The sequence below is a fragment of the Microcoleus sp. B5-D4 genome, assembly GCF_036705145.1.
Lineage (GTDB): Bacteria > Cyanobacteriota > Cyanobacteriia > Cyanobacteriales > Microcoleaceae > Microcoleus.
Genome location: NZ_JAUBTV010000002.1, coordinates 1 through 57,671 on the forward strand (window position 1 = coordinate 1; position 57,671 = coordinate 57,671).

Consider the following 57,671-nt stretch of genomic DNA (forward strand, 5'->3'; position numbering starts at 1 on the left):
CTTAACCCTAAGCGTGGCTAAGTTAGGCCTGTTTACATATTGTTACATAGCTCGGTTTAATCCCGCTTACCTACTTATAATTTCAATTAACATCAAGCCCCGCCCCTAAAAAACTATGCTTTACCCACAATCCCAGAGATCCCCCTAGCCTCTTGTTCAGGAGGATGCCAGGGGGAGCGAAAGGCTCTGACGTTAGTTTTTCAAGTTGTGTATACAGCGTAGCCCTTAAGAAAGGCGTGCCGGGGCCCAGAAGTAAGCTGCCCTAATCGTCAAACAGTAGACTGGTACTACATAAGACGTTAAGTTGACACGATCGCTACTCGGCGACTTCAGCTTCCGCTTCCGCTTCAGGTGCATCTGGCACATCTTGCTTGATAGTCAAATAGCGAATCACTTCTTCGCTCAGACGCATCGCGCGCTCCAGGGTAAAAATTGCAGCGCCCGGAGCTGTATAGTTCATTTGAACGTATACTCCGTCCCGGTGCTTGCCGATTTCGTAAGCCAAACGGCGCTTGCCGCGGTGCTGAGTTTCGATGTTTTCAGCACCTTGATCGCGCAAAATAGTTTGATATTTAGCGATCGCCTGGTCTGTCATTTCTTCACCCAAATCAGGGCGCAGAATGTACATAGTTTCGTAAATAAACGGTTTCATGGCAATAATCCCCTTATGGACAACAAGGCTTCTCACGAAGCAAGGACTTATCATCATATCCCAACAATGAACAATCTCAAAACTAAAAAATCAAATTCCCCAAACCACACTCCATCGCCGTGGAGCACCCTGTGGACGTACAGCCTCATGAGCGCGATCGCACTTTTAATGCTGTTTCCCTTGCTGTGGCTGCTCAGTACCTCCCTCAAATCCCCCAACGAAAACATCTTTCAATTTCCCCCGCAACTGTGGCCACAACAGCCAACCCTCGAAAACTTCATCAAAGTTTGGCAAACCAACCCCTTCGGCCGCTACCTGTTCAACAGCACCCTAATTGCTGGCCTCACAGTTAGCATCAACGTCCTCTTTTGCGCCCTCGCCGCTTACCCCTTAGCCCGACTAAAATTTCGCGGCCGCGAAGCCATCTTAATCACAATCATTTCCACAATCATGATTCCCTTCCAAATAGTCATGATTCCCCTATACATATTGACAGTACAACTCGGACTAAAAAATAGTTATTTAGGCGTAATCTTTCCCGGACTAGCCTCAGCCTTCGGCATATTTTTATTACGACAAGCATTCCTAGCAGTTCCCAAAGAACTAGAAGAAGCCGCCCGCATTGACGGCTGCAGCGAATTAGGCATTTGGTGGCACGTCATGATTCCGGCAATTAAGCCAGCTTTAGTCACTTTAGGAATTTTCGTATTTATCGGTTCTTGGAGCGACTTTCTGTGGCCACTGCTAGTTTTAGACAGGCCGGAATATTACACTTTACCTTTAGGGGTAGCCAATTTAGCCGGGACATTTTCTTTGGATTGGCGTTTGGTGGCGGCGGGTTCTATTATTTCTATTGTTCCAGTTTTGGGACTATTTTTGGTCTTGCAAAAATACATTGTGCCAACAGAAACTGCTGCGGGAGTCAAAGGATAGAATCAATATAAAAAATCTGCGTTTATCCGCGTTCATCTGCGGTGAAAAATTAAAATCTTTTGAACTCACAAGTCACAAAATTTATTTGTGATGTAGGAACGGCCAGAAATCCGCTGGATTGTTGACCGCGCTGGGGTTGTAGATACTATCATCGCTTTTGCAAATGCGATCGATGCCCCAGACTGGCAAAAATTGCGATCGCACCTAGCCGGCGAAAGAGATATCGACTCTTCGGAATTTTGAGGAATCAAACAAACTGTGGTAATTGTCAGCGACAATCCTGAAGTGGGGAGCATCTCATATTTGTAAAAACACTTCTTCTGGCTCCTTCCTTCTTCCTCTTTCCTCCTGCCTCCTGCCTCCTGCCTCAAAACTCCTATTTCTAGCTTAGCTGCTTTCATTGAGATGCTCCCCTGAAGTGCATGGCGCTTTGCGGGACAAATCGCCATGAAATCTCATTCACAACTGAAATGCCAACTAATTTTTCATAACTAAAAAAATTCGCCTACCTGGGAGTGAAAACTGCACTAGGGTAAGCAATCCGCTTGTGATTGAACTGTTCCCAAACCCGCACAAAAATCTCCGCAATTAGAGACATATCCTCCCGCGTTAAATCCGAATCAATCAACTGATTATCCTGCCAGCGAGCCCTCAAAATCTTATTAACCATATTCAAAGCCTCTTCATGAGTAGCATCCTTGAGCGATCGCAAAGCAGCCTCGCAAGAATCCGCCAGCATCAAAATCCCGGTTTCCCGCGACTGCGGAATCGGCCCGTCATAGCGAAAATCTTCCTCCCTCACTTGGCGACTTGCGATTGTTAACTTTGAATTATCCGCATCTGGCAAAACCATCTTTAAATCTTCTATTTCTTTTGCAGCAATTTGCTGCGCTTGGTGGTAGAAATAAGCAATTAACATTGTACCTTGGTGTTCTGGAATAAACGCCTGAATTGCTTTCGGCAATCGATGCTTCCGCGCCATTACCAAACCCTCGGTAACGTGCTTTTTAATAATCTCCGCGCTCGCCCAAGGGTCATTAATTTCATCATGTTTGTTGGCCCCGCCCATTTGATTTTCACAAAATCCGAGCGGGTCGTGCATTTTTCCAATATCGTGGTATAATGTGCCAGTCCTGACCAGCTCAACATTGCAGCCGAGTTCCCGGGCCGCAGCCTCCGCCAAACTCGCCACAAACAGCGTGTGCTGAAAAGTCCCCGGAGCCTCGGCAGCCAATTTCTTCAACAGCGGGCGGTTGGGATTGGCAAGTTCCGCCAGCCGGATCGGGGTAATCAAGTCAAAAACGTGTTCCAAATAAGGGCTGATGCCGATCGCCACAACGCTCCAAGCCAAACCGGCCAAACTTTGCGCGCCCACAGTACCGAGCACGACGTACCAAATCGCACCAGCAGCCGCGCTGGCAATCAAAGTCCCCACCAGATAAACCGTGCCCTGAGCCAAGCCGACAGCCACGCCCAAAAGAGCTAATTCCTCGCGCGATCGCAGCCGCCCGGCCATAAAAGCGCCCAACAATCCCCCCGCCCCGCTAGCCACCAAATGAATCAAGTCCACATTTAAGCCAACGGGCAGCAGCGCCGACAGCAGCCCCACCACAGTCACTCCCACTGCCGAACCGTAGAAGCCGCCCGCTAAAATCCCGATCGCGGGCAAACTCGTCCAAGGCAGCCCCAAACTCACCAGCACCGGCGCGCTCAAAGTCAGCAGCAGCAATAGCAAATGATCTCTGCGGCGCAAGCGGTAGTGCCTTTCCACCAGCAGTACGATCGCAATTGCCCCCGCCACTAAACAAACAAAACCCGTCAGCCCCAGCCAATTCACCCCCCGCCGGCTTAAACCAAAATAGTCCAGCAACACGAAATCTTGCTGCGAGATCTCTTGTCCTTGGGCAACAATTATCTCGCCCTGATCTACTGCGATCATCACCGGTTTCACCTTTTGCGCCGCTAATTCAGCTAGCTGTTTGGTTTCCTCGCGATCTCTCACCAGATTTGGCTGCAAAATCGCTGTTAAACCCTCCACCGCCAAAGCTTGGGACTCTAACGGCACTTCATCTGCCACTTGCAGCTTCACGGCTTCTTTCAAAATTTCTTTTGGCAACCCCTGCGGGATACCTTGAGCCACCATCCTTTTTGCCGCCCGACTCATACCGGTTTGGGTTTTCTGCCAAGCTGCCTCCGACAAATCAAACAGCGAAGTATCGTATATCTGGGGGAGCCCGGAAACCGACGGTTTTTCCAGCGCCTCCACAGCATTGAGATACCGCTGGCGAGCAGAGGAAATACTGTCTGTCAGGCTTTGAAAGTCGGCTGCCCGGATCGATCGGCTGTAAGCTTGCAGTTGAGCGATAGCATCTTGCTGAGACTTGTTATCTGTTGCCGCAGCAATTGCCGGGGAATCCAAACTCAATCGCTCGGAAGTTGCACTTTTGTCACCTGCTTGCGCCACAATAGATCGCCACTCCCACTCAGGACAGCCCCGCAAGTAAACCTGAGCGGCATTTGAGATCACCGAGGGACTCGCAAACGGAAACGGGCCTACCGCCTCCCGTAGCTCGCTTCCCTGCTGCAAAAATTGTTGCAATTCTTGATAAATTTGTCGATCGACCGCCGAATCCAGCATTAATATCGCTACAGCCCCTATCCGCGCTGCTTTCCGCTGTTCTTCAGTAGTTTTGTAATCGGGGATGCTAGCAGTAGCAGGAGCCTTAATCGTCTGAGGAGCTTTCGTCCCCACATCCAGTTTCGGCTGGTTGTAGAAGCGGTGGCCCAGAGTGCTGCTTAGGGAAACTACCGCTACCAGCGCCAACATAGGGGAACGAGCTTGATTTTTGAGGCTTGATTTGGAGGTTTTACTTGTAAATTTAGTAGTAAAAGTCTCGGGAAGAAGCCATTTCTGGCGCGACAAACGGCTCAGGAGAGGCCCGCTAGTGCGCTCGGTATCTGCTTTGCTGTCGCCATTTTGCACTTTAGCAATGTGTTGGCGCAGTGAGCGCGCAGCCCCTAGCTGCTCAATCTGCCGCATCAATGAGGAGAGCGTATTCATTTGTGTCGAAGATATATCACTGTTATCCAGCAGCTTTGTCAGAATTTCTGACTGTGCATCTTGATTGAGTTTATCCGAACTAGCGTGGCTCTATATTCAACGCCCCAGGCTACTTTGCCTAACTATCGCCAGCAGTTGGGTTTCTTGACTGTGGCCCACAACGCAAGAAGCTTATTTCCTTCCCTTGTCCATCTTGAACAGAACTCGCGCGCGAGGGCTAAAAACCCGGTTTATCGGTAGATTCTTCGTTGGCTAACCCCATATTCTCGTAAAAACCTGCTTTTTTGGGGCAAGCACGTCCGTCCTATTTAATTTTTTACTTTTTAATCTTTAATTGTCGCTCTCCTTCGGCTTTCGTTTTTGACTTGTTAATTGCTAATTTCTCATTGCTAATTTATCCTTTCCCCTCCCTGTTAAAAGCTCCAAACTTTATATTTTACGAGGTCTAATGACATAAGGTGCCGCCACCGATCGGGCTAGGGCTGCGGAATCCAGTCCGGCATCTGGGCTGTAAACTCCTGCCCAAACAGCAAACAGGTTATTTGCTAACTCTACAATTTTTACATCGCTGCCAGTTCCCCAGAGCGAGGGTTCTCGGCCCTCAGCTAGCTGCAGCGAATTAACCTCAGCCGAAGATACCTGTCGCCATTCTACAGGAATCCCAGCAACGCCGTTATAGGCTCCAGACAAAGCTCCTGTCAAAGCGCAGGTTATTTGTCCGGCTATACCACAGCGGGCAGCACGCACCACTGACAAGCGCAAGTCTTCTGGGGTGTTCAAAAAGCAGTAGAAAGCTAAGGCAATGGGAATGAAATTTCCAGGGTTGACAATTAACTCGGTGTGTAATTTTTTTTCACCTTCGCCCTGTCTTTCTCGAAAAGCTGTGGCGCTTTTGCACAGATGAGTGGCGGCTGTTTCTAAATCGGCTCCCTTTTCTAGTAGTATTTGCACTTGCAGCAGCAGCTCTGTTAAGGCATTATCTGTTTTCAGGTAGGCAAGTGTTTGCTCGATCGCTGTCGCGGGATCAAGTCTTTCTTTGAGAGATCGGGCGATCGTAAATGCTACTGCTAAAATTGCTGTTTCCCATTCTGGCTGGTTTTCGTTGTGCCAAACCTCTATCGCCAGCATGATTTTTTCTCGCAGCTTGGCTTTATTTTCGTGAAAAAACATCGCCGATGGCAGCGCAGCAAGGGCAGCTTCACCAGGGTTAAGTAAGGTTGGAAACTCACTGTTGCGGGGATGGTAGATTTCCGACTTGGCAAATGCTTCCCAAGTATCGCGCCAATCTTTTAAATCTAAACCCCTACACCGAATTAAACTTTGAGCACACGCTACCGCAAGTCTCCCGGATGCGGATGAGTCTTTGCCACTTGGGATTTTACTGTTGACAGAATTCAACGCCAATGTTGCCCCTCTTAGGGTCAATTGTTGGTGTTTCGTCAGTTGTAAAATCGGCTGCAAGTCTTCTGTTTGGGGGGAAATACCCACGAGTTGCCTCTGGTATTGCAGGCCTATAGAGTCTCCTAAAACTGCCCCCAGGATGGTTCCTTGAAACTTGCTCAACAGGGAATGCCGCATTTGAATTTAACTCTAGTTGTTAGTAATTGGTAATTTATAATTTATAATTTTTTCTGGTATCCTTTTTTGCCAAAGTCGGGAGCATCTCATATTTGTAAAAACACTTATTATGGCTCCTTCCTTCTTCTTCCTTCTTCTTCTTTCCTCCTGACTCCTGACTCCTGGCTCCAATTTCTAGCGGAGGGCTGCATAAGTGAGATGCTCCCCCAAAGTCTTGTGATTAATTTGAATTCAACCCAAACATATAAGGGCTGGTTTTCCATCTAAAACCTGCCCTCATCCGATCGCTACCATCGGTAAATTTCTAATTTTTAATCAGGTAACTAACTAGAGCTTGCAGCCCCAGCCGATAACTTTCTGAGCCAAAACCGCTGATTTGCCCGATCGCCACCGCTGCGATAAACGAGTGATGCCGAAAAGCTTCCCGCCGGTAAATATTGCTCAGATGAACTTCTACCGCAGGGATATTCACCGCGGCGATCGCGTCTCTAATTGCCACACTCGTATGAGTATAAGCTCCAGCATTAATCAATAAGCCTTGGTGCTGCCCTAACATCGAGTGAATTGCATCCACCAACACCCCTTCATGATTCGACTGCTGAATTGAGACTTGCACCTGGAGGGCTTGCGCTTCTCGTTCTAGCAACTTGTTGATATCATTTAAAGTCGCAGAACCATAAACTCCAGGTTCTCGCTGACCCAATAGATTCAGATTAGGGCCGTGAAGTACCAGGATATTTAACAATTTTAAAATTTCCAGCGCAACTAAAATTATGAGAGTTTTGACATGGGATTTACAACCAGTCTGCCACCTCAAACGTCAAACCTTAAACCTCAAACTTCTAATTCAGTCCCGACTACCTGCGATTCCTGGGTTGGTTGACAGGAATACGAATCGGTTCGAGTTCCGGTTCAGGATCGGGACTCAGCAGTCCTTCTATCAGCTTGCGAACCCATTCTTTAATTTGTTCCAGCACCTTTTCAATGTCTTCCATTGAACGGATAGCTCCTTTTTTTATAGTCTAGATTGCTAAACCGACGGCTAAATATCTGAAAATAAGCAAGCACGACTTTGAAACCAAAGGTCAAACTTGCTTTCTCGCTTGCTGGATATTTTGAGCAATGGAGAGAGTCAGTATATTGGCCAATCAGTCCTATCTTATTATCATAACGAATCTTTACAGATAATCAAGAGGCAAAAGGAAAATTGCCGAATTATATCGGAGTAGAGAGTGTTAAATAAAACTTAAGCTTACGGTTTACTGTTGACAATTGACCAATCGTAGGATTTTTTCTACGCTTTTGCCAACAATAATTTACGCCGGAGGCGATCGAGCGCCGTACAGCTACTCAGATTCCGAATCCAATCGCGGCCTCTGGCATCGCCAAAACGGTATTCAAAACTTTCTGCGGATCCGTGGGGGCCCGCTAAACCAACATAAACCAGTCCGACAGGTTTAGCGTCTGTGCCGCCTCCGGGCCCGGCAATGCCTGTAATGCTCAATCCCCAATTTGTCTTGAGGCTGGCGCGAACTCCCGCAGCCATTTGTTTTGCCACTTGGTGGCTGACTGCCCCAAACTCGGCTAAATCTTGCGGATTAACACCTAATAATCCTTCCTTAACCCGATTGTCGTAAGAAATAATCCCGCCTAAAAAGTAGCTCGAACTGCCGGGAACACCAGTCAGCATCGCCCCCAATCCACCTCCCGTGCAGGATTCAGCCACGCTAAGAGTTTGCCCCGCATCAAGCAACAATTGGCCGACAGTGGAAGCGAGGCTATCGCTATCAGCACCGTAACAGTCCGAGCCGGCAATTTGCCGCAACTGTTGTTCGATCGGTTCAATCAAATTTTTCGCCGCCACGGAGGACTCCGCGCGGGCCGAAATCCGCAGTTTGACTTCGCCGTGATTGGCGTAGGGAGCCACAGTAGGATTAGTTAAATTCAGAAAACTATCTACTTTTTCCGCCAATGCCGACTCAGCAATGCCCCAAAATTTCAATGTGCGGCTGTAAATAGTTTCGCTGCACCAGCCACCATTTTTCAGGTAAGGAACGGCCGTTTCTTGCCACATTAAGTGCATTTCCGCCGGTACGCCGGGAAATGTCATTACTGTCACGTTAGAAACCGGCTGCCAAATAATGCCCGGTGCAGAACCGCTGCGGTTCGGCAGAATGTCCGCAGTTTCTGGAATTAAAGCTTGTTTGCGATTGCTGGGACTCATGGTGCGTCCCCGCTGGGCATATTTGTATTCGATATCTGCGATAATTTCCGGCTTTTCGATGAGAGGAACCCCAAAAAAATCGGCGATTGTTTCGACTGTGAGGTCGTCTGGTGTGGGGCCCAGGCCTCCGGTAAAGAGCAAAAGCTGCGATCGACTGACGGCGATTTCTAACACTTGTTTGATACGTTCTGGATTGTCCCCCACCACTGTTTGATAGTAGTGAGGGATTCCCAGACTCGCTAATTCTTTGGCTAAAAACTGGGCATTGCTATTAAGAATATCGCCTAACAGCAATTCAGTGCCAACACAAATAATTTCAGCAACCATTCAATTTTAGATTTTAGATTTTGGATTTGCGATTGGGGAATTAATTGGGGAATGACACCAATCAACAGTCAACAGTCAACAGTCAACAGTCAACTAACTATCGAGCGTGTCTCCAAACTTTCCAGCTAGCATATCCCAGCAAACTGGTTGCACCCATAGCGTAAATTACGCCGCTGGGAAGCGAAAAAGCTAGGGCTAAACTTCCCACCCACAGTGTCAGTGAGTAAATAAATAAAACCGCAAATCGATGGGATAGTCCGGCTTCTAGAAGTCGGTGGTGGAGATGGCGCTTGTCAGCAATAAACGGTGACTTGCCGTTGCGAAGTCGATCGAGAATCACCGCCGACATATCTAAAATCGGTACAGCTAAAATTAAATATGGCAGCAACACAGAAGTAACAGCCGTAGTTTTAACTAACCCAATTACTCCCACTCCAGCGAGAGTAAACCCGATAAAATAAGCCCCGCCATCTCCCATAAAGATTTGAGCCGGATTGAAGTTGTAGCGCAGAAATCCCAAGGCCCCGCCAGCTAAAGCCGCTGCAATCAGGGCCGCCGCCGGTTGGTGCATCGCCAGACTGACAATCAGCATCACAACTGCTGCAATCCCTGAAACTCCGGCCGCTAAACCGTCTAAACCATCAATCCAGTTGATGGCGTTGGCCATGCCGACGAGCCAAATTACGGTAATTGGCAAGCTCAGCCAGCCAATATCAGTCAGTCCCAAGGAGGGAACTGTGAGAAACTCAATTTGTACGCCTGCCATCCAAACGATGCTGGATACGCCAATTTGCATGAGCAAGCGTTTTAAGGCCGAGAGCGAAAATAGGTCGTCTGCTAAACCGATGAGGAAGAATCCGATGCCGCCGAGGGTGACTCCCCAAATTTCGTATTCGTCTTTGGGATTGAGAACTTGTCCGTTAGCATCAATGAAGCCTCCTGAGAGCCAGACAAATAAGAGGGCAGTGATAGTGCCGAGAAAGATGGAGACTCCTCCCAAGCGCACCATCGGGCGCTTGTGGACTTTTCGCTCGCCTGGCCGATCGACTCGCCCGCTTTTGAGACCAATTTTTTTGACTATTGGCGTACTCCAGAGGACGACGATCGCAGAAACCAGGAAAGCGAGTATGTGGTACAGATACTGGTACGGCATCTGAAATCAATTTTAAATAGTGCGGGGCAATTAGGCTGTCAGGCAGAGTCTACTACATTTCAGATGGCTTATAACAAGGAAACATCTTGAAGAGTGACTGGGGGTTTGGGAGTCGGAGATTTGCCGCAATGGCAGTTGCCCTGGGGCGAATTGTCAGGTTGTTCATTCATAACTCTCGAATTAACGATTTGAAATATCGACTTTTTCGCGAGCAAAAAAGTCGATATTTGGCGAGCGGGCCCAGCCCTAGCGGTATCTTTCGCAACCGACAAATACCGTTAGTCAAACCAGCCCCGCCCGACAAATATCTTTACTAAAAACCGTATTGGCGATCGATATTTTTGGTGAAAACAGCTTGTCAATATCGCTACCGGCAACTCTCAATCTTTTCCTGCTCTTTATACCCTTTTACCCGTACACTTCCAACTACCAATTCCCCATTGCCGATCAGGAAAATTAAGCTAATGCCGGCACTTTCAAGTACAAGTGGGGATATAAGGGGAAGCGATCGCACAGTGCTGCTACTCGACGCAGGCAGTCGGCTGCGACGCTTTCATCATCTGGATTTAGCAGGCGATCGGCGATAATATTGCCAATCTCGGTAAATTCTGCTGTTCCCATTCCCCTGGTGGTCATCGCCGGCGAACCGAGTCTCAAACCGCTGGTGACAAAGGGCGATGCCGGATCGAAAGGCACGGTATTTTTATTAGCAGTAATATTCACACCGCTGACTAATTGGTCGGCTCGCTTGCCTGTCATGTTTGCCGATCGCAAATCAACTAGCATTAAGTGATTGTCCGTGCCACCGGAAACGAGTTTTAAACCCCGCTGCTGCAACTGTGCAGCTAAAGCGCGCGCATTTTCAATTACTTGACCGGAATAAGTTTTAAATTCAGGCTTTAATGCTTCGCCGAAAGCTACTGCTTTGCCCGCAATGACGTGTTCTAAGGGCCCACCTTGGGTGCCGGGGAACACTGCTTTGTCAAATTTTTTACCTAATTCCGGGTCATTAGTCATAATCAAGCCGCCACGGGGGCCCCGCAGGGTTTTGTGAGTGGTGGTGGTGACTGCGTGACAGTGGGGGAGGGGGTTGGGGTGATGCCCTGTGGCGACTAACCCGGCGATGTGGGCGATGTCGGCGAGCAGGTAGGCTCCGATTTCGTCGGCGATCGCTCTAAACTTCTCAAAGTCGATAATTCGCGAATATGCTGAATAGCCACAAATTAGCAATTTCGGTCGGTTTTCTTTGGCGAGTGCCAAAATTTCGTCATAGTCAAGCTGTTCTGTTTCTTGGCTGACGCCGTAGTGAAAAGCTTTGAACCATTTGCCGGATACGTTGACCGGCGAACCGTGGGTCAAGTGTCCGCCGTGGGACAAATCCATGCCCATAATTCCGTCTCCGGGTTCCAGCAAGCTCAAAAATACTGCAAAGTTGGCTTGAGCGCCGGAGTGGGGCTGGACGTTGGCGTGAGCGGCTCCAAATAGCTGTTTGGCACGATCGATCGCAATTTGCTCGATGCCGTCAATAAATTCGCAGCCGCCGTAGTAGCGTTTCGCTGGCAGTCCTTCGGCGTATTTATTGGTCAGCACTGAGCCTTGAGCTGCCATTACCGCTGCCGAGGTAAAGTTTTCGCTGGCGATGAGTTCTAGGTGGTCTCGCTGCCGCTGGAGCTCTTGCCCGATTAAATCGGCAATGAGCGGATCGGTTTTGGAAAGGAATTCTAAGTTAGAGTCCGTCACAATAATCAACCTCTTGAGAGTTTTGGGATTGGGAATTGGGGATCTTATACCGTACTACGGATTTCGCACCATTGACATAAATATTACGTTGTGTTCAGGTTAAGCGGTTTGTCCCCAACTCCTGACATACAATGAAATTACTGGTGTGAAACCTGCCGGAGGTATCAAATGTTAGTCATTTTAATGGAAAATCAGATGCTTGCCCCTCAGTGTGTTTGCCAAAGTTGTTTGCTGGCCGATCGCACTGGACAACCGCGCTGGAGCGGTGGAGAGCTTCGCTGTGGACATCCAGTTGCTAAACCTACGGAAAATTTGCCCGATCGGTACGAGTGTCAAATGGGCTTCGTCATTGCCAATATTAAATAATCATCGGCCAAATAGGGCATGGGGCATGGGGCATGGGGCAAATAGGGCATGGGGCATGGGGCATGGTGACTATTAACCCGATTCGATCTAAGTTCCCCTGCATCTGGTACTTGAGGCTGCTATCGGCCCACAAATGAGCAAATTCCGGGCGAGTCGGAACTGAGCCTGCTGCGTTATGCTGATTTTAATAGGAATTAATAGTTCACCGATCGACTCAGGAGAGTTCATTATGACTTGGCGCGGGTCTACAACTGTTCCAGACCGGATTTTTGCTTCTTTGCCTTATTTGCTCCCGTTGGTTGACGGGCTTGCCTTTGGCAGGTATCTGTTTGCACAGTTTCCTGTCTTGCAACTGTTTTTTGTCCCGCTCGCTCCTTTGCTACAGATTTATAGTTTGCCCTTCGCTAGCTTGATTATTTTCTTTGCCCTGTATTTAGGAGTAGTTAGAAACGAAAACATCAGTCACTTCATTCGTTTTAATGCGATGCAGGCGATTCTTTTAGACATTGTTTTGATGCTCTGCGGTCTGGTTTTGCCGATTTTTTCTAACGGCTTACAAGTCGCATTTATTGCGGAAACTCTGTATAACATGGTGTTTTTGGGCGCTTTTGCTGCATTTGTCTATGCAGTCGTGCAGTCGCTTTTGGGACGCTATGCAGAGATTCCTCCGCTTTCGGATGCTGTTTATATGCAGGTACGTTAGTCAGGAAAGCAGTTGGTAGTTGGTAGTTGACAGTTGTTAAGCTGTTCGGCATTTAAAAGAAGATAGTAGGGTGCGTCAGTACAGAAGTGTGTCCCAAGTCGGCGTAAGTGTTCGCGCCTGACGCATCTTACCTGGATAGTGAATGGTTTAAATGCGTAACAGCTTAGTTGTTATCCCTATGATTGTCAAACTGAGGTGAAATCTCGATAGGGCGTTGACTGTAGCCTCGCCAAATCGTTCATTTTGCCGATCGGGAAAATCATAGGGTTTATACCAAATCCTGGTAACATACCCCCTTTATTTCTCTTCTAGCTTCTACCTTCTACCTTCTGCGGTCAATCCGTTACATCCGTTACATCCGTTACAAAATCCGTTGCCGAACTTCCTTATTCCTTCTACTTATCAATGAGACAAAATTATTCAAACAATCTCTCGCAGATGAACTATTGGATCTTGATATTCATCATTAAAAGATGCCTCAGCAATAAAAATTAATTGCCGAATATTTTGTCCAATACTCAACTTGGAATTGAGGATAAAAATGCCCGGAATATGATGACCTTCAGCCAAATGGTCTGTCAAATGCACGGGCATGGATTTACGATTATTCGTCACCAATATAAAGTTATATTCCTCACACCATTTAATAATTTCTGGATCTAAAGTTCCCCGACTCGGAGCTTCTGGTTCGCCTACACACCAAATTATCAAATTTGGATTGCCTGTAAGGATTTCAGCTTTATAGGTAGGATCTACATTTTCATCCAACAGATAATTGAGACTCATTGATGATTTGTTGGGATTTTTTTTTCCGAGCTCAGTTTTTGCAGTCTAACAATACCAAGTGGAGGGTTAAGTTCTTGTGCTTTCAGTTGCTGATGGCTCCACTCCAACCAATCAGCAATGTAGTTACTAACGGCTTCTTTATTGTGCAGATAGTAAAGGATAGTAGCATAAACTTGTTCCAAGTTAAGAGATGGATAAGTTTGAGCAATTTGTTCAGGAGTGCGCGCGCGATGAATGAAATCATATAGAACAGTTTCAATGCCGATTCGCGTCCCTTTGACCCGAATATCATCTGGCCGCTGAAAGTCAAAATAGTCTTCGAGTTGCATGGGCGAATGATCCTATTTCAAAGTTGGTGAAAATTGACGGGCTAATTGATATTATACAGCAGATTCCAAGCCCTCCCCGTAGGGACAAAGGCTTTCGCCGTGTCCTCACAAATAACCCATAACTAATGAGTGACAGTATTTTCAAGACTGCCGATGCCTTCAATTTCGATGCGGACTCGATCGCCTATTTGTAGCGGCCCTACTCCTTGTGGCGTTCCAGTCAGTATCACATCGCCTGGAATTAGGGTCATTACTTGACTGATGTAGGAGACGAGAAAGTCTGGCGAAAATACCATGCGATCGATCTGGGATGACTGTACGGGTCGATCGCTCTCATTGACAAAAGTCTGCAATTGTGCAGCAGGACTCAATTCGCGGACAATCCAAGGCCCCAAGGGACAAAAAGTATCGAACCCTTTGGCCCTCGCCCACTGGTTGTCCCGCTTTTGCAAATCTCTGGCTGTTACGTCATTGGCGATGGTATAGCCCCAAATTTTGCTGTGTGCTTGTTCGGGAGTGCAGTTGGTACAATGTTCGCCAATTACCAGGGCCAATTCTCCCTCGTAATCTACCCTTTCCGACTGCTGCGGATAGCGAATCGCTGCACCTGCAGGGATGACAGCACTCGGAGGCTTGAAAAACAGCAGGGGTTCTTCCGGTACTGGGGTTCCCATCTCGGCGGCGTGATCGACATAATTTTTGCCGACGGCTACAATTTTTGAGGGAGAGCACGGGGCGAGAATTTGGTAAGTATCTGGTGAAAGTTCCAAATCGGTTGGTTGTCCTTTTAACCAGGGCGGTGCATCAAATACTTGAACGCTGTGGCCCAGTTGCAGTAAACCGTAATGGATGTGTCCTTGTGTTGTTTTAACTCGAACGTAGCGCTGGGCCATAGTATTTTAGATTTTAGGTTTTAGATTCTAGATTCAAAAAGACTTGTGCAAGTCCTAAATAGAATATATATAAACATGGATCTAGGGATAATTTCTGAAAATTTATTGTTCGATCGACCTTTAAGATTTTTGCTGTATTATTTTTAACCCACTTTCCGTGCACATTCCGCGCAGCGGTTTGTCCCAGGAGTCAACGGGTAGTTGGGCCAGCAAGGCAAATTCAAAGATTGTGGCGATCGTAACTTTTGATTCCCACTCAGCTAAACTGAGCATTCGATCGTAATAGCCACCGCCGTAGCCCAAGCGATAGCCGCGAACATCGCAGCCTACTGAGGGTACGAGCATTAAATCTACTTCTGAGTGGTCTATTTTAGGAGCATCCGGCAGTGGTTCGAGTATGCCATAAGCTCCAGTATGTAAAGCATCTCCGGGCTGCCAGATGTGCCAGGATAGCTCTTTGCCGACACAGCGGGGAAATCCCCATTTTTTAGGGGTGGGAATGGCATTTGTGGGACAGGCATCTTGCCTGTCTCCAGAATTGAGCAGGCAAGATTCCTCCTCCACAGAAGATGTAAATAGGGGACTTAAATCTGGTTCTTGGCGACAACTGAAGTAGGCGAGAATTGTTTTTGCTTGGGTGAATAGGGGCGAGTTTTGCAGGTGATTGCAGAGGCTCGTGCTCTTTTGTCTCCATTCTTGTGCTGATAGGGATTTGCGAGTGTTGAGGAGCGATTTTCTTAATTCAGTTTTAGTTAATGAAGGTTCAGCAGTATTCATATTTGCGATCGAATCTCTCGTTTGACTTCCAGTTCGACAGGGGTTAAAAACCCCTGTCTCACAGCGAAAGTCCTCTAAAAGAGGACTACAATTAATGGCATTTTCATTACACTCTGTAGTCGGTTTTAACTCACATCTTGCACCATTCTCAAGAACGGGCAAGATGCCCGTTCCACAAAGAGTGAATTTTCTTGTGGAACAGGCATCTTGCCTGTTCCTAAACAAGTAATTGAGAATGGTGCAACATATCAGTTTTAACCGACTTTAGCTTTGAGGCAGGGGTTTGAACCCCTGCCGGACTGTCGGACTGTGGGAAAGTATCAACAAACTGGATTTGATATTACATATTGTCTCACCACAGGACAAAGATTGAATAGCGTTTCATTCTCCTGTTCTTCTATTTCAACGAACGATCGCCTCCCCAAAGATTGCAGCCCGTCGAATAAGTCTGAGGGCGAGAAATCGGCATCTTGTAGCAATTGCTCTATTGAAACTAAATTTGCTTCGCGACTGAGCTGGGAGATTAGCTTTTTCTCTAATTCTGACAAACGATTTATCTGCGGGTGCAATGTTGCTGCCAATTCTTCCCCTAAGAATAGCATATCATATTTCAAAAAATATGCAACCCGGCCTCGGAATATTTCCTGAATCGTGGTGGCGACTATTTTCAACCACAATGGATTGCCTCGGTAGGTGTTAATTAGGTTTTCCCATGTTTCGGGATTGAGTAAACTTTTTTGTCGGAAAATTTCGGCTGCTGCTGCACCTATGCCTTTGAGTTGTAAGCTGCGAACTGGTGAATTTTCTCCTTTTAACGCGGTAATTTCTCTGGGTGGTTCCCAACTATTGAGAATTAAACAACTGTTGTGGGTTGTTTCTCCGATTTGTCTGAAGAAGATGCTGTAGCTTTCGCATTCTGGGCGGTAATTTCCTGCTAGTTGTCCGCTGCTGAGAATGGTTTGCACGTCGTCGAGGATAATGAGACAGCGGTTTTTTCGCAGATATTCCATTAACAGGGAAAGTCCATCGGGAAAGTTGGTAGGGAGTTCGATTTCGGGTTGATTTAAAAGAAATTTTAGGAGATTTTTTAGGGTTGTTTCTAAGGGTGGGGAGTGGCGGAGACTTCGCCAGATGACGTATTGAAAGTTATGCTGAATTTTTTGAATGAGGTGGAGGGAAAGTGCGGTTTTGCCGATACCGCTGAGTCCTGATATTGTTGCGAGGGTGCACTTTTCTTGGACGATCCATTTTTCCAGGGTGGCGAGTTCGGATGTGCGATCGGACAATGATGAAATATGAGGTGCGTCTGCTAAGTCTAGTCTGGTTGGGGGTTGGGAGGTGTCTGAGGTGGGGGTTGAGGGCGATCGGGTTTTTGGGATTTCGGGAGCTTGCAAACTATTATCACCAGAAAACGAGCGAGAAGCCCCTGGCTTTAGACATGGGGAGGAAAGCGGCTGCGACTTCAGTCGCCTTGAATTAAAATCCATAGGAATAGCCATCTTTTTTGTGAATAGATTTGCAATATTTATGACTAATTCCTGCTACTCTTCCCGTCGTTGTGGCGATGTCGAACGAACCGGATGCGCGGCAAAGAATTCGTCCCACATAGGTGCCGACCTTCTTGCCTGCTGTGACGGTAGCGCTGACAATATCGCCAGTTTGAAAACCGAAATGGATTTGCTTTCTCGACTTGTGACGAATTGGGAAGCCAAACTTATCTGTGCCGCACATTTGTCGAGTACCGTGTCCTGCTGCCTTAATTAGCAGCGGTTGAGAAGTCAGCACTTTTAATTCTTCGACTTTGCCTACACAAGCAGCATCTAACCAGTAAGTTTTAGCTAAATTTAATCGAGTGCGGTTGAACTTTGTTAGACCACCACTGCCTGTAGAAACAAGCAAGCCATTCATACGAAGTCGGTTAAATAACGCCCAGCGAGTTGAATTGACTGCTGCTGCGTCTTTTAAAGACCGCTTTGCTTGAGATAGAATTCGCTTCAAAATCTCTGGCTTTTTGGAGAGGAATTGCTCAATATCTTGAGTTCCCTTCCGAGTATTACAATTTTCGCAAGCAAGGCAAAGATTAGAAATACGATTAGATCCGCCTTTGGCTTTGGGATGAATGTGTTCGACTTGTAGCGGTGTATCCGTAACTCCACAATACGCGCACTTCCTATCCCATTTATTCAACAAGTATTCGCGGATTTCGTAACCACATAAAACGCCTTGCTGGTACTCCAGTCCACTAATTTCTGGATTTTCTAGTCGTTGTAAGTCGAATCGCACAAGTTCTTGAGCAATAGAACTAATGGGAGCGACTTTCATTAATCTAGTTACCCATGTCAGGATTGTTTCGACACGATGTTGCAAGCTTGGAGCCAGCCATCCTTTAGGGCAAGTTCTATTTAGAAATCTAGCCTTTCGATAACGAGTATGGCGATTTCTCCTGCCTCTACGCAGTGAACGGCGAGACTCCAAACAGGCTTTAATTGATTGACCTCGGTGAGTTAGTTCTGCACCAAAGATTACGTTTTCTCCTTCGACTAATGCAATGCCCGTGGTTTTGGAGCCAGGATCTATTTTAAGAGTGATGGGTTGTTGGGATACCGTTACCTCTACTTTGAGAATTAGCGTGAATGGATACCTTTTGAAAACAGCAGCTTTGCCAGTGGTTAGCAATTTACGAGCCATTCCTGGGCGGATTGGATTGAGCGGTCGTTTTTGGGTATCAAGTACAAAAACGAAATTAGACATAAAGTCCTCCATTGCTGGGTAAAGTTCGCTTCGAGAATGTTTTATGAGCTTGTTGTGTCAAAAGCACTGGTTTAACCCCGTTAAGCCTGTTTAACTTTTGGCGATAGAGCGGAAAACTAGCGTCGCATTCTCCGGTATCATGACTCAAAAAACGGAGGTCTAATCCTGTCTCTGGTAAGGTTCGAGCTTTCTTCTTGAACCGCTCGGAACGAGCCGGACTTCCCAAAAGCCCCCGCTTTTAAGCGTGGGGTTCCTTACAGACATTTACATTACCAATCTGTAAAGAATTTTTTCCATAATTTGAAAAGTAGGCAAATTGCGACCTCTCCAATGCCGACCTAAAATTTAATTTATTGACATTTTCACCTAATACATCTGAGAGTAGTTGCCATAATTCCGATGCGACATTTCTGACATGACCTTCTGTGCAGTGAGATTCTTCTGCAATTTTAGAGTATCTTTGACCTTTCCATACACCCAGCAGGATAGCTTTTTGCAGATCCTCCAAATGTTCTCCCGTCTTGGCGAAAACCATGTCATCGGCAAATCTCAAGACTTCTTGAACGTTCATTAGTCAGGTAGGCGTGAAAGTTTTGCCTATTTTATCATATTTTTTATGACATTTTCTGACAAAGATGACACAATCTGACGTTTTCTGACAGAGCGATCGTCTCAATTGCTGATAAAATTTGACATTTTATGACTCCGATAAATTCATAATTAGAAGATAATTATAAAAAACAAATAACTTCCTGTGGATTAAACTAGCGGGTAGCAGAATGCTATGAACATTAATTTTAGACGCTATCGGGAACAAAAAGGTATCAGTCAAGAATCAGTTGCCACCGGGATCGGAATTTCTGTAGATCAGGTTAGACATTATGAGCAGTTCCCTGCACAAGTTCCGATGGGAATGGCAGTAAAATGGCTGCTAATATTAGGTGAAGACATGGCAACTGCCATGTCACAGGAAATACCTCCACTCCCAGGAATTGAACCAGGCAGTCCCTACGCTGAACTTTATCGCCGACTAAATTTACTTAATCAGTATATCGATGAAAATTCTTTTTTACCTTGGCTAGAATTGCCAACGGAACTACGTAAACCTAACGCTCTGCAAGAACAAATTAACCAGTATTACCAAAAACCAAATGTTGTCTTGACAGGAGCCTTTGACTCTGGCAAATCCTATCTTGCTAATACTCTTTTAGGCCAAAAAGTATTGCCAACAGGCTATCAGCCTGCAACAAGAGTCATTACCATTGTTTGTCATGTGGAAAGTCGCCCCGAATGGTTTGATGGAAACGTGGGCATTATTGATGAGAAATTTTGGCAAGATGAAAACGGCAAGCTAAATTTTGACTTCCTATATTTAGAGGATAGGGAGCGTTGTCAGAAGCATTTTTTGCAATTCGGCTCCTTTGACCTGCTAGAAAAATATGGCGTACACCAATATGATGACTCTGACGACAGCAATGACGGCGGACATACAGCTATAGTTTATGTAGATGCTCCTTTGTTAAGAGGGTGTAACCTGATTGACCTTCCCGGTTACTCTGATAAACAAGATGAAGTATCAAAGGATGTTGAGAAAGCTAATAGTGCCACCAAGATTGCTAATGTCTTGCTTTATGCTTCTCCTGCCAAGGGTCACATCAATGGTCAAGATATGGTGCGGCTTCGGAATTTGCTGCGTTTGTTGCCGACCCCAGAGAATGAGTGCAACGACTTTCCGACGCTAGGCAATTTCTTTATTGTGGCGACACACGCAGATCCGAGTATCCCTGACGATGAGCTTCCCAAAATTCTCAATAAAGCTTCAGCCAGACTGTATAAAGAACTTGATGAAACTGCTATAGAGTTTCGTCGGAAGCTAACAAAGCGGGATATTACCAAGGAAGATGTGCAAAAGCGTTTCTTCACTTTCTGGTCAGAAAAGCCGGATCGCTGTCAGCGTCTCTTTGATGATTTAACTCAACTCCTCTGCGAGACTCTTCCTAAACCAGTCATCTCTCGTATCGACCGCGAAATCAATGCCGTCAAAAAGGACAAAAAACAAGAATACGCTAACTCGATTGAGCAATATCAAACAACTGTTGCCAAAATAGAGGAGTATCGAAAGGATCTTGACAAAGCGGAAAAAAATGAACCAGAACGTCAGCGAGAAATGCGGCAAAAACGCAGTCAAGTGAGCAAACAAATTAAGGAATTAGAGAAAGATACCCGCCAATCATTTCAGACCTATGCGGCAAAAAAGATCGATGTAGAGTTTATAGAACAAATGATTCGCCAGAGATACGACAAACAGAAAGAGGCTCAAGAATACGCTCCCGGTTATTTAGTCGATCTGCTGCAAAGTCATTTAGAAAATCGGATTAGTGTCAATTCTGAAAAACTCAAGGCTGAGATTGACGCTTTTCTAGAAAAATACCCAGTGCCTAAACTTCCCAACAAAGATGGAATAGTAGTATCTATTCCCTTCGATACAAAAGGAGCTTTTCTTGGTGGGATAGCAGGTTTAGGTACTTATGGTGCCTTAGCCGCTTGGGCAGCAGGCCTTGGCAATCTTGGCAGCTATATCTTAGTAGCGAAATTAGTCAGTCTTTTGTCAGCACTTGGTATTAGTATCGGTGGTGGCACGGCAACAGTAATTTCTTTCGTAGCTGCGATTGGTGGCCCAATAGTTCTAGGGATCGGTTTAGCTGCTGGAGTGGCTTCTTTTGTGTGGAGTTTATTTACGGAAGCTTGGCAGAAGCGGTTAGCAAAAGAAATTCACCAACAATTCAAAAAACAGGGTGTTGTTGATAAATTCTTAGGAGGAATCGACCAGTATTGGCAAGAGACAGCCACAGCCTTTGATAAAGGTGCCGACGCAGTTGAAGCAAAATGCAAACAGTATCTCAAGCATCTGCACGAAATTACTTCAACTGATACCCAGTCAAAAGAACGAATTGAACAGATTATCATAAATCTGGAGAAACTCAGGGTTTTTTTCGCCAACATTCCTTGGGATACCCAGGGAGAATGTTTGTAAAAAAAACCAGCGGTTCTCGTGGCAAACCACCCAAACCCAATAAAACGACGTATTGAACGGCTGGCGGGGTTGTCACCCCACCAGCTTTTTTGTCAGATTGTAAAAATTTGGCACTGTTACGACATTAAAAACTTCCCACGCCAATTCCCAAGAAATTATCATATCTTGAACACTAAACCTATTGCAAAAGTAATTTGAACCGGAGAACCTGCCCCTGATGCCGCTCGATTGGTATGATTTCTTAGTTCCCCTCTGCGACGACAAGAGGCAAGTGTAATAGCGGTTTTCACTGCCGACTATTGTCAGTGAATTATCACCCAAATTTGTATAATTTCTTAGTGCCAGAAGGCGGACTGGTTTGTGTAGGATAGGTGGCAATCGCCGACTCTTATAAATGAGGTTTCTCACCCGCATTTAGTATTATATCATGTACGATCGAGCGATTAAAAGGGCGGGTTTTTGAGATTGTCAATTATTGGCAGATATTTTTCGTGAACCCGCCCCTACCGTATTAGGGGTAATCGACCGGAAATAATATTATTCCTAAAAAAACCCGGTTTCTTGAAGAAACCGGGTTTTCCACACTCAAACTGCGTGTTTTCGATACCAATCAATGGTATTTTTCAACCCATCCTTAAACTTCACCTCCGCAACAAAACCAAACTTTTCCTTAGCCCTTTCCGTATCCAAACAGCGGCGCGGCTGACCGTTCGGTTTGTCTGTTTCCCAAACAATTTCTCCCTCAAATCCCATCAATTCGCAAATCGTTTCCACTAAATCGCGAATTTTAACTTCGCTATTCGTTCCCAAATTAACCGGGTCAGATTCACTGTAATCTTGGGTTGCCATCACAATTCCCCGCGCGGCATCTGTAGAATACAAAAACTCGCGGCTGGGGCTGCCGTCGCCCCAAACTGGCAGTGTTTTGTCTCCCCTTTCTTGCGCTTCGTGGACTTTGCGAATTAATGCGGGGATAACGTGGGAACTTTTTGGGTCAAAGTTATCTTCTGGGCCATACAAATTTACTGGTAGCAAGTAGATACCGTTGAATCCGTATTGCTGGCGGTAGGATTGCAGTTGCACTAATAAGGCTTTTTTGGCAATTCCGTAAGGTGCGTTAGTTACCTCTGGATAGCCGTTCCACAGGTCATCTTCTTTGAAAGGAACTGGGGTCAAGTTGGGATAAGCGCAAATCGTGCCGACGCAGACAAATTTTTCGACTCCTGCTTCGTAGGCGGCGTGGATTAGTTGCGCGCCCATCATCAAATTGTCGTAAAATAATTCAGCGGGTTTGACTAGGTTTAAGCCGATGCCGCCGACGTGGGCGGCGAGGTGAATGATGATATCTTGTTGGTCGGCGGCGCGCTTGCAGTTTTCCATAACGCGGAGGTCGCAGTCGCGCGATCGACTTACAGAAATTTTATCAGCATCGGCCCCTGCTTTCACTAGCTGGTCGATTACCTGACGGCCCAAGAAACCGGCGCCGCCCGTGACTAGAATGCGTTTGCTGCTTACATCCAAGCTTGTCATAATTTTAGCCTCGGGATTTTGAATAAAGGTCGATCGACAATTTCAATTCTAAAATTGTTGCTTTAGCAAAAAAAGCTTTCAGCTACAGGATGAGGTTGCCCACAAATTTGTTTTAGCTGCTGCAGATAGGGACAATTTGCGCCGTGCACACCCGAAAGTTAGATATAGGGGCCGCGAGTCCTCAACTATCATTTTAATGTTTTTTTTAGCCCGCACAGCCGAAAATTTTGCGAGCAATTAAGCTGGTTCTTTGAATGCCGATCGCGCTACGCTAATACCTGTAACAATCCTCCGATCAGTTGTGAAGTGTGTGCAGGGGCTATCCCCCGGTGCGCGCCTTTCGCCAAAGGGGTAGACACGGGGCCCTACCCCTACAAATTGTTCCCACTGACGGCTTGGTTTAGCGACTTAATCAAATCCGTTGCCCGAACCTCGACCTTGCTCCTCTAAAGCTTTCATGTCAGCATCTACCATTAAATGCACTAACTCCTGAAAAGTTACAGAAGGTTCCCAATTTAATTGCTGGCGCGCCTTAGTCGAATCGCCTATCAACAGTTCGACTTCTGCCGGCCGCAAGTAGCGTTCGTCAAACTCCACATATTTTTGCCAATCTAAATTGACGTAAGTAAAAGCCAAATCGAGAAATTCCTTAATGGAATGGGTCTCGTTGGTAGCAATGACATAATCGTCAGGTTTGTCTTGTTGCAGCATCAGCCACATCGCCCGCACGTAGTCTTTAGCATAGCCCCAGTCCCGCTTAGAATCGAGATTGCCCAAGTAAATCTTTTTCTGCTTGCCGGCGACTATTCTGGCCACGGCGCGAGTAATTTTGCGAGTTACAAAAGTTTCGCCACGGCGCGGAGATTCGTGATTGAACAAGATGCCATTGCAGGCAAAAAGTCCGTAAGATTCGCGATAATTTATTGTTTGCCAGTGCCCGTAAACTTTGGCGCAGGCGTAAGGACTTCTGGGATAAAAAGGAGTTGTTTCCTTCTGCGGAACTTCCTGCACCAAACCAAACATTTCCGAAGAACCTGCTTGATAGAACCGCACTTCTATGCCGGTGCGGTGCTGATAGTCCCGAATTGCTTCTAGCAGCCGCAATACTCCCATCCCTACTGTGTCAACCGTATATTCCGGCGAGTCAAAACTGACTCGAACGTGAGATTGAGCGCCTAAGTTATAAATTTCTACCGGCTGAACTTCTTCCAATATCCGGCGGAGAGTGGTGCCGTCCGTCAAGTCGCCGTAGTGTAAAAACAGGCGCGCACCCTCGCTGTGAGGATCGACATAGATGTGGTCAATTCGATCGGTATTGAAACTAGAACTGCGCCGGATAATGCCGTGAACTTCATATCCTTTTTCTAACAGTAATTCGCTCAAGTAGGAGCCGTCTTGACCTGTAATACCTGTTATTAGCGCTCGCTTACGTTGGGTCATCTGATTTTCCTTTGACAGGCTGTGTTAATTCACAATAAATTTTTTGGCAGAGGCTGTTGCTCCCTGCCGGTCGTATTCTCAAACTGCTTTATAAAACTTACTCAAACTTAACTTTAGTTACCTAAAGCTAGTTGAAGTTTACTTCCTACGCTGTTGGGTAGTGGGCTATCCCAAGATAAGTAGGCTATCCCCCTTAAGCCAAAGGTTATAGAGTTAAGTTTAACACCTAAACCTAAAGTAGTCTATCTAGAAGAACTGATCTTTCTCGATGAATAAGAGGTAGGTTTATTTAACTATTTTCCCCTTTAGTTAAGCTCACAATTCTGCGATCGGCATCCAGGAACTGTTTAGTTTTGACAAAGAGTTTGTCGCTGATTGTCAGTAGTCAGCATCAGTGGTCAGTAACAAATAAAACTAACTACCGATTGCTGACTGCGGACAAAAATTAGTATGCGCCGTTATTTTTGGGAAAAATCACAACTCCAATTGTTTTGAAAACAATCCACATATCCATCCAAAGGTTTTTGTCATTTGCGTAATAGAGGTCGATTTGGACTCGGCGGGGATAGGGAATGTCGTTGCGACCAGACACTTGCCACAAGCCTGTAATTCCAGGTCTTATGGTGAGAATTTTGTTGATGTGACTGCCGTATCTCGGCAGTTCTTCTTCAACTAAAGGTCTCGGTCCGACGACACTCATATCTCCTTTTAAAACATTCCAAAACTGGGGAAACTCGTCTAAACTGGTCATTCGTAAAAATCTTCCAATCCAGGTAATTCGAGGGTCTTGTTTCAGCTTGAAATTGTCCTCAAACTCTTGACGCAAATGCGGAGAATTTTCCATGATTTCCAGCAATATATCGTCCGCATTTTCCACCATCGTTCTGAATTTCAGGCAATAAAACCTTTTACGGTTTTTGCCTACTCGTTCCTGTACGTAAAAAATAGGGCCGGGCGAGCTTAAGGCGATTAAGAAAGCCAAAAGCAGGTAAACCGGAGCAAACAGGATCAGAACCGATAAGGAAAACAGGATGTCAAATAACCGCTTGAAAAGTTCTCCGTCGAGGCTCTGTAGAGAACGACTTATGCGTCTATCTCCTTGCAGGACAGACCCAAAACCGCGTCTTGCGATCGCTCGAATTACCTTGCCGGAGATTAGTTGGCTGTCGGCAGTCATCTTACTCCTTCACTTCACACCACACACAGTCCTGATCATAAAGCCTCAAGACGCTTTGTTCTCTCAATTATGTTGCCAATACTCAATTTTCTGCCTTCAGAAGGCTTCAAAAGGCAGAAGGAAGTAGGAAGAGGGCTTCTGGCGGCAGAAGGAAGAAGGCACAAGGCACTGATGTAGAGGTCTTCTGAAGGCACTTATAGCCTTTCGAGCTCTCATATGAGGTACTATCCGGCATAGGGCTCCGTGGGCATAGGGCATAGGGTTCCGTGGGCATAGGGCATAGGGCATAGGGCATACCTCACTTTTTTGAGAACCGCTATATACAAAGGCAGAAGGAAGATTCTCCCGTTATCGGGATCTGGTACTCTCAAGCCCCTGACTGGGTAAAATCACGGGATTGAAATTCCTGATAGCAGCGTTCAACAAAAGCTAGATAGCGCTGCCCAAAGACTTCGGGGGCAAACTGTTCAGCGCGCAACCTGCTGATTTCTGGCTCAAATTTGCCTTGCAACTGCTCAAATTCCTCGACAGCTTCGACTAATGCTGCTGCGGTTTGCGAGGAAAAAAATAAACCAGTCCCTGTCTCTGGGTGTTGGCGAATGTCGAGCACTGTCTCCAAAGCGCCCCCTGCTGCATAGGAAATTACCGGTGTTCCGCAAGCTTGAGCCTCTACCAAAGCTATGCCAAAATCTTCGCAAGCTGCATAGACAAAGGCTTTCGCCTCTGCCATGTACTTTTCAACTATGGAGGCGGGCTGCCAGCCGAGCACTTGCACGTTGGGTTTGGCGAGAAGCCGAATCATTTCTAATTCTGGCCCGGTGCCGATGACAATGAGAGTATGCCCTAGTTGATTGAATGCTTGGACGATCGCACTTACGTTTTTGTAACTTACCAACCGACAAACGGTGACGTAAAAGTCTTGTTTTTGCCGCATCAAGGAAAATCGCTCGATATTTACCGGGGGATAAATCACCTGGGCCCGCCGCCGATAGCATCGCCAAATTCGGCGCGCAGTGTGTTGAGAGTTAGCGATGAAATAATCAACGCGATTGGCGGAAATTACGTCCCACTGCCGCAGTCGATGCAACAAATATCGCGTCAGCAGACCCTGGATGCCCCGTCCGGCTTTGCTGCTACGCAAATAGTCAAAAGTTAAGTCCCAAGCGTAGCGCATGGGCGTGTGGCAGTAGCAGACGTGCATTTGCTGGGGACTGCTGAGGATGCCTTTGGCGACGGCATGGGATGATGAGAGGATGATGTCGTATTCTCGCAGATCTAGTTGTTCGATCGCGATCGGCAGAAATGGCAAATATTTTTGGACGCCGCTGCGGGCCTTGGGAAAGTGCTGCAAAAATGTTGTGCCAATCTGTCGCCCGAAAAGATAGCTTTCGGGATTGGCTGATTCAAAGTCGATGAGGGCATAGACATCTGCCTCGTCTACGTGTTTGAGGATTTCCTGTACTACGAGTTCTGAACCGCCAGTAGCTAAGGGCGTCAACCATTCGTGAACTAGGGCGTATTTGAGTTTTTTCACTTGTATTTGTAGCCGATCGAACGATGTGTTAGCGCCAGTTCTGTCAATATTAATCTTACTGAGGGATCACTTACGCAATATCGGGGCATCAACCAGGTTTCTAGGTAGGTATCTTTAAACTGAGATGTTGCACCATTCTCAATTATTTGTTTAGGAACAGGCTTTTCGGCCTGTTCCACAAAGAGTGAATTTTCTTGTGGAACAGGCCGAAAAGCCTGTTAAGCGAGAATGGTGCTCTTCGGTGAGTCAAACCAAGGATTTTGGGAATAAACGGGGTTTTTGTCAAATCAACCACAGCAAAACTGCACTCTTCGGCAGTGATTTCCCCGATTGTTGACAAGAAATACTATTAGGCGGAATACTAAAGGTGATTTGCGATCGGCTAAATCTTCGGAACGGGCGATCGGCTCAATGTGGTGTGAGGAAAAAATGTCCAAATTTTTGTGGAAGGGACTTTTAGTTAGTCCCGCTGTATTGGCAGCAAGTTTAGTCGTATCTGCGACGGCGCTAGCAGCAGAGCAACCTTTAGAAATTGCCACGGCAGCTCAAGCTGATAAATTGCAATTAGCAGGTGCTGCAACCGAGGCAGCCAAGTCTGAGACCGCAAAGCCTGAGACAGCCGAACCAGCCTCACTAGCTAGCAAATCGACTGTTGATACTATTGAGAAAGAAAGTGCGAACCTCTACGAGGGCTTCACTAACGATTTGATTGCGCCAGTTGCCGAACAAGCAAAAGCACCGGAAGTTGCAGCAGCAGATTTAGGCGAAACCAAACCCGCAGTAGCGCCCGCAAATTTAAGTGCCGAACAACCTGTCGCGGAGCAAATCCCCGCAGTCGCGCCCGCAAACTTAAGCGAAACGCAACCCGCCGCTGCACCGGCTAATTTAAACGCGGAAAAATCCGTCGCACAGCCCGCTCAGATTTCGCAATCCACTGATTCAAGTGCCCAACCTCAAGCACAGTCTAATGTTTTAGAACAACTCAACCAATACAGCGCCGAAGACAGTAGCAGCCAAGATGCGGCCGGCCAAGTAACCTCAGTTTCTCAACTTTCCGACGTTCGACCAACCGATTGGGCATTCCAAGCTTTGCAATCCCTAGTAGAGCGCTACGGGTGCATAGCTGGCTATCCTGACGGCACTTTTCGTGGCAACCGGGCGATGACTCGCTACGAGTTTGCAGCGGGTTTAAATGCGTGTTTGGATAAAGTTAGCGAGCTGATTCAAGGCGGTTCCAGAAATCTGGCGACGCGAGAAGATTTGGCTTCTGTGCAAAGGTTGCAAGAAGAATTTGCGGCGGAATTGGCAACTTTGCGCGGCCGCGTCGATGCTTTGGAAGCGCGCGCCTCTGAATTAGAAGCAAATCAGTTTTCAACTACGACTAAACTCAACGGCGAAGTGATATTTGGTTTGGCGGGTATCGCCAGGGGAGATGATGCCGAGGGCCGCGAAGCTGATAAAACCACGGCTTTTGGCAGCAGGGTTCGTATCAATTTTGACACGAGTTTTTCTGGAGAAGATTTGCTCAGAACTCGACTGCAAGTTTTGAATCTGGGTGCGTTTTCTACTAATAATACGAAAACTGCTGAAGGGGAATTGCGGTTTAATGTCGGGCCTTTTGGCGAGGCTAACAATATAGTAGCTTTAGATGCGCTGCTTTACCAATTCCCTATCGGCAAAAGCACTACTGTAATTCTAGAAGCCAACGCCGGCGCTGCTGACGATTTTACCAACACTGTCAACCCTTACTTTGACGGAGACGGCAGCTACGGCGCTCTTTCTAACTTCGGTACTCGCAACCCAATTTACTATTTGCTTGGTGGTTCTGGCATCGCTCTGCGGCATCAGTTTGGGGAAAAACTGGAGCTGAGTTTGGGATATTTGGCCGGCAATGCTGCCAACCCGACGCGGGGAAATGGTTTGTTTAATGGTTCTTACGGCGGTTTGGCTCAGTTGACTTTTACACCGAGCGACAGCATTGCTTTAGGTTTAACTTACGTTAATTCCTACAACTTAATTACCAATACCGGCAGCAATGCTTCTAATTTTCCGCAGCGTCTCGGTTCCTTCGGGTTCGACAGCGATACCACTCTCCCGATTTCTAGCAATTCCTACGGCGCGCAAGCTTCGTGGCAGTTGAATCGGAGATTTGCAATTGGCGGTTGGGCGGGTTACACCAACCAGCGCATTTTATCCAACTTGGCTACTCCTACGGGTTCTGTGCAGCGGGGGGATCAAAAAGTCTGGAACTGGGCAGTTACTTTGGCTTTTCCCGATTTGTTGAAAGAAGGAAATGTGGCGGGGATTTTGGTAGGTATGGAGCCGCAGGTGACGAATTCTACTAATCGGACTTTGCCGGAAGATAAGGATACTTCGCTGCACGTAGAAGGTTTTTATCAGTTTAAGTTGAGCGATAATATTTCTATCACTCCTGGTCTGATTTGGCTGACTGCTCCTGACCACAATAAGAATAATTCTGATTTGGTGATTGGGGTTGTCAGAACGACGTTTACTTTCTAGGAGCAGCCCACACCGATTTTAGATTTTAGATTTTAGATTTTAGATTGGCAGTTTTAATCTAAAGTCTAAAATCGCCAATCTAAAATTGTCCGAGCTGGGGTTTAATGTTTAAACAGAAACGACCAGCTTTAGCTAAAGCTGGTCTGCACAAATAGTTAAATCCGTTGTGTTCCCACAGTGTTTTTCTCACAGTGAGGAAACCCAAGTTGCACGTTTCTTTGCAAAGGGTTCTCAAACAAATATCATCTCTCTTAAGTGGTATTTTAACAACAAAATTTAATTTTTTGTAATAATACTTTACATTACAGACGAATATAAATTCTGATATCGTTTCCGGTTGCATCGGAATGATTTAACCGCAGAGGGCGCAGAGAACGCAGAGGGAGAGAATACAGAGATGAATAATTCCGATGCTACCGGATTTGATATTAGGGGGCGATCGCACTCTCGGTCACTTTGTATAATCTAACCCGGCTTCAAAAACCCGGTTTCTTGCTAGGTTTATCGCTACCAAACCTGTAATTTTGCCTAAAAACGCCGATCAACCCTATTACTCACTCACTTTATATAAATCAAGCCGGAGCTTGCTGCGGTCTACCCCAGACAATTCGCTCCTGCTTGTATACAACCATACCCGGTTTAGCACCTTTCGGCTTGTATACATATTTCGGTTCTGTATAAACCACGGGGACTTGTTCGCTGTGGCGGGCGCGACTGTAGTAAGCAGTCATGTCAGCGGCAAATTGCAAATCGGTTTCTTCAGCCACAGTACCGGGTTTGAGACGCAGCAAAGCGTGGCTTCCGGGAATCTCTAGGGTGTGGAACCACAAGTCGTAGTCGTTGGCGGTGCGAAAAGTGAGTTGGTCATTTTGGCGATTGTTGCGCCCGATTAATAATTCAAAGCCGCTGGGGGTTTGGTAGCGGTGAAATTCGATCGCAGCATTTTTGTCCGTACTGCGGTAATCTGGTACGTCTAGATATTTTTGCTGGATTAGTTCTTCGCGGATTTCGGCGAGGGTTTGCAAATCTTGGGTGTTGCGGTAGGTTTCCAATACCGAAAGTGCGACTTCAACTTGTTCTAAATAGTCGATTTCTTCCTGTACGGCGGCTAACAAAGGTTCTACTGCAATGCGGGCTCTTTTAAGTTTTTGGTGTTTTTTGTAGAGGGCTTGAGCATTTTGAACGGCGTTTTTTTCCGGGTTTAGGGAAATGATAACTGGTTTTTCGGTTTCAAAGTCGGGGAGAGAAATCGATTTCATTCCCGGTTCCCAATGCTGCAAATTTGCCATCAGCAAGTCGGCTTGGGATTTGTGGGTGTCGGCGTCTGCGGATTGCTGCAAGCGTTCTTTAAATGTGTTGGCTTTGAGGCGCAGTTTTGCTAGGACGTTGTTGAGTTTTTGGGTAAGCTGATGCCGCAGTTGGGCGAATACTTCTTGATTGATTTCGCCTGTGTAGTAGCTGTTAAGTATTTCTTGAACCGAAGAAGGAAGTTCGGCAACGGATTCTGTAACGGATTTAACGGATGTCAGGAAGGAGGAATCAGAGGGCTGGCACGACACCGCTCCTACATTTTCTGGTGTCGGCCAATCGATGACGGTGTAGCCTTCGGGGGTAAAACTCGGGTGAAATTTGGAGTTTTCTAGGCATTGCAGCCAGTATAGCCAGCGCTGGAATAGTTGCTGCCATTCGTCGGGATTGAGGCTGTCGGTGGATTGTTCGGGGTCTAAAGAAGCCGATCGAATCATTGACAAAACTAAGGCTTTACTCATCCCTCGGTAATTCTTCAACAGATTGCCCTTTAATTGCCCAGGAACCAGGCTAATTCGTGATTGCCAGCGGTTTTGAGATTCGCTCAGACTCGGCACTGCATCGGTCAAAGACGGGGGCATTTCGTAGGGTTGCCCGGTTTGGATGGGACGGACGGTGGACTGTTTGGCGCTGACTTGGTGGGCGCAGGTGACAACGAGGTTGTCTTGGGCGGTGAGGATGACGTTGCTGTACTTGCCCATGATTTCGGCGTACAAGTGCCAGAGGGCCGGTTCGCCGGGGCGTTTGGCGAATTGCAAGTCGATGACTCTTTCCCAGGATGAAACAGGGGCGATGGAAACTAAGGCTAAACCGCTGAGTTGGTGCCGCAGTTGTTCGCTGAAGGTGAAGGTGTCGGGAATGCGGGGCGGGGGGTCGCCGACGCAGATGCGGGCGGCCACAGGATGCCAGGAAAGGTCAATCCAGCCGCGCCCTTTCATGGTGCGGAGGGCTAGGGACACGGTAAATCGATCGCGCTGGTAGACTTGTTCTAAGCGCGCTGGCAGCCATTGGGCTCGCAGTTCGCTGCAAGCTGCGGTTAAAGTTGTAAAGTCTACGGGTTGCACGGTGGCCTCTTTGCGATCGAAGTATCTATTTCTATGCTGACAGATATCGGTCACATTTTACTAACTATAGCCTTTCTCAGTAACATGAGGTGCAGGCTTGATAAGCGGGCATAGGGCATAGGGCATAGGGCATAGGGCATACCTGACTTTATTGAGAACTGCTGTATATACAATTATTGTTTGCTATTGCTTCGCGTCCTTCGCTAGGAAAGCGCTTCAATAATTCCGTTAACAAATAATCTCAATTCCGGTTGCATTGGAATGATTAAACCGCAGAGAACACAGAGAACGCAGAGTCAGAGAACAGAGAGATGAATACAGGACGATGAAGGGCGGATTTGATATAACAAATAACTAATAAACATCTCCTAAAAAGCAGGTTTTGAACAGGCACGATGCCTGTTCCACAATAATTATGGGAGATGTCTAATAATATCAATTCCGGCTGCGCCGAAATGATATCATTAGTCATTAGTCATTAGTCATTAGTCATTAGTCATTAGTCCTCAGTGAACAGTCCTCAGTGAACAGTCCTCAGTGAACAGTCAACAGTCAACAGTCAACAAGCATTCCGGTGCAACCGGAATCGATATAACAACTAACTAATAACTTCCCGAATCAATTGCAAATGTTTGTCCAAAGGTGCGATCGTATTGGCTGCGATCGCACCGCTAGCAGCAACAGCCGGCAAACCAATTCCCGGAAACGTCGAATCTCCGCAGCAAAACAGCCCCGCTAAAGGCGTTGTCGGGCCGGGAAACAAGCCGCTACCCGCCCGAATTCCGGGCCCGTAGGAACCGCGATGGCGGCGCAAAAACCGTTCGTGGGTTAGGGGTGTCCCAACTAAGGTGACTTCGCAGCGCGATCGAATATTGGGGATAATTCTCTCTAAGGCTTCCCACATTACCTCGGCGCGCGCTTGTTTTTGCAGCTTGTACTCTTCGCTGGTTCTATCGAGCTTTTGCCACAAATCGTAAGGCTCGTTTCCGGGGGTATATGCGTGAATGACGTGCTTTCCCGGAGGCGCGAGGTGGGGGTCGAGGAGGGAGGGAATCGAGACGAGAACGACGTTCTGAGGGGCCCAAACGCCCATTTCCCAGTCTTTGACGAAGATGTAGTGACAAGCCAAGTCCGATCGCACTCCGGCAGCATCAATTCCCAGATGCAGGTGCATGAAGCTGTCGCACTCGGGCGTGGCCTGCCTCTGTTGCCGAAACCTTTGCGGGACTGAGGTTTCAGGTAACAGTTTCAGGGTATCCCAAACGGAAGCGTTGGAGACGACGGCTTTGTGCGATCGAATAATTTTGCCCGATCGCAGCCGCACGCCTGCAGCCCGGTTGTTTTCCACCAAAACCTCTGCAACGTGGGAATTTAGCAGCAACTGCCCTCCGTGGCGCTCTAAACCGCGTACCAGGGCATTTACCAAAGCTGCACTACCGCCGATCGGATAGTCCAAAACTGCATTGGGGCGATACCAGTCGGCGAACATGAAAGCGACTTCGGCTGCGATCGTTCCGTCTGCGGGAAGTCCAGACAGCAGGAAACACAACAAATTCAGCCAATTTCGGACAAACGGATCTTTGACATTTTTGTCCATAATTTTGCTGAAAGGGCCTGCAAGTGCGATCGCGTCGCCAGCACTTTGCAGGAAAGCCGGCGCAAATTTGCCGAGGCTAAAAACAGCGCCCAAATCGAAGCGCAAAGCCAGGGAGGGCAAGGCTATGGCAGCTTTGGCGTAGGGTTCCATGATGCGCTGGAGTTGCTGCCATTCGGCGACTGCTTCGGCGCCGCGCAGTCGTGCGAGCACTTCGCCAAATTGACTCGCACCAACGGATGTGTCGAAATCGCCTTCTGGCAAACAGCAACCCCAGGTATCGTAGGTGATGCAGGGGAGTTTTTCGCCGATCGCATCCAAAACTTGCCGCAGCGGATTGGCAGACGGGCTGTAGGATAATCCTGAGTACAGGGAGGGCCCGGAGTCGAAGCTAAATCCGCCGCGTTCAAAACCGTGTGCGGCCCCGCCCGCGATCGAATGGCTTTCGCAAACCACAACCTCAAAGCCATAGCGGGCAAGCATTGCAGCGCAAGTCAAGCCGCCAATCCCGCTGCCGATGATGATGATTTCTGTGTCTGTGGGCGCGATCGCAACCATGTTTTTCTCCGCTACTTCAGCTAATATTATCAATGTCTTGCAGCTTTAGGACTTAGGCATTTAACTGTAGGCTCGATCGCCCCTAGCCCCCCAAAACACAAGGGGGGGACAAGAAGCAAGCAGTTGACTGTAGGCTCGATCCCCCCTAGCCCCCCTTAATAAGGGGGGGACAAGAAGCAGTCAAAGTCCTTGTTAAAAATGGCGGGTTCAGAAGGATTCAAAGTCAACCCCTACTCCCCTTCTTAAGGGGGATTTAGGGGGATCTAGACTCAGCTACTACCCTTAAAATACAAATCTGTATATTATTAAATGGAAAATATATCTATTCTCGAACAAGCTGCCCAATCTAATTCTAAACCATCTCCCGACGCTGTAGTCGCCGCCCTCCTAGAATCTGAGAAAAACGCGAAAAAAAATAAAATTCGCTATTTTTTCGAGCAATTAATCGGCAACTGGCAACTCTGCTTTATCACTGGCACAAAAAAGACTCGACAAAAAGCGGGGATTGTGTTGGGTGCGGGACGTTACATCCCTCAGTGGATTGCGAAAATTCAAATTGCTTATTCGGCAGAACCTGTTGCTGAAGGGGAAGCGGATAGCGAAATCGGCAGGGTGGAGAATTCGGTGCAAGTTGGGGCGATCAAACTAACTCTTTCCGGGCCGACTAAGTTTTTGGTTAATAAAAATATTTTAGCTTTTGATTTTACCAGAATTACGGTGAAATTGTTGGGTAAAACTGTGTATCAAGGATTTATTCGCGGTGGAGAAGCGCGGGAGGCGGAATTTTTTAGTTTGAGTGTGGGGAAGCAGGCTTTTTTTGCATATTTTCTGGTAGAAGATGGGATAATTGCGGCTAGGGGAAGGGGCGGCGGCTTGGCTTTGTGGGGGAGAGTTTAGGTGAAAATGTGCGATCGGGAAACAACAGTATTTATTGGTGTCAAGTTATCTGTAAATCTCGTTTGTATCGAACTGTATATCCCCCTACATCATCAGGGCTGTTTCATTCTCTCGATGCCCGCCAGGGGTTGAAACCCCTGTCTCATAGCTGAAGTCGTCTGAAGACGACTGAAAGAGTCATTTGTCATTTATAGTCCTCATAGCGAGGACTTTTGCTATGAGGCTGGGGTTAAAACCCCGACGGAGTTAATGCGGAGTCGCTACAATTGTCACCGTCATTTGTGTTTATTAGACATCGCAAGAATTGCCAGTCTTGAACAGGCTTTCCGGCCTGTTCCACAATGATTATTGGAGAGGTTTATTGATTAGGTGCGATCGCACACAACTTCAAACACACCCCCTGGAATAAACCGACACAAAGCCCTCCGCCGATCGTCCGCATCTTGGCGATTGACAAAACGCGCGATCGTATAGTGCTCAGCATTCGGCAAAATGCGGACGATCGCCCAAGAAGTGCGATCGCCCTGCTTGGACTTTTCAGGTGTTTTCCCTCGCGAATTTGAGTTGAGTTCGATCGCGGGGCGATCGGCGATCGTCGGAGAATTTGCTTTTCTGAGAGTGTTGAGGTAGCGGGCGATCGTACTTCCTTTGAGATTCGCCCCGACGCGCAGAATCAGAAACACCGCAAAGCTTTCGATCTCTGGCCCAGTCATGCGCGCGCGATCGGCCTCAAAATCCTCATCCGAGTAGCTGCGGATACCCGACAGCAGTTGCGTGATGCCAAAATCATTCAAAGCTTGTTGATAGCCGCGGTTATATTCGCTGCCGTCGCTCACAGGCTTTACCATAGTAGTTGTCTCCTTTTATGTGGATTGTCTCCTTGTATTTGGGGAACCATCAGCCAGCGCGGGCCCGACGAAAGTTCAGCGCTGGCTTTTGACTTTTTGAAAGTATAGCATAGATATAGCACACATAAATGCTTTAAATGAGCCAAACTCGACAGGATGGTCTAGATACAGCACAATTACGATCGGCTTATACTAAAAAATAATGAATCTCTGATGACCAAACGCTTAGCGACCTATTTAGCCGATGGAATCTATGACATCCTTGAAGAGTGGGCAAGTCAAGAACGCCGTTCAGTCAGCAGCTTGTCAGCATTCATTTTGGAGCAAGCAGCCAGAGAACACCAAAAGGAAATGAAACAACAGCCCCCGCCATCGGATGAGAAGCAGGAGAAAAGTTGAGTGGACGCATTAAAGCCGAAGAAACCGGGTTTTTTGCGGTTTTTGCGGGCTGTAACGAAGTATTTGGCAAAAAAACCCGGTTTCTGACCACCCGTGCGTCCACTATATGAAATTTATCGGCATAGACTGAGGTTGGAGCTCAGCAGCCAGCGGTTTGTGCTGTTTGAAGTGGCAAAATAACCAATTAGAATTAATAGAGTGCGATCGCCCCCACTGACAAGACTAAAGCATTTGGACATAAAGCCAGAGGTTTGAAACATACATTTTCGCCCCTCTGCCTACCCCCTAAATCTCTCGCCCAAAAATCACATCACCCGTTTCCTGTCGGTATCCGCACAGTGAAAATAGACCCTTTTCCCTCTTCGCTTTCTACCAAAATTTCTCCGCCCATCATCTGACAGTAGTAGCGACTAAGTGTCAGCCCCAATCCAGCGCCGTCGTAAGGTCGCGCCGCTGAAGAGTCAGCTTGCACAAAAGCTTCAAACAATTTGTGTTGTTGTTCTTCCGACATTCCAATTCCGGTATCTTTAACCGATAAACAAATCCAATCGGAGTCTTGAACATTCGGCAGGGGACAAGCGATCGCGCCAGAAGGAATTTCATCGGCAGCCATTGAATCGTCAATCACCGATCGCCCTGCTGCATTCAATTTTCCACTTCCTGCAATGCGCTTCACAGTCACTTTCACCCTACCATTTTTGGTGAACTTCGCAGCATTACTAAGCAGATGTATCAAAACCTGGCGCACTTTTTTGAAATCTGCGTGCATTAAGCCCACAGTTCGATCGCACTCAATCTCCAAAACATTGCCATTTTTCTCTACCAACGGTTTCGCGGCACTCGCAACATTGTCAATCAGGGATTCGATGTCAAACTCCTGGATTTCGAGTTTCATACCCCCCGCTTCAATTTTTGACAAATCAAGGATATCGTTAATCAAAGATAGCAGATGCGCGCCTGCTTTTTCAATCTTCTGCAAGTCTGGTATAAACTCATCAAATCCCGCATCCTGGGCATCTTCTGAAAGTAGTTGACTGTAGCCGATAATCGCATTTAAAGGCGTCCGCAATTCGTGGCTCATAGTTGCTAAAAACTGGCTTTTAGCAGTGTTAGCGGTGACGGCGGCTTCCTTAGCTTGTTCTAATTCTTTTGTATGTCCCGAAACCCGCTCGATTAGGTGATTGAGAGAGGCCGCCAGAGAGCCGATTTCGCCTTGTCCGGTGACGGGTGCTCGCAAGTCAAAATTAGACTCAGCAGCTACTTGTTGGGCCACCTGAGTAACGCTGATCACAGGTTTGGCGATCGCCCGACTCGTCCGGTAAGCCACCATTCCAGCCACCACTACCGACAGCAGCATACTAATAATAATTATGGCTTTTTCCATGCCTTGGGCGTCTTCCATCACTTCACCACCTTGGCCCTCTTGCCGCTGGGCAATCTCAAGGATTTTGCTCAATTCCTCAAGGCTGCTGTTGAGCTGTTTTACACCTTCTCCGCTTTCGATTGCGAGCAATTTTCTCGCCGACTCTATCTCCAGAGGCGATAGTTGGGATTGCTGGATTTCCTGCAAAGTTGACTTGAGAGTATCGGCGTAGGATTGTAATTTTTTCGTGCAATCTTGCACTAAAAACTTGATAACTTCCGGTTTTGCTGCCAGCCAAGCGGGTTGGCTGTCGGCAAAATTTTCTATACGCAACTGCAGATTTTTGGCCTGAGAAATACTCTTAACCAACTGCTCTTCTTGCTGTTTTAGCTTGACCGCATTATCTACAAAAGAATCTAGCTGTGAACCCTGCAATTGGGCCGTCAGGGTTGCCTCTTTAAAATTGCCGAGCAATTGCGCTTGTAGGTGAGCATCATTGAATTGCTTTAATCCTTGTCCTTGGTAGTAATCGGCAATTACCAGTCCACTCAGCGAGCCAAAAAAGCCGATTCCTATTGCCAGCAAATACCCGTAGCCAATTTTTTGATGGATAGGCAAACCGCCTATTTTAGATGGCAAACTTTCGCGGATTTTTAAGGATAATTTTTCTACCAAATTATCCTTTGCTTTTTTTTTATTTACGGTTTCTACAGAAGCCACTTCTTCGGCAATAAAAACTGGCATCTGTTTACCTAAATTGGTATTTGTTGGGTTAACCTTTCGCGTTTTCACGTTTTTTTTCGGCGGGTTAAATGGTTCTAATTCGGGATTCAATTCCCCCTGGTCTTCCCAAACGGCAACCGAAAAACTTGCTTCGTGTCCTGTTTTTTTTAGCAAGTTAATTTTTGACATATGCAACCCCTGTATTCTGTTAAAATCTATCACGCTCTTAAGTTCTCCAAACGGAAAAGCTTGTCTATTTGACCGTAAACATCTGCGAAAAAGCATCTGAAACTCTGGTCGAGTCAGAGGAGAAACTTAAATTCGGTTGATGTCTAAGAGATAATTAGGCTGTTGATGAATGTTGCCAAATTACTTTTTCGACTCGTAAAAGTCTGCAGCAGGCAAAAAAAATAAAACTTTATCCCCGCAGTGAATTATCCCCGCGTGGAATGTTACAGGCAGAAAATTCTCTCTGACCTGTTTTGCCTGTGAGTAGCCCAAAGCTGATATTGTCTGTTGACAATGCACCCGATTCCTTCGCTTTGGACTTTGGCTGCCAGCAATGCGACGATTGCTTGACGGTTTTTGTTGAGCATCCGACAACTTCTTAGCACAGAATGTCACAAATGCGGCAGCCGATCGAACTTTTGCACCCTGGCGATCGACTTTTGGCATCGTTGCCCCGCAAAGACAAGTCTGAGGCGAAGTCTCGTTAATTGAGTATAACTGTAGCGGCTTGCGAAAAGAAACCCGGTTTCTGCGAGTCAATCGATTTTAGATTTTAGATTTTAGATTTTAGAATTGAAGCATTGACCCGACGGATAAATTCGGGGGCTTGTTTCTCGGATACAGGTTTTTTATTTCACCGGTCCTGAGTCTGCTTTCGGAATGAATCACGTGGCGGGTATCCTGGATGCTTGATTGTCAATTTTTGGCAATTGCGAGTTCTGGAGTTACGGTAGTCAATTCGATCGCCAGTGCTAGCTTACCGTCTCTACCCAAAGCTTCATCGGCCAAGTGCACCATCCAGCGATTCGGCTTGGCTTGGGGTCTGGCGGCGAGCACCAACGCCCAAGCTTCCCGTTCTTTGCCACGACCCAACAGCGCAGCACACACAGTCAAAGCTGTGGCCGTTGAACGGCTGATTCCACTTTGGCAGCAGATCAGCAAACTGCCTCCCTCAGACGATATTTTAAGGGCGAAATCAATAATTTTCAGTACATCCTCAAGGGTAGGCAAGATTTGATCGGGGTCGTCAACGGGGGTGTCGAGGTCGTTAAACTCCAGACACATTCGGTTCTGGATTTGATCAAAAGTTTTGGGTTCCGGCACACCCGGACTGCCGATCGAGATCAGGTATTTAATCTCGCGCCATGCAGCGCGATCGACAATGTATTCGCTGGCTTCTACTTCCGAAGCAATCAGGATTTTCGGCAGTTTTTCACCCGATAAATCTGCAGAGACTGAGGGAGCAAAATCAACTGTTTCTGCCTCAGTGCTGACATCCGCCAAATATTGGGCAGCCAGCGCACGAACGTCAGCAAATTCGGGATTTAAAGCTGTTTCCAGAGCAACAATAGCAGCCGTGGAGCCAATGTGACCGAGGGATTTAACAGCCTTTTGGCGCACTCCAGAATTTTCGTCCCCCAGCAGCCGCACCAAACCTGCCACAGCTTCCTCAGTCCCAATTTCCCCTAAAGCAGCAGCAACTCTCCACCGCACATAAGATTCGCTGTCGCCAATAGCGCTCGCCAGTCCCGCGACCACCATTTTTGGCAATTTCGCATCTCCCTCTGTATTGATGTTCCCAAGGGCAACCGCCGCCCTGCCGCGCACGAAAATATCTCGATCCGAGAGCGACCCGATTACCGCCACCATAGCCACCTCGCTGCTGATTTCCCCCAACGCAGAAACTGCACTGCCGCGCACGTCTGAGTCGTCATGCTTGAGGGCTTGCACCAACCCCGCCACAGCCGTTTCCGTGCCGATTTGTCCCAAGGCCTCGGCGGCCCTCAAAGAAACTGCATAGGAGTCGGGATCATCGTGAAGCAATTCTACTAAGCCGGGTACTGCCTCAGAATCGCCGATTTTCCCCAAAGCCGCCGCCGCCCTAGCGCGGACGATGTGATTTTCGTCTCTGAGGGCATTCAGCAGGCCGGGAACTACCTCAGAGACTCCGATTTTCCCGCAGTTGACTGCTGCCCGCCAGCGCACTTCGGAGTCTGGGTGTTTGAGGGCTTTCAGCAGCGCGGGGACGGCTATTTTCGGGTTAATTTTGCCCAAGGCCCAAACAGCCCAGGCGCGCACCTTGGAATCTGGGTGTTTGACGGCTTTGAGCAGTGCTACGGCGGCTGGTTTCGAGTCAATTTCTCCTAAAGCCCAAGCAGCCCAAGCTTGGATTTGGGAATCTTTGGATTCGAGCGATCGGGCTAATTCAATTACTGCTGCTTCGGAGCCGATTTTCCCGATCGCCCGCATCCCCTCCAGGCGCACTGCACTTTCTTTGTGGTTCAATGCAGCCACCAGTATCGGAATTGCCATATCCGAACTTGTGAGGGCCAGCAGTTGAATTTTGAGTAGGGGCGAAGTGGGGATTTTGTCGATTAATTTTATTGTGGCTATTTGAAATTCTGGCTTTACCGTTCCTGCTAGCTTTGAGCCGAGTTTTAAATTTACTTTTAGAGCTAATTTTACTGCCCGCAACGCCAGACTTTGCTGTTCTACTTGCGGCAATATAGTCGCCAAGGTGTGCATCCCTTGTTTTTGTTTCAAATATTTTTGATGGAATTGAGCATCGCTGAGTTCGGGTAGCTGTTGGATGAGGCTTGCTGCTGATGTCACTGATTTATCCTAATATTGTGGCGAGCGGTTGAGATTGCTCTTTTAAACTGTCTTTAAAAAATATGCCGTCTACAAAACGCTACTTCTAAAAAAAAGCTTGCACCACTTCTAAAATATGTCTTATTCCACTATTTTTGCAACTCCCCAATTATTAATTATGGGGTTTGTTTGGGCGATCGGCTTGACAATGAGTAGCGCTTGCTGCTTGGCATTGCTGGGTTTTGAGATAGCCTAGCTCTGCTATATCATTTATACTCACATCTTGCACCATTGTCAGCAACAGGCAAGATGCCTGTTCCACAAGAAATTTCACTCTTTGTGGAACAGGCATCTTGCCTGTTCATAAAAGCTTATTGAGAATGATGCCACATCTTATTTTATACCAACTTGGTTTTAAATAGCGATCGGCGCGGTTGACTGCAGCCAACCGGAAACAGCTTGATTGCGGGACAATCTCTCAACGAGCATAGGGCCCTTTTTTCAAAACCTTAGCCAAAGCGTTATCGTTATCTCGCAAACCTTCGTAAAAAAACATCACTTCTCCTTGAATGCCGCAAGAGCGGTTGTAAGCAATTACTTGCAACAACAGTTCGGGAGTTATGCTATATTTGCTGCCTCGATTCGTCAACAAAATACCGGGTGACACGCACTTTACTTGCTGCCCGCTAAGCTGTCCACCCATCATTTTATCGACCAATTGTTTGTAAGCATTAAAATCGCGGCGATAAAACTGCGGGTGAAGCAGATCCACCAAATTTTTGTCAACCCAAGCTTTAGAATCTTGCAAATATTCCACCAGTCCCCAGTCATAAGGACTCGGCGACATCGATAGCAATAAATCAGGATTAATCGCTTTCACTTCTCGGTATAAACGAGCCACAAACTCAGTAATAATATTAGCACGCCACTGCAGCCAATGTGGCTCTTTACAATCCGACGGTGCTGCTTTACCGCACTCTTCTCGATAACGTTTAACCGTTTTTTCGTCGTAACCGCCTTCTACCGGAAACGCAATGCGATCGTCTCCTTGAACGCCGTTTACCGGATAATTCTTAGCAACTTCCAGCATTAACCCCAGCACAAAGTCTTGCACTTCCGGGTCAAGAGAATTCATCCAGTCAAAGTTATTTTTCTTAAGTAAATTGCCGCTGGCATCACGGGCGATCCACTCAGGTTTTTTCGCCAGCAAATGACCGCCCTTGCGATTGTAAGAACTCACAAATCCGTATTCAAACCAAGGAATAACTTTGAGTCCGGCTCTATTTGCCTCAACAATTAATTCTGCCAAGGGGTCGCGACCTCGATACCGCGCGTCAATTTCCGCCCCAAATTGTTCGCACATAATTTGAGAAGGATAAGCCGTAAAACCCCCGTTCCAAACTACAGGAAAAACTGTATTAAATCCCGTATCGGCGAGAAAGTCCATTGCGTCAGCAATTCGCTGTTTTGAGGTGAGAACTTTGCAGTCTGTGCTGGGTATCCAAACGCCGCGAATTCCACCAGGATTGTCAGCCGCTAACGAACTTGGCAGCCCTGATGGATTTGGTGCAGAAAATCCAGTCGCCAACCGCTGTTGGAACGAAGAGACCAAACTGCGAATTGCAGATTGGAAAGGTGTGAAAAATCGCATTTATTTATTCTTTTTTTGTTGTAAGGTGCGGAGTACGCACGCTACGTTATTAATTTGTAGAACCCGATATTATTTATGGATAAGGTGCGCCGAAGCACCGCCTATATTATTTTTGAATAAGGTGCGGAGTACGCACCCTATATTGATTGGTAGCACCCAATATTATTTATGGATAAGGGGCGCCGTACACGCCCCAAAATTGTACTATCCAGCTACTCCCGACAACTTCTGGCTCAAAGCTTCTTTCAAAAGTTCCGCCTTATCAGTTTCCTCCCAAGGCAAATCTAAATCAGTGCGTCCGAAGTGACCGTAAGCCGCCACATCTTGATAGAAACGGCCGCCTCTTTCAGCAGGCAAATTCTGCAAGTTAAATGCCTGAATGATTCCCGCAGGACGCAGTTCAAAATGCTGCTTCACAACTTCCAAAAGGCGATCGTCATCAACTTTCCCAGTGCCAAAAGTTTCGATCATCATGCTAACAGGCCGCGCAACGCCGATCGCATAACTCAACTGCACTTCGCACTTTTGGGCCAAACCAGCCGCTACGATATTTTTAGCAACGTAGCGACAAGCATAAGCCGCGCTGCGGTCTACCTTGGTGGGGTCTTTCCCTGAAAAAGCGCCACCGCCGTGGCGGGAATAGCCGCCGTAGGTATCCACAATAATTTTGCGGCCCGTCAAACCCGAATCTCCTTGAGGCCCGCCGACCACAAATTTGCCGGTGGGGTTGACAAGGAAGCGAGTTTCTGCATCCGGCTGCACGCTAATATCGGCAAACACGGGTTGGACGACTGCAGTCCAAAGGTCTTCTTTGATCTTGGCTTGAACTGCGGCTGTGTCTGTGATGTCGCCGATCGTTTCGGTGTGCTGGGTAGAAATTAAAATCGTATCTATGCCAACAGGTTTGCCGTCCTCATAGATGACTGTAACTTGGCTTTTGCCGTCGGGACGCAGGTAAGATAACTGACCGGTTTTGCGGACTGCTGCCAGTTGACGGCAAATCCGGTGCGCTAAACTAATCGGCAGAGGCATCAATTCCGGCGTTTCGTTGCAAGCAAAGCCGAACATCAAGCCTTGGTCGCCGGCTCCAATGGCGTCTAATTCCTCTTCACTCGATTGTTCCCGGCTTTCGTGGGCTGTATTCACCCCTTGAGCAATATCGGGAGACTGAGAATCAAGAGCTACCAACACTGAGCAACTATTGGCAGAAAACCCGTTGTCAGCGTGGATGTAGCCAATATCGGCTATTTTTTTCCGGGCTAATTCTATGTAATTTACCTGAGCTTTAGTGGTAATTTCGCCCGTCAGCAGCATTAAGCCGGTGTTGACGACTACTTCGGCTGCGACGCGGCTTTTGGGGTCTTCAGTCAGTAAGGCATCTAAAATCGTATCGGAAATTTGATCGCAGATTTTATCGGGATGACCTTCAGTGACCGATTCAGAGGTAAACAGGTAGCGACGTGACAATGATTATTTCTCCTTAAATAGGGGCTCTTCCTGCGCGACCTCGACGACCGACGAGTTATTTTTCAGGTAAAGGCCAAGAAAGATCGCGTCTGGGCTACCGTCGAATTTTTGTCGGTCTGCAGAGCCGTTTTGAAGCAGGGTTTGAGATTGGGTAAAGTGACACTACTATAGCAAAGTCAGTTCCGGGAAGTCCCTAAAAACTTAGATTTTGTAGGATTGTCGATCGATCTTGGACACCGCTCGTCTACCCCCTAACCTGACAAAGGTAAGATACAGTCAGGGTATCGCCTTGTGCAAGGACTATGGCAGAACTCCAAAAATCACCAAACTTGATAATCCAAACAGTTGCCGACCTAGAATTTCCCGGCGGCCCCATACCGCTTGACTCTCGATTTGGCGTTGCTGATTTATGGTATGAAAGGCTAAATATGCAAGTCATAGAAACCAGTATCTACAAAGCTTTGGGATTTTAACTTATTTTTCCTACCCTGATTAAGCAACGCCAAATTTTCGATTTGCTGGTGTTAATTAGCTAATTCCGGGGAAATATAATTCGTTTCTACACATACAAAGTCCGCCCGCGCGGACTCTGAAGAAAACGATAGTTAAGAACTGGATTTGATGTTAATAGCGGGGGACGGTTCGATCGACCACCATTGAGTAAGCATCGATACCGCCAACGATATTTTTAACGTTGGTAAATCCTCGATCGGTCAACCACTGGCACATTTGAGCCGATCGCACTCCGTGATGGCACAGAACTAGGGTTTCTGTATCGCGATCTAGTCTAGCGTCAATTTCACCAGACCATTCGGCAAACTCGCTCAACGGAAAAGCTACAAATCCCGGCAGCGCCGCGAGTTCAATTTCGTAAGGTTCCCGCACGTCTACAAGCTGCAATTTCTCAGCATTGGTTGCTGCTAATTGGCGACCTAATTCTTCGACTGTAATTTGAGCAAAAATTTCTGACATTTGATTAGGAAAAAGTAGTCATTAGTCATATCATGTCCGGTCGAGCGACCGCGATTTTTGTAGGGGCCCGTGAGCCAACAATACCTGCCAATAATGGACAATCTCAAAAACCCGCCCCGACCAGGATATTATTGTTAATCGATCGGACATTAGTCAACAGTCAACAGTCAACAGTCAACCGTTAACAGTCAACAGTTAACAGTGATTAATTGAGGGGCGCAGGCGGTGGAATTAGCTCCACAGGAGGGGTAGGTGCAGGACGCCCGTCCAACTGGCTCACGCTGCCGCTGGGGTCAAGACAAGTGGCGATTAACCGGTCAGTAGGAAAATCGAGCCGGCCGCTCAAACCGACTACGCATTCAGCAAACTGTTGTGGCAATAAACTGCGGCGGCATCCATCGAGCACTAACAGGGGAGCTGCTGGTTGAGTTCGACTTTTGCCGTTAATATTCACTACGCAAGTAGCCAATTCGTTGGGACGCCTCACCCGCCTACAGCTAGAGAGCGCTTCGACACCAGGAATATTGGTTTTGCGGTTGATTTGGAGAGCGCATTTAGATATGTCGCGGGGGCGGAGCGCGTCAGCACAAGCGGCGGCGGCGACCTCTGCTCCCACTCCGGCTTCGATTAGTTCCAGGGCGCAGACGCGATAGGGATTCCTAGAGCGAGGGATTCTAATAGTGATGGCTGATGCTGGTGAGATTGGCAGTGCTGTTGCCAACAAACCGAGTGCTGCTAGCTGCGTGCCGAGAGCTAATATCCAGCGCGCGGTAGGGTTTGAGCCTGTCGGTGCTGGCTTTGGGGAAGAAGTACGGGAGAAATTGCGGTTGTGCATGGCAGATCGAGTAGTGAGTTTTTTTGGCTGATTGGGGTGATCGAGCGATCGGCTTTTCCTTCAGAATTTACCGCACATTATGGATCGCCCTCCGGTCGATCGTTTTTTTATCGATCTTTGTTGGAATTTTGACCGTTACCAACATATAATATAGAGTCTGCATAAATATTGCATACAGATATTAGAGAGGAAAATAAATGTCTCGATATCGAGGCCCCCGATTGAGAATCGTCCGTCGCCTGAAAGAGTTGCCGGGTCTAACCCGCAAAACCCCCAGACGAGATTATCCGCCTGGACAGCACGGTCAAAACCGCAAAAAGCTCTCTGAGTATGCGGTTCGCTTGCAAGAAAAGCAAAAACTCCGTTTCAATTACGGTGTGACGGAACGCCAATTGCTCCGTTACGTCCGCAAAGCCCGCCGTGTCACGGGCTCCACAGGTCAAGTGTTACTGCAATTTTTGGAAATGCGCTTGGACAATACTGTGTTTCGGATGGGAATGGCTCCAACCATTCCGTCCGCTAGACAATTGGTAAATCACGGTCACATAACTGTCAATGACCGTGAAGTCAATATCGCCAGCTATCAGTGCAAGCCTGGTGATGTGGTTGCTGTGAAAAATAGAGAGCGCTCTCGCACAATGGTAGAAGCTAATCTCAAAGACCCAGGCTTGGCTCACTTGCCGAATCACTTGGAATTTGATAAGCAAAAACTGGTTGGCAAAGTTAATGGCGTTATCGAACGCGAGTGGATTGCTCTACAGATTAACGAACTGCTAGTGGTGGAATACTACTCACGGCAAGCTTAATTTATTAGTCATCAGTCGTTGGTCATTAGTCATCAGTTGGTTGCTAGCAGAATAATTAATAATTGGGTACGAACCCAGTTATTGATTAATTGCTACTGAATAATGAGGACTAAGGACTGAGGACTAAGAATTCATCATTTTTAACACTCCCACCCCCTAAAAAGGGATGGGATTTTTTGAAGGTTTCGCTTGTTAACTTCTTTTATATCGTTTCCGGTTGCATCGGAATGATTTAACCGCAGAGGGCGCAGAGAACGCAGAGGGAGAGAATACAGAGATGAATACAGGACGATGCTACCGGATTTGATATTAGTTGCCATTTGCTCAGACGACACCTGCCTGATGGCTTAAATGATTTCCCAGCCCCAAATTATTCCCTTAAAAAGTTTCTTCTCCTGTGGGTTCTTGGTGGACAAGACCTCGCTTTTGAAGGCGATAATTCGCTACAACGGGGTAAACAACACCGCGTATCCGATTGATCGCACCTACTGGACGATGAACTGCTAAGCCGTTCCAGGGAGAATATCTCAGGTTTTCGTTGAAATCAGATTGTTTTTCATAATCAATAATCTGATGCTTGACGGTGAGACGACCTACTCTCAAGAAGGGTGATTCCTTTTCCTTCCAGACATTGATGCCATCGTCGATCGGCATTTTTAGGCTGGTTTGGAACTGAATGCCAAAATCCCAACAGTATTGAGCGTCAGGTTTCGCCAAGGCTTGAATGAGATCATCCCGGTAATAATTGTCTGGTTGATTGGGATCTAAACCCAAGGCTTTAGCGCGATCGACAAAGGGAATTTTAGGAATTCCCGGTCGAGATTGTTCTGGAATTATCTCGTGCGGTGGTTCGCATGAAACCGGAGTAAACCCATACTTAATTACAGCCGGATATTCGACAGGAACTACACCAGGCTTAGAGGGATCGAAATCGGGATTTAGACCCAAAGCAGAGGGTGAACCGCTCCAATATTTGGCTGTTAGCAAACTCTTCGGAGTCCGGCTACCCGTAAGCGTTGACACAGCTAAAAAGTGTCTGGGATGTCGGATTAGCCACTTTTTCAATGTCTCTGGTGATTCAACCAGAGCAGAAAAAAAGCCGTAGTAGTCTTTGATGGTTTGGCTCACAAATATCTCTGAATTGTGAACAATGATGTCCTGGGTTTTTGACTCGTGGCTTTGCGCCAGTCGTTCCCCTTCCACCCCCATCACTTTCAGTGAGATTGAGCGCGAATCTTTTTGGTAATCAGGGTATACTTTGGTAGCCCCGTTAGCAAATCGCAACCAAACAGGATATTCTTTGGGTTTTGCTAGCAAACCTTGCTTAAGGGAAATCCCATTTAGTTGCGAAGAAGTTAACGAAGCGCGTTTGCCCAATTCCCGTTTAATCGCTTCCTCATCAAAGTCAAAAATTTCCAGAGTTCCTTTAACGCAAGCATGAGTTTTGGCGTGAGTATCTCGCAGCGCCCGCTCCTTATTGCCGTAAAGATTATCCATCCGAAGCTTGGCCTGCTCAACCAAAAGATCGTAATATTTGCGTTCGTCTTGTTCGGGATATTCGGTAAATAACTTCTTCTTCATAACATAACCTTCGGTTAATCGCTAAAAAAGGCTCTACACAAACCGTTGCATCTGTTAAACACTATAACTGCTGGTGCAATTGCTCCCGAATTGCCGTAGCCGATCGCTTGCGAAAATATCGCCTTTTTCTTCCAATACGGTTCAGTTAAGCCTGATCCCCCCTAGCCCCCCTTAATAAGGGGGGGACAAGAACTTACTCTTGCGTCCCCCTTATTAAGGGGGATTTAGGGGGATCTCCGGGGAATAAACAGTTTTAACTAAACCGTATTGCTTTTTCTTCCTCATTTTTGAGGGCGCAGGTGTCTTTGCGCCCCCAACTAATTTGAGTCTTAGTTGTCAGCTACAACTTAAAGATCGAAGGAGACTTTGTACTTGGGATCGCTTGGAGGAACATTACGATTCACTAAATCAGAGACTGTTTTGGTATTTTGGATAATTTCCCAACCAACCTCAGAAAAAGTTTCCTTATTGAAGACTTTAGGCGATAACAAAGGATTAGTTAAAGCTTGGGAGAAAGCATCAATGCCAATTATCCGTGCTACTAAAGGCGGAATTGCTGAATTTTCTCGGACATCTTCAGCGTACAATCCGACAAATAGTTCAATCTTATCAACATGACCGTACAACTCTTTTAATTTCTGTTGAGCATATTCGTCACCCGTAATTTGATTGAAATCAGTCACCCTGGGATAACCACACATTTCGCGGTAATCGTTATAACTGGCTAACTGTGCCTGCCGTCCGAGTTTAACAGATGCTAGTTCCGTAGCATCAATAAATGTATAAGGTGTTCCTGCGATCTTAAAATCAGGTGTGTTAAACAAACCAATTCTAGTGCCTGGTTGGGAACAAGTTTCTTCCATCAATGCACCCAACCCTTTATCGATTAACATCTGATTATTCCAGAGGGAATCGTACATGGATTTTTCTTTCCCGTCATAGGTAAAGGTTTCAGGAACCGCACTATGCCAGCGATAGACAAAACTAAACTCAATCGCCATCCAATTTTCTCGATACCAACTTTCCTTGGTAAAAGCTTCAGGATCGGCAAAGAACCTAAAATTATAGGGCGTAATGTGGAAAATGTACTCTTCCATAATGATATTGAGAACAATCACCATGAGAATATTTCTCGCGGTTTGGAAGAGCCTCTCATCGTCCCATTGCGGATAGCTTTTGGACAAAACATCACAAATTCGATTATGCTCCCTGATACATAAAGTGTTGAGCATGACATAGCCAATTTGGACGTTTGCCCGTTCAACTCCCATTGCAAATAGCTTGCCTTTCTTTTCGGGGGGTTGTCTTTTCTCATCATTAAGGGGTGCATGAAGACCTTCAAATTGAGGATCGATAATACCCTGCTCAGGATCGGCATAATAAAAGAGTGGATACTCTTCTTCTACGCCATCTTTGCGCTTGAGTTTTTGGGTTTTAAATTTACCGTCTTTGAAAGCTCTGAGCATATTTGTTTGTTTGCGGGTCAACCCGTAAACATTACACATATCAATCTGATGGTTGGAGGTATTTTTGAAGCGGTTTTGCTGATCGATCCGCAGAAAACTATCTGTAAACCACTGCACCCAATAGGGAAAGAGCAGAGTCGATTTTTCCGAATAAATGGTTTTTCCGTCTCTTTTTTGGAATAAGGTCTTTACTTTGTCCAGTGGTGGTAAGTTTCCTTCTTTGTTAAATTCTGGGTCGGGAGGTAAATGTCGCCCAGTATAAGTCTTGTCTGTAAGTGAATCCCAAGAGATGTAGGTATCAGTTTTCTTGGCAATATCTGTCCCTGGAATTTTGGGATCTAAGCCCATTAAGCTATAGGGAAGCGGGCGAGTCGGAAGTTTGTAAATGATGCTATTGAGAAAAAATTTGTTTAGTTTACGTTTCAGAGGCTCGTAACTTTGAACTAAATCCCAAATTGGTTTGAAATGAGTCAACGTATATGCTAAAGCTTTGTTGCTGAATCCATCTCTAGATGTATCTCTTTTCATGATTGCTTTTCCTTTCGAGTGTTGTAGATTAGATCGTCTTCTTATTCTCGGTTGTGAGAGGTTGATAAAGTTCGATCACTTTTCTATATTTTCAATTACTTTGGAGAGAATTTTTTGCAGATTCTTAGGTCGATAGTCTTGGCGTTTTTTCAATCGCTCGATCGCGCTTTCATGAAGCTCCTCAATAGCATCGCCCACTTCGCGGAACTTGATTCCTGCCAATTTGAAAAACCCAGGATTGTTTTTAAAATCAATCTCATAATTGGGATTGATACCTGTGGGAATGACACTTGGATCGAATTCCAGCCCCAATCCCAGGTTACGGGTTGAATCCAACATCCACTGCAAGGCAGTATCTGATAAACCGCTGTATTCTTCCGATCCACCGCCGACGCAGATATGCGAGCCGGGAAACCAAACTTGAATAAGCCGCTGATGGTGGGCATCAGGATCTTTCTTCATCAGGGTAACATCAAAGATTTCGCGAATTTCGTCGATCGCGACGGCGTGCAACGCATTCTGAATCGACTTATTTAAAGTGGTATCGTGGAATCTGTACCTTTTCTTGAGCTGTTCGTCATACTTTTTGAAGGCGGGTAGAACAGGAATACCCAGGGCTCCAACGGTGTCGAAACAACCAAGCAAGGTAATCGGGACGCGCTTGCCGTTATCTTTGCCGTAATCTTTGCGGTAATTGGCTGCTATCTTATCCTTTGGTTTAACGTCTCGGTTACGGTAAAGCTCGTAAGCTTCTGATGCCCTGGTAATATGAGGGCGGTCTAGGAGACCGGAGCAATGAATCATCCCCGCTAGACTCCTGACTGTGTAAGCACCGCGACTGAACCCGAATAAATAGATTTCGTCACCACTATCATAGTTGAGAGAAAGAAAACGATAGGCATCTTGTATATTTCTATCGATTCCCAGTCCAGTGACTCCGCCCAAAATCTTGTTACTATCCGCTCCAACTCCTTCGTCATAAAACACGATTTGCGGAACCCCGTCACTGCCACTGGATTTCACTGCCTGGGCAAGCTTAATCACATTACTTGGGTAACTACTATTTAGTTGTTGCCAAGTGCCATCACAGCAAACGATTAGACGTTTCATTTTTACTTGTCTCTCTTTGAATCGGAAATTTGAGAGCGATCTGTCATTGGTAATCGGTTACAAGAGAATTGCCAATTCCCCTTTTTGTATGGCGTCAGGCGAGCCCTGCTAGTTTTTGGCTCGAAATTGTTATGTGGGTGGGCAATCTTTAGTTATTTCGATTGTCAGGATAGTAGTCTCAAACCACCACCTAGTTGAGTTGATTGTATTAAAATGTGAATAATATTTATATTTCTTAATACAAAAAGGGCTGAGCGTAAGATCGTAGGTTTGGTTCTGGGAAAATGCTCGATTCTCCTAAAACGTAAAAATTTTACAGAGTGAAATAGTAGCTTTGGTTCTGGGAAAATGCTCGATTTTCCTAACAGGAGTAGTGATCCGAGGCCCTAGCTAACAAACCTTTAAACACATTTACGCTCTGCCTTGTCAGCTTGTAAAACAGCTATATCTTATCAATTGGTCAGTTGGCTGCAAGATAATGGTGACGTATTGGGAGAACACATAGCAGGTTTGGACTATGTTTTGGATTAAAATTTGTTTCAGCCACTCTCAAGTTTTCTGCGATGTGCTTGAAGTTTGTAACAATCTGTGGGTTTTTCTGTTTTCTCGATCGGCAAATTTGTGAGAAAATTTCCTAGCCCCGGTTTAAATTGAAACGTCCCAAAGTGGGGACGATCGACCGCAGCGACTGGCTACGAGGTTCTCGCACCAAAACCAAAGGCACAAGAGCAATCAGTCGCACAGTAGCCGAGAGGGCAAACACTGCTCCCAAACTCATGCCCGGAAGTTCGGCAACAAAGCCGCCGACGGTAGTTCCCAAAGCCCCAGCTACTCCCGCAACCGCTGCGGCGATCGCAAAATAAGTCGAAGGTTGCTCGATCGACGCGAGCTCCATTTGAATATTGTTAGTACACAGCCCGATCGCGCCTAAAGTCGTTCCCCCCAGCAAGTGCAGCAGCGGCAGCCACACCCATAGGGCAAACGGGTAATTGCCCGTACCCAACCACAGCAAAGGGGTTACGGCCACCACCAGCCCAACAGCAATTAGCAGCGGGCGATTTCCCCAGCGATCGGCCAACTTACCCCAAAACATCAGCAGCAGTAGATTTGCCCCGGAACTTAAGCTGGTGTAAATCGTTACCAAACTCACATCCAAGCTTAAATCTTTCAGTAAGTAGATATTAAAAAAAGGCGCGCTGAGATTAATAGCAAATGTCCACACACTGAAGTAAAGAATAAACATTAAAAAATTATAATCTTTCAGCACAGCAGGCACAAAATCTGTTAAGTGCTTTGCTTTTTTTTCGGTAAGTCGATCGCTCTGTGCATCTTTTTTGTATACCTGGGGATTCACATCAACCATGAAGCATTGACACCCCAAACTGATCATTCCCGCCAAAACACCCATCAATAAAACAATACCGTAGCCCAAAATAGGACCGCCGTCCCAAGTTGAAACTCCCAATCCCATCAACGGCACTCCCAGCAAAGTTATGAGGCTGACAGCACTGTTGCGAAAGCCAAAATAGCGTCCCCGCAAGCGCTGAGGAACCACAGCAGCCATCCAACTGAACCAGCTAGAATTGGCAAAAGCTGCCAGCACGCTAGCTGCTACGACTGTTACCAGTGTCCATTGCAGCAGTTGGTCGAGGTCTGCGTGCTGGGAACCCCAAACAATTGCCACCGCGAGCACCAGCCACAGCAGCCGCGACACGCCGAATACAAATAGGTTGTACCAGTGGCGACTGGTTGTCTGATCAGCGATGTAGGCTCCTAATGGTTGCAGGAGATTTACCACCATCGGAATAGCCGAGAATATACCTATTTCCACGCTGCTGGCGCCGAGTTGCAACAAGAAATTGCTCAGCAGCACGCCTGTGGTCGCCGACTCGAAGACAGCGGCAAAAACGCCATCTAGAGTTGAGGCTTTCAGAGTCGATCGAACGTCTTTTTTGGAAAATTTGAGAGCTGTTTTTGGATAGAGAACGAGCTGAAATATTTTCGGGTCTACTATTTCTGCAGTCTGAAGAGATAGAGGTTCATTTAACTCTGCAACTGGTTCAACCATAGTCAATCAATTTGAGATTTTAGATTTTAGATTGTAGATTGGAGAATTGAAGTAACAGGGTTAGATAAAACCAGCCCCACCTTCAAGAGGCTAGCTCGAAAGTAGGACTGGCACGTCCGGGTAATTCATATCAATATAAATGACTGGCGATCGCTAGGACATCAACCGCTTGGGAGATTTGACACTCCCTAGCCTAAAGGCGTAGGGATTCTTAATTCATCGACTGACCTTTAAGCGCTATGTCCTTTCGGCAATCTTTAAACTTTTCAACCGTGCAATTACACCAATTGACGAGCCTAATTCACAGCAACCCCAGAGGGTCTATCTCCAAAAGCGTACTAGGATACGAACCTAGAGTTCGGGTATGCCCTACCCTACTTAACAAATGAACTAAATTATTTTTTTTCTGGTAAAGAGAATGCGTCGATCCTCTAGCTGTTTTAAGAGTTTTCGCTGCTCTCGGTCCAACAATTTATGCCTAAAAGTGTGTCTCCGTTTCACCATGGCAAAGGAGTTTAACCTTGACTGTTCAAGTCTAGCACAAATACAAGAAATTTACGGATTTTTAGGAATGGATTTAAGAAATTAAAGCCGTCCTAGAAGGACGGGGTTTTAAACCCAATTTTCTGATAAATCTGCTAATTGTAAAAAAGTAGGTTTTAGGGCTTAACCAGGAAGCGAGCGCAGCATTTTGCATACCAAAAATTGCTCGAATTCCGCCTCAAACAAGTTCCCCAAAGGCAAAAGCAAATTTCGCGCGAGCTCACTCGGTTCTCAAATCTTTACGGCTAGCTAAATCTATAGAATGAAAGATGATCGACTTGCCGAGTATAGGTGCTAACGATTTGTACCTAATTCCTGGAATCCGTTTGTTCAGTGCCAGCGCTCGCGATCGAGATTCCGGGTTTTTTGTGAAAATCGCCCGCACCGGCCCGTAAGCCTTCGGAGTGGGTTGTTGGCGATCCTCTACGAGGATCGCCAACTGGTAAGACAAAATTATAGTTGACAAAAATTACGCGAACTGCAGATAATAGCAAACCCTAGAATTAAACTTAAACGTTTAAGGGGTATCAGTGCTAAGGCGTGATGTCGATCGCCCGCAAATTTACGTATTTCTGCATTTGAGCGTGACCAAAACTCAACCTTTATCGGGGTATACATTGCCAGTATTTGCCTGTGCGGCGGCACTTGCAGCTTTGCGGTGCTTACGCGCAGGTATTCAGTCTCTAGATAGCGTATCAGTAAATTTACTGGAACCGCAAATAACAGCAGAAATTCCGATCGAACAGGCGTCTGTACTCAAAACTGGTACCGCTTTGGGCGTGACTCGCTCCGATCCGGGGGACAATCTCGATCTGACTCGCAATACCCCCGTTTGGGCAATGGTGGAATTGGGGAATTGGGAAGAGGGACAGAGGGAGAGAGAGGGAGAGAATCGGGGAGAGGGAGAGCAGATTGTGATTCTCGGCGGTGAAGGTATAGGGCGTCACACAGTCGGTGGAGGGGCGGCGATCTATGATTACGCAATGCGGCTGCTGCGATCGAATCTGAGCCGAGAACTCGCACGGGGAGAAAAAATTACTGTCACCCTGATTCTGCCGTCTGGGCGGCAACTAGCCACCCGCACTTCTAACGAAGCTTTCGGCGTGGTAGAAGGACTTTCGCTGCTGGGTACAACTGGCATTTCTCAGCCGCTGAGTGCCCCTGGACAGTTGGAAGTTTACCGCGAACAACTGCAACAAAAAGCCGAACTGTTTGACTGTTTGGTTTTCTGCATCGGCGAAAACGGCTTGGATTTGGCGCGACAACTGGGGATTAATCCTGATAGGCTCGTCAAAACCGCTAACTGGCTCGGCCCGCTGCTGGTAGAGGCCGGATATCAGGGCGTGCAGTCAATTTTGCTGTTTGGCTATCACGGGAAACTGATGAAATTGGCGGCGGGAATTTTTCACACTCACCACCACCTCGCTGACGGGCGCAGGGAAATTCTCACAGCTTACTGTGCTAAGGCCCGAATGCCTGCCGATGCGTGTTCCGCAATTTTTGCCGCAGCGACAGCCGAAGATGCTCTGGGGCAACTGCGGGCTTTGGACGGCGAGTTTGGGAGCAATTGGGTCGATCGAATTTACGGCGACATCGCCCGACAAATAGACTTGCGCTCATCGGATTGCATTTTTACTCACACTAACTTGCACATCCCCGTGGGCTCGGTCATGTTCGGGCGCGATCGCAAAATTATTGTTAAAAGTGACATAGGAGATACATTTTTGACCCAAATTTGTTAATCTAGTGTGAATATCCCTGAATTCTGTTTAAAACATCGCTCAGGGATAATATTTAACAAGTAATAATTCTTTGTCCCTAGACCTTAATTATACTAGGTTGCTTCGGGAAGTTATTTCTGAAGCAAGAATTCAATTAATTAGGGTAAGGATCGAAGTAAATCTATGGCCCTGTACCCGATTAATCGACTAACATCGCTGACGGCAATCTAGTATCAATAAGATTTATTCCTAGCGACCAATGGTTCCTAGCCTTCCTTAGAATTGTACTGAGAGCGCGACAAATACCTCCCCTACTTTCTGCCCAATTAGCAATTAGCAATTACGCAATAACCGTGACTACTAAAATAGAAACTGAATCCGTTCTCACAAACTCTTTAATGCAGCAGATTGATCGCCAGATCATCGTGATTCTCGACTTCGGTTCGCAATATTCCGAACTGATTGCTCGTCGAATTCGCGAAACTCAAGTATATTCAGAAGTTATTTCTTACCGGACTACGGCAGAACAGTTAAAAGCTATCAATCCTAAAGGAATTATTCTTTCAGGAGGCCCGAGTTCTGTATACGATGAAAAAGCACCCCACTGCGACCCAGAAATTTGGAATTTGGGAATACCGGTGTTGGGAGTGTGTTACGGGATGCAGTTGATGGTAAAGCAGCTCGGAGGCACAGTTGAACGGGCTAAGTTAGCCGAATACGGCAAGGCATCGCTATTTATTGACGATCCTACAGATTTGCTGACAAATGTCGAAGAAGGCAGCACGATGTGGATGAGCCACGGAGACTCCTGTACTCAACTGCCGACGGGTTTTGAGATCCTCGCTCACACTGACAATACTCCGTGTGCTGCTGTGGCTCACCACGAGAAAAATTTGTACGGGGTTCAGTTTCACCCCGAAGTAGTTCACTCGATCGGGGGAATAGCTTTAATTCGCAATTTTGTTTACCACATTTGCGAGTGCGAACCGACTTGGACGACTGCTACTTTTGTGGAGGAATCGATTCGCGAAATTCGCGCACAAGTGGGAGACAAACGAGTTTTGCTGGCTCTATCGGGCGGTGTAGATTCTTCTACTTTGGCTTTCTTGCTGCATAAGGCGATCGGCGACAAACTTACCTGTATGTTTATCGATCAAGGGTTTATGCGGAAGTATGAACCAGAACGGTTGGTAAAATTATTTAAAGAGCAATTCCACATTGACGTTGAGTATGTTAATGCTCGCGAACGCTTTTTAGCTCAACTTGAAGGGATAACCGATCCTGAAGTAAAACGCAAGCGGATAGGTCACGAATTTATCAACGTATTTGAAGAAGAATCGAAGCGTCTGGGCCCCTTCGACTACCTCGCCCAAGGTACTCTTTATCCTGATGTGATTGAGTCGGCTGACACTAATGCAGATCCGAAAAGTGGCGAGCGAGTTGCTGTTAAAATTAAAAGCCACCACAACGTCGGCGGTTTGCCGAAAGATTTGCGATTTAAGCTGATTGAACCGCTGCGAAAACTGTTTAAGGATGAGGTGCGAAAAGTCGGCCGGTCGATCGGGCTTCCCGAAGAAATCGTAAACCGACAACCTTTCCCTGGCCCGGGATTGGCGATTCGGATTATCGGAGAAGTTACCTCCGAGAGACTAAATATTTTGCGGGATGCTGACTTCATTGTTCGCCAAGAAATTAACCGGCACGGATTGTACGGTGAACTTTGGCAAGCTTTTGCAGTTTTGCTACCGATTCGCAGTGTAGGCGTGATGGGCGATCAGCGCACTTATGCTTACCCGATCGTCTTGCGATTTATTAAGAGTGAAGACGGGATGACGGCTGAC

Annotated in this window: 48 protein-coding genes (1 of these 48 running past the window's edge); 12 read left to right on the forward strand and 36 right to left on the reverse strand. The window is 46.8% G+C overall.

All coding sequences use genetic code 11. The features are described from left to right. Nucleotides 1-316: 316 nt before the first annotated feature. Nucleotides 317-652 (reverse strand): 30S ribosomal protein S6, encoded by a 336-nt coding sequence (rpsF, locus tag QUB10_RS00945; protein WP_015176119.1) that lies wholly within the window; start codon nt 650-652, stop codon nt 317-319. Between the two features lie 66 nt (nt 653-718). Between rpsF and QUB10_RS00950 the strand changes: the two genes are divergently transcribed. Further along, nucleotides 719-1,585, forward strand: coding sequence for a carbohydrate ABC transporter permease (locus QUB10_RS00950; RefSeq protein ID WP_333153068.1), 867 nt, complete (start codon nt 719-721; stop codon nt 1,583-1,585). A gap of 65 nt (nt 1,586-1,650) precedes the next feature. Here the strand turns inward: QUB10_RS00950 and QUB10_RS00955 are convergent, their stop codons facing one another. The 7 genes from QUB10_RS00955 to QUB10_RS00985 form a co-directional block, all read right to left on the reverse strand. Further along, nucleotides 1,651-1,986 carry a hypothetical protein gene (locus QUB10_RS00955; RefSeq protein ID WP_333198667.1) on the reverse strand — a complete coding sequence of 112 codons (336 nt, stop codon included), beginning with the start codon at nt 1,984-1,986 and terminating at the stop codon, nt 1,651-1,653. A gap of 104 nt (nt 1,987-2,090) precedes the next feature. Then, on the reverse strand, nt 2,091-4,646 hold the full coding sequence (locus QUB10_RS00960) for an HDIG domain-containing metalloprotein (protein WP_333198669.1): 2,556 nt from the start codon (nt 4,644-4,646) through the stop codon (nt 2,091-2,093). Nucleotides 4,647-5,075: 429 nt separating this feature from the next. Next, nucleotides 5,076-6,224, reverse strand: coding sequence for an ADP-ribosylglycohydrolase family protein (locus QUB10_RS00965; RefSeq protein WP_333198671.1), 1,149 nt, complete (start codon nt 6,222-6,224; stop codon nt 5,076-5,078). Nucleotides 6,225-6,528: 304 nt separating this feature from the next. Then, entirely contained in the window at nt 6,529-6,969 is a 441-nt protein-coding gene (aroQ, locus tag QUB10_RS00970; RefSeq protein ID WP_138920973.1) for a type II 3-dehydroquinate dehydratase, read from the reverse strand. A 112-nt stretch (nt 6,970-7,081) separates the two neighbouring features. Beyond that, nucleotides 7,082-7,219, reverse strand: coding sequence for a hypothetical protein (locus QUB10_RS00975; protein ID WP_333153076.1), 138 nt, complete (start codon nt 7,217-7,219; stop codon nt 7,082-7,084). A gap of 299 nt (nt 7,220-7,518) precedes the next feature. After that, the gene (locus tag QUB10_RS00980; protein WP_333198673.1) at nt 7,519-8,775 is read right to left on the reverse strand and encodes a competence/damage-inducible protein A; all 1,257 of its coding nucleotides are present in this window, start codon (nt 8,773-8,775) and stop codon (nt 7,519-7,521) included. Nucleotides 8,776-8,872: 97 nt separating this feature from the next. Beyond that, nucleotides 8,873-9,928, reverse strand: a complete 1,056-nt coding sequence (locus QUB10_RS00985; RefSeq protein ID WP_333198675.1) for an MraY family glycosyltransferase — start codon at nt 9,926-9,928, stop codon at nt 8,873-8,875. 128 nt (nt 9,929-10,056) lie between these two features. Here QUB10_RS00985 and QUB10_RS00990 point away from each other — a divergent pair, with 128 nt between their 5' ends. Beyond that, complete coding sequence (locus QUB10_RS00990; protein WP_333198677.1) at nt 10,057-10,245, forward strand: hypothetical protein; 189 nt, start codon at nt 10,057-10,059, stop codon at nt 10,243-10,245. A 139-nt stretch (nt 10,246-10,384) separates the two neighbouring features. Here the strand turns inward: QUB10_RS00990 and glyA are convergent, their stop codons facing one another. Beyond that, nucleotides 10,385-11,668, reverse strand: coding sequence for a serine hydroxymethyltransferase (gene glyA / locus QUB10_RS00995; RefSeq protein ID WP_333198679.1), 1,284 nt, complete (start codon nt 11,666-11,668; stop codon nt 10,385-10,387). Nucleotides 11,669-11,836: 168 nt separating this feature from the next. Here glyA and QUB10_RS01000 point away from each other — a divergent pair, with 168 nt between their 5' ends. Together QUB10_RS01000 and QUB10_RS01005 are read left to right on the forward strand one after the other, a co-directional pair. Next, a complete protein-coding gene (locus QUB10_RS01000; protein WP_006631916.1) occupies nt 11,837-12,034 on the forward strand; it encodes a hypothetical protein in 198 nt (65 codons plus the stop codon). 229 nt (nt 12,035-12,263) lie between these two features. Beyond that, a complete protein-coding gene (locus tag QUB10_RS01005) occupies nt 12,264-12,737 on the forward strand; it encodes a Tic20 family protein (RefSeq protein WP_333198680.1) in 474 nt (157 codons plus the stop codon). Nucleotides 12,738-13,157: 420 nt separating this feature from the next. Here QUB10_RS01005 and QUB10_RS01010 read toward each other — a convergent pair whose 3' ends face one another. From QUB10_RS01010 to QUB10_RS01040, 7 genes are all read right to left on the reverse strand, one after another. Beyond that, the gene (locus QUB10_RS01010; protein ID WP_333198682.1) at nt 13,158-13,523 is read right to left on the reverse strand and encodes a hypothetical protein; all 366 of its coding nucleotides are present in this window, start codon (nt 13,521-13,523) and stop codon (nt 13,158-13,160) included. Further along, on the reverse strand, nt 13,520-13,852 hold the full coding sequence (locus QUB10_RS01015; protein WP_333198683.1) for a DUF433 domain-containing protein: 333 nt from the start codon (nt 13,850-13,852) through the stop codon (nt 13,520-13,522). The genes QUB10_RS01010 and QUB10_RS01015 overlap by 4 nt, the downstream gene beginning before the upstream one ends. 122 nt (nt 13,853-13,974) lie before the next feature. Next, nucleotides 13,975-14,745: a fumarylacetoacetate hydrolase family protein gene (locus QUB10_RS01020; RefSeq protein WP_333198685.1), complete on the reverse strand. Its 771-nt coding sequence runs from the start codon at nt 14,743-14,745 to the stop codon at nt 13,975-13,977. Between the two features lie 120 nt (nt 14,746-14,865). Beyond that, nucleotides 14,866-15,522, reverse strand: coding sequence for a 5-formyltetrahydrofolate cyclo-ligase (locus QUB10_RS01025; protein WP_333198687.1), 657 nt, complete (start codon nt 15,520-15,522; stop codon nt 14,866-14,868). A 320-nt stretch (nt 15,523-15,842) separates the two neighbouring features. Continuing rightward, nucleotides 15,843-17,021 (reverse strand): ATP-binding protein, encoded by a 1,179-nt coding sequence (locus QUB10_RS01030; RefSeq protein WP_333198689.1) that lies wholly within the window; start codon nt 17,019-17,021, stop codon nt 15,843-15,845. Beyond that, on the reverse strand, nt 16,999-18,273 hold the full coding sequence (gene iscB, locus QUB10_RS01035; RefSeq protein ID WP_333198691.1) for an RNA-guided endonuclease IscB: 1,275 nt from the start codon (nt 18,271-18,273) through the stop codon (nt 16,999-17,001). The genes QUB10_RS01030 and iscB overlap by 23 nt, the downstream gene beginning before the upstream one ends. Before the next feature lie 238 nt (nt 18,274-18,511). Next, on the reverse strand, nt 18,512-18,844 hold the full coding sequence (locus tag QUB10_RS01040) for a hypothetical protein (protein ID WP_333198693.1): 333 nt from the start codon (nt 18,842-18,844) through the stop codon (nt 18,512-18,514). 213 nt (nt 18,845-19,057) lie between these two features. On the opposite strand from QUB10_RS01040, the gene QUB10_RS01045 reads away from it, so the two are divergent. Further along, a complete protein-coding gene (locus QUB10_RS01045; protein WP_333198695.1) occupies nt 19,058-21,307 on the forward strand; it encodes a dynamin family protein in 2,250 nt (749 codons plus the stop codon). A gap of 585 nt (nt 21,308-21,892) precedes the next feature. Here QUB10_RS01045 and QUB10_RS01050 read toward each other — a convergent pair. The 4 genes from QUB10_RS01050 to QUB10_RS01065 form a co-directional block, all read right to left on the reverse strand. Then, nucleotides 21,893-22,837 (reverse strand): GDP-L-fucose synthase, encoded by a 945-nt coding sequence (locus tag QUB10_RS01050; protein WP_333198697.1) that lies wholly within the window; start codon nt 22,835-22,837, stop codon nt 21,893-21,895. A 408-nt stretch (nt 22,838-23,245) separates the two neighbouring features. Then, nucleotides 23,246-24,277, reverse strand: a complete 1,032-nt coding sequence (gmd, locus tag QUB10_RS01055; RefSeq protein WP_333054667.1) for a GDP-mannose 4,6-dehydratase — start codon at nt 24,275-24,277, stop codon at nt 23,246-23,248. A gap of 445 nt (nt 24,278-24,722) precedes the next feature. Beyond that, nucleotides 24,723-25,454 carry a sugar transferase gene (locus QUB10_RS01060; protein WP_333076234.1) on the reverse strand — a complete coding sequence of 244 codons (732 nt, stop codon included), beginning with the start codon at nt 25,452-25,454 and terminating at the stop codon, nt 24,723-24,725. 367 nt (nt 25,455-25,821) lie between these two features. Next, nucleotides 25,822-26,988 (reverse strand): glycosyltransferase, encoded by a 1,167-nt coding sequence (locus tag QUB10_RS01065; protein ID WP_333198700.1) that lies wholly within the window; start codon nt 26,986-26,988, stop codon nt 25,822-25,824. Nucleotides 26,989-27,417: 429 nt separating this feature from the next. On the opposite strand from QUB10_RS01065, the gene QUB10_RS01070 reads away from it, so the two are divergent. After that, nucleotides 27,418-29,508 carry an iron uptake porin gene (locus QUB10_RS01070; RefSeq protein ID WP_333198988.1) on the forward strand — a complete coding sequence of 697 codons (2,091 nt, stop codon included), beginning with the start codon at nt 27,418-27,420 and terminating at the stop codon, nt 29,506-29,508. 572 nt (nt 29,509-30,080) lie between these two features. Here QUB10_RS01070 and QUB10_RS01075 read toward each other — a convergent pair. Further along, complete coding sequence (locus QUB10_RS01075) at nt 30,081-31,880, reverse strand: NFACT RNA binding domain-containing protein (protein ID WP_333198990.1); 1,800 nt, start codon at nt 31,878-31,880, stop codon at nt 30,081-30,083. Between the two features lie 598 nt (nt 31,881-32,478). Further along, a complete protein-coding gene (locus tag QUB10_RS01080) occupies nt 32,479-34,032 on the reverse strand; it encodes an NAD(P)/FAD-dependent oxidoreductase (protein ID WP_333198993.1) in 1,554 nt (517 codons plus the stop codon). Nucleotides 34,033-34,341: 309 nt separating this feature from the next. Between QUB10_RS01080 and QUB10_RS01085 the strand changes: the two genes are divergently transcribed. Further along, entirely contained in the window at nt 34,342-34,929 is a 588-nt protein-coding gene (locus QUB10_RS01085; RefSeq protein ID WP_333153093.1) for a hypothetical protein, read from the forward strand. Between the two features lie 365 nt (nt 34,930-35,294). Here the strand turns inward: QUB10_RS01085 and QUB10_RS01090 are convergent, their stop codons facing one another. Then, nucleotides 35,295-35,777, reverse strand: coding sequence for a hypothetical protein (locus QUB10_RS01090; RefSeq protein WP_333198702.1), 483 nt, complete (start codon nt 35,775-35,777; stop codon nt 35,295-35,297). Between the two features lie 213 nt (nt 35,778-35,990). Between QUB10_RS01090 and QUB10_RS01095 the strand changes: the two genes are divergently transcribed. Further along, entirely contained in the window at nt 35,991-36,176 is a 186-nt protein-coding gene (locus QUB10_RS01095) for a ribbon-helix-helix domain-containing protein (protein ID WP_333190835.1), read from the forward strand. A gap of 310 nt (nt 36,177-36,486) precedes the next feature. Here the strand turns inward: QUB10_RS01095 and QUB10_RS01100 are convergent, their stop codons facing one another. From QUB10_RS01100 to metK, 6 genes are all read right to left on the reverse strand, one after another. Then, nucleotides 36,487-38,451: a HAMP domain-containing sensor histidine kinase gene (locus QUB10_RS01100; protein ID WP_333198704.1), complete on the reverse strand. Its 1,965-nt coding sequence runs from the start codon at nt 38,449-38,451 to the stop codon at nt 36,487-36,489. 180 nt (nt 38,452-38,631) lie between these two features. Beyond that, entirely contained in the window at nt 38,632-39,030 is a 399-nt protein-coding gene (locus QUB10_RS01105; protein WP_333198706.1) for a hypothetical protein, read from the reverse strand. Nucleotides 39,031-39,186: 156 nt separating this feature from the next. Further along, nucleotides 39,187-41,103 (reverse strand): HEAT repeat domain-containing protein, encoded by a 1,917-nt coding sequence (locus QUB10_RS01110; protein ID WP_333198708.1) that lies wholly within the window; start codon nt 41,101-41,103, stop codon nt 39,187-39,189. Nucleotides 41,104-41,254: 151 nt separating this feature from the next. Then, a complete protein-coding gene (locus QUB10_RS01115) occupies nt 41,255-41,434 on the reverse strand; it encodes a hypothetical protein (RefSeq protein ID WP_333198710.1) in 180 nt (59 codons plus the stop codon). A gap of 126 nt (nt 41,435-41,560) precedes the next feature. Beyond that, nucleotides 41,561-42,733 (reverse strand): family 10 glycosylhydrolase, encoded by a 1,173-nt coding sequence (locus QUB10_RS01120; protein WP_333198713.1) that lies wholly within the window; start codon nt 42,731-42,733, stop codon nt 41,561-41,563. Between the two features lie 204 nt (nt 42,734-42,937). After that, a complete protein-coding gene (gene metK / locus QUB10_RS01125; protein ID WP_333198715.1) occupies nt 42,938-44,200 on the reverse strand; it encodes a methionine adenosyltransferase in 1,263 nt (420 codons plus the stop codon). 302 nt (nt 44,201-44,502) lie between these two features. Here metK and QUB10_RS01130 point away from each other — a divergent pair, with 302 nt between their 5' ends. After that, nucleotides 44,503-44,673, forward strand: coding sequence for a hypothetical protein (locus QUB10_RS01130; RefSeq protein ID WP_333198717.1), 171 nt, complete (start codon nt 44,503-44,505; stop codon nt 44,671-44,673). Between the two features lie 151 nt (nt 44,674-44,824). Here the strand turns inward: QUB10_RS01130 and QUB10_RS01135 are convergent, their stop codons facing one another. Together QUB10_RS01135 and QUB10_RS01140 are read right to left on the reverse strand one after the other, a co-directional pair. Further along, on the reverse strand, nt 44,825-45,172 hold the full coding sequence (locus QUB10_RS01135) for a rhodanese-like domain-containing protein (protein WP_333198719.1): 348 nt from the start codon (nt 45,170-45,172) through the stop codon (nt 44,825-44,827). Between the two features lie 205 nt (nt 45,173-45,377). Continuing rightward, nucleotides 45,378-46,007, reverse strand: a complete 630-nt coding sequence (locus QUB10_RS01140) for a hypothetical protein (protein ID WP_333198721.1) — start codon at nt 46,005-46,007, stop codon at nt 45,378-45,380. Between the two features lie 197 nt (nt 46,008-46,204). Between QUB10_RS01140 and rpsD the strand changes: the two genes are divergently transcribed. Further along, complete coding sequence (gene rpsD, locus QUB10_RS01145) at nt 46,205-46,813, forward strand: 30S ribosomal protein S4 (protein ID WP_172190738.1); 609 nt, start codon at nt 46,205-46,207, stop codon at nt 46,811-46,813. 378 nt (nt 46,814-47,191) lie between these two features. On the opposite strand, the gene QUB10_RS01150 is transcribed toward rpsD, so the two are convergent. From QUB10_RS01150 to QUB10_RS01170, 5 genes are all read right to left on the reverse strand, one after another. Continuing rightward, on the reverse strand, nt 47,192-48,394 hold the full coding sequence (locus QUB10_RS01150; protein WP_333198723.1) for a catalase: 1,203 nt from the start codon (nt 48,392-48,394) through the stop codon (nt 47,192-47,194). A 347-nt stretch (nt 48,395-48,741) separates the two neighbouring features. Beyond that, entirely contained in the window at nt 48,742-50,388 is a 1,647-nt protein-coding gene (locus tag QUB10_RS01155; protein ID WP_333198725.1) for a peroxidase family protein, read from the reverse strand. Nucleotides 50,389-50,463: 75 nt separating this feature from the next. Beyond that, nucleotides 50,464-51,498: a DUF2235 domain-containing protein gene (locus tag QUB10_RS01160; protein ID WP_333198727.1), complete on the reverse strand. Its 1,035-nt coding sequence runs from the start codon at nt 51,496-51,498 to the stop codon at nt 50,464-50,466. A gap of 634 nt (nt 51,499-52,132) precedes the next feature. Continuing rightward, nucleotides 52,133-53,566 (reverse strand): MFS transporter, encoded by a 1,434-nt coding sequence (locus QUB10_RS01165; protein WP_333198729.1) that lies wholly within the window; start codon nt 53,564-53,566, stop codon nt 52,133-52,135. A 763-nt stretch (nt 53,567-54,329) separates the two neighbouring features. Continuing rightward, complete coding sequence (locus tag QUB10_RS01170; RefSeq protein ID WP_333198731.1) at nt 54,330-54,575, reverse strand: hypothetical protein; 246 nt, start codon at nt 54,573-54,575, stop codon at nt 54,330-54,332. Between the two features lie 118 nt (nt 54,576-54,693). On the opposite strand from QUB10_RS01170, the gene cbiD reads away from it, so the two are divergent. Together cbiD and guaA are read left to right on the forward strand one after the other, a co-directional pair. Continuing rightward, nucleotides 54,694-55,851, forward strand: a complete 1,158-nt coding sequence (gene cbiD / locus QUB10_RS01175) for a cobalt-precorrin-5B (C(1))-methyltransferase CbiD (RefSeq protein ID WP_333198995.1) — start codon at nt 54,694-54,696, stop codon at nt 55,849-55,851. A 332-nt stretch (nt 55,852-56,183) separates the two neighbouring features. Next, nucleotides 56,184-57,671: the 5' portion of a glutamine-hydrolyzing GMP synthase gene (guaA, locus tag QUB10_RS01180; protein ID WP_445300749.1), read on the forward strand. Its footprint extends 126 nt past the window's final position; the window shows 1,488 of its 1,614 coding nt (coding positions 1-1,488); its start codon is at nt 56,184-56,186; its stop codon lies off the right edge, out of view.

Excerpts from the sequence above, each read along its gene's own strand:
- rpsF (WP_015176119.1), bottom strand. The coding sequence starts at position 652 with ATGAAACCGTTTATTTACGAAACTATGTACATTCTGCGCCCTGATTTG.
- QUB10_RS00950 (WP_333153068.1), top strand. The coding sequence starts at position 719 with ATGAACAATCTCAAAACTAAAAAATCAAATTCCCCAAACCACACTCCA.
- QUB10_RS00955 (WP_333198667.1), bottom strand. The coding sequence starts at position 1,986 with ATGAAAGCAGCTAAGCTAGAAATAGGAGTTTTGAGGCAGGAGGCAGGA.
- QUB10_RS00960 (WP_333198669.1), bottom strand. The coding sequence starts at position 4,646 with ATGAATACGCTCTCCTCATTGATGCGGCAGATTGAGCAGCTAGGGGCT.
- QUB10_RS00965 (WP_333198671.1), bottom strand. The coding sequence starts at position 6,224 with ATGCGGCATTCCCTGTTGAGCAAGTTTCAAGGAACCATCCTGGGGGCA.
- QUB10_RS00975 (WP_333153076.1), bottom strand. The coding sequence starts at position 7,219 with ATGGAAGACATTGAAAAGGTGCTGGAACAAATTAAAGAATGGGTTCGC.
- QUB10_RS00980 (WP_333198673.1), bottom strand. The coding sequence starts at position 8,775 with ATGGTTGCTGAAATTATTTGTGTTGGCACTGAATTGCTGTTAGGCGAT.
- QUB10_RS00985 (WP_333198675.1), bottom strand. The coding sequence starts at position 9,928 with ATGCCGTACCAGTATCTGTACCACATACTCGCTTTCCTGGTTTCTGCG.
- QUB10_RS00990 (WP_333198677.1), top strand. The coding sequence starts at position 10,057 with ATGGCAGTTGCCCTGGGGCGAATTGTCAGGTTGTTCATTCATAACTCT.
- QUB10_RS01000 (WP_006631916.1), top strand. The coding sequence starts at position 11,837 with ATGTTAGTCATTTTAATGGAAAATCAGATGCTTGCCCCTCAGTGTGTT.
- QUB10_RS01005 (WP_333198680.1), top strand. The coding sequence starts at position 12,264 with ATGACTTGGCGCGGGTCTACAACTGTTCCAGACCGGATTTTTGCTTCT.
- QUB10_RS01010 (WP_333198682.1), bottom strand. The coding sequence starts at position 13,523 with ATGAGTCTCAATTATCTGTTGGATGAAAATGTAGATCCTACCTATAAA.
- QUB10_RS01015 (WP_333198683.1), bottom strand. The coding sequence starts at position 13,852 with ATGCAACTCGAAGACTATTTTGACTTTCAGCGGCCAGATGATATTCGG.
- QUB10_RS01020 (WP_333198685.1), bottom strand. The coding sequence starts at position 14,745 with ATGGCCCAGCGCTACGTTCGAGTTAAAACAACACAAGGACACATCCAT.
- QUB10_RS01025 (WP_333198687.1), bottom strand. The coding sequence starts at position 15,522 with ATGAATACTGCTGAACCTTCATTAACTAAAACTGAATTAAGAAAATCG.
- QUB10_RS01030 (WP_333198689.1), bottom strand. The coding sequence starts at position 17,021 with ATGGCTATTCCTATGGATTTTAATTCAAGGCGACTGAAGTCGCAGCCG.
- iscB (WP_333198691.1), bottom strand. The coding sequence starts at position 18,273 with ATGTCTAATTTCGTTTTTGTACTTGATACCCAAAAACGACCGCTCAAT.
- QUB10_RS01040 (WP_333198693.1), bottom strand. The coding sequence starts at position 18,844 with ATGAACGTTCAAGAAGTCTTGAGATTTGCCGATGACATGGTTTTCGCC.
- QUB10_RS01045 (WP_333198695.1), top strand. The coding sequence starts at position 19,058 with ATGAACATTAATTTTAGACGCTATCGGGAACAAAAAGGTATCAGTCAA.
- QUB10_RS01050 (WP_333198697.1), bottom strand. The coding sequence starts at position 22,837 with ATGACAAGCTTGGATGTAAGCAGCAAACGCATTCTAGTCACGGGCGGC.
- gmd (WP_333054667.1), bottom strand. The coding sequence starts at position 24,277 with ATGACCCAACGTAAGCGAGCGCTAATAACAGGTATTACAGGTCAAGAC.
- QUB10_RS01060 (WP_333076234.1), bottom strand. The coding sequence starts at position 25,454 with ATGACTGCCGACAGCCAACTAATCTCCGGCAAGGTAATTCGAGCGATC.
- QUB10_RS01070 (WP_333198988.1), top strand. The coding sequence starts at position 27,418 with ATGTCCAAATTTTTGTGGAAGGGACTTTTAGTTAGTCCCGCTGTATTG.
- QUB10_RS01080 (WP_333198993.1), bottom strand. The coding sequence starts at position 34,032 with ATGGTTGCGATCGCGCCCACAGACACAGAAATCATCATCATCGGCAGC.
- QUB10_RS01085 (WP_333153093.1), top strand. The coding sequence starts at position 34,342 with ATGGAAAATATATCTATTCTCGAACAAGCTGCCCAATCTAATTCTAAA.
- QUB10_RS01090 (WP_333198702.1), bottom strand. The coding sequence starts at position 35,777 with ATGGTAAAGCCTGTGAGCGACGGCAGCGAATATAACCGCGGCTATCAA.
- QUB10_RS01095 (WP_333190835.1), top strand. The coding sequence starts at position 35,991 with ATGACCAAACGCTTAGCGACCTATTTAGCCGATGGAATCTATGACATC.
- QUB10_RS01100 (WP_333198704.1), bottom strand. The coding sequence starts at position 38,451 with ATGTCAAAAATTAACTTGCTAAAAAAAACAGGACACGAAGCAAGTTTT.
- QUB10_RS01115 (WP_333198710.1), bottom strand. The coding sequence starts at position 41,434 with ATGCCTGTTCCACAAAGAGTGAAATTTCTTGTGGAACAGGCATCTTGC.
- QUB10_RS01120 (WP_333198713.1), bottom strand. The coding sequence starts at position 42,733 with ATGCGATTTTTCACACCTTTCCAATCTGCAATTCGCAGTTTGGTCTCT.
- QUB10_RS01130 (WP_333198717.1), top strand. The coding sequence starts at position 44,503 with ATGGCAGAACTCCAAAAATCACCAAACTTGATAATCCAAACAGTTGCC.
- QUB10_RS01135 (WP_333198719.1), bottom strand. The coding sequence starts at position 45,172 with ATGTCAGAAATTTTTGCTCAAATTACAGTCGAAGAATTAGGTCGCCAA.
- QUB10_RS01140 (WP_333198721.1), bottom strand. The coding sequence starts at position 46,007 with ATGCACAACCGCAATTTCTCCCGTACTTCTTCCCCAAAGCCAGCACCG.
- rpsD (WP_172190738.1), top strand. The coding sequence starts at position 46,205 with ATGTCTCGATATCGAGGCCCCCGATTGAGAATCGTCCGTCGCCTGAAA.
- QUB10_RS01150 (WP_333198723.1), bottom strand. The coding sequence starts at position 48,394 with ATGAAGAAGAAGTTATTTACCGAATATCCCGAACAAGACGAACGCAAA.
- QUB10_RS01155 (WP_333198725.1), bottom strand. The coding sequence starts at position 50,388 with ATGAAAAGAGATACATCTAGAGATGGATTCAGCAACAAAGCTTTAGCA.
- QUB10_RS01160 (WP_333198727.1), bottom strand. The coding sequence starts at position 51,498 with ATGAAACGTCTAATCGTTTGCTGTGATGGCACTTGGCAACAACTAAAT.
- QUB10_RS01165 (WP_333198729.1), bottom strand. The coding sequence starts at position 53,566 with ATGGTTGAACCAGTTGCAGAGTTAAATGAACCTCTATCTCTTCAGACT.